Below are 57,671 nucleotides of genomic sequence, written 5' to 3'. Positions count from 1 at the left end.
GTCGACGCTGTTTTTGGCGCTGTTCGCCCTGACCGTCGGCTACGGCTGGCGTATGACGCGATTCCGGCTCAACGTGCCGCTGTTCCACCGCGATCCTGACTTAAAGGGCGCCGACGACATCGTCGGCGACTTCTCGAATCTGGTGCTGCTGGGCGTCGAGCTTGATCATGCGGAAAGCCTGCACGCCTTCTGCCACCGCCTGATGGCGCAGTTGGCGGAGTTGATTGAGCATGCGGATTACTCCGGCGTCAGCGTGATGCGCGACCTGTCGCGGCTGCACGGCAACCTGCAGCCTTCACCGGTGGTGTTCACCGCCGGCTTCGGCATCCGGGGCAAGACGCTGTTTTCCGAGCAGGTCACCCGCACCTTCGGCCCGCTCGGCTGGGTCATCTCGCAGGGGCCGCAGGTGGCGCTGGACGCCCAGGTCGCCCACAACGACGACGGTATTCTGATCAACTGGGACGTGCGGCTGGACGCTTTCCCGGAACCGGTGCTGCCGCGCCTGCTGGCCTGCTATCAGGCCTTGCTGCGTCAGGCCGCCCGGCAAAGCGACACCTTTGGCCAGCCGCTGTCGCAGCTGCTGGCGCGCTGCGTGCCCGACGCGCTGGCGCAACAGGCGCCGGTTCGCCAGCTGTTGCACCGGCTGCTGGCGCGGGCGGCTCCCGGCGCCGCGCTGAGCGACGACGACGATATTCGCCGGCTGCAGCTGCCGGATGCCGGCTTGAACGCCGTGCTGGGCGTGCTCAACAAATACCTGGCGACGGCGTTAACGCCGCAGGATGTGGCGAACCATTGCACGCCGGCCACCCTCGCCGCGCTGATCTGCGAACGCGCCCCCGGCGCGGCGGAAGGCGCGCGGACGCTGCTGAAGGCGCTGGCGCCCCAGGCTTGACGTCGATTCCCGGGCGCGGCTTCGTCGCGCATCCGGCCCTGTTTTATCGGTTAGCGACTATAGGGAAGCACCATGGAGACACCATTAACACCGCTGCAGCAGGCGTACCTTCTGGGCCGCGGCGATCGATGGCCGCTCGGCGGCGTGGCGATGCACGATTTCCGCGAATACCGCGGCTACCGATTGGATCTGCCGCGGCTCGAGGCGCGGCTGAAGGCGCTGGTGCAACACTACGCCGCACTGCGCACCTGCATCGATCCCCTGCGCCACACCCAGCATGTACGGCCGCAGGCGGTCGTCAATCTGGATCGGCACGATCTGCGCGCGCTGGGCCACGAGGCGGCGCAACGGCAGGCGGACCAGCTGCGGGAAGGCTATTCCCACCAGCGCCACGATCCGACGCAGCCGCTATGGCGCATCGCCGTTGTCCTGCTGCCAGAGCGGCAGGATCCGACAGGATCGCCGTACGACAGCCTGATCTTCACCAGCTTCGATGCGTTGATCCTCGATGGCCAGGGGATCGCCACCGTGATCGCCCGCCTGTTCGATCAACGGCCCCTGGCTCCGATAGCCCCCGCCAACCCGGCGCCGGCGGCGAGCGCGGAGCAACGCCAGGCCGACGCCGCCTATTGGCAACGCAAGCTGCAAGGCGTCACCACGCCGTCGACGCTGCCCTGGCTAAACCCGCTCGCCGGCCTGAAAGCCTCGCGCTATCGCCGGGCAAGCCTGACGCTGCCGCGCGAAACGCTGAAACAGCTTGGCCGCCTGGGTTCCGCCCATGCGCTGCTGCGCAACAGCACGCTCTCGGCGCTGATCCTCGATACGCTGGCGCACTGGACCACCGACGGTGAACTGTGCGTTGGCGTGCCGGTGGCCTTCCCCGCCACCGCAGGGGAATTAGGCAACGCATCCAGCTTCGTCGCCGTGCGCTACTCCCGCCACGGAGAAAACTTTGTTCATCGCGCCCAAACGCTGCAGGACGACGTGCTCGGCGCGCTCGACCATCTGACATTTTCCGGCGTGGATCTGGCGCGGCAGCTGTTGAACCGCAGCCAGGGCGGCCCGGCGCTGCCGGTGATCCTCACCAACTGCCTGAGCTGGGAAACGCTGCCGGCCGACGCGCCGGTGCGTTACCATGACGGGCTGACCCAGACGCCGCAGGTGGCGATCGATATTCGTCTGACGATGGACAGCGAGAAAAACCTGCAGCTGTGCGTCGACTACGCCGAGCAGGCGCTGGACGGCGAGCAGGTGCAGGCGATGCTGAAGGCATTGCAGCGCCGCGTGACGCAAGCCTGCCAGGATGGCGAGCTGGAGATCGCGCCGGCGCGTTTTATCGACCTCGGGCATTACCGGCACAATGGCGAAGAGACGGACCACGTTCCCTATCCTTATCTGCAGCGGCTGGCCGAGCGGCTGTTTGGCGAGCAGGCGGCGCATACCGCGCTGATCTGCGACCAACAGCGGCTGACTTACGGCGAGCTGGGCCAGCGAGTCGCCACCCTGATGGCCAATCTGCAGCGGCGCGGCCTGCAAGCGGGCAGCGTGGTGGCGCTGTATTTGCCACGCAGCCCGGAACAGGTGACCTTCAGCCTCGCCTGTGCGCTGTCGGGCATTATCTGGGTGCCGATCGACATCAATTCACCGCCGGAACGCACCGCCTACCTGCTGGATAACTGCCGGCCGGACCTGGTGGTGCATCAGGGCGAGCTGGACACGCCGCATGGGATCACGCCGGCGGCGTTGCTGACGCCCGCCGATAGCGCGCCGGCGCTGCCGGACAACCAGACGCTGGCGGCGCGCAGCGCCGACACCGCCGCGAGCTATTATCTGTATACCTCCGGCACCACCGGCAAACCGAAATGCGTGGTGCTCAACAACCGGGCCACCGCCAACGTGCTCGGCCAAACGCTGCAGCGTTGGGCGGTGAGCGCCGACGACGTGTTTATCTCGGTGACGCCGCCGCACCACGATATGTCGATGTTCGATCTGTTCGGCTCGCTCAGCGCCGGCGCGACGCTGGTGCTGCCGGCGGCGCATCAGGAGAAGGACGCCATCAGCTGGAACCAACTGGTGGAGCGGCATCGGGTCAGCCTGTGGTGCTCGGTGCCCGCCATTCTGGAAATGCTGCTCACCTGCAAAACGGCGACCAGCCTGCAGTCGCTGCGTCTGGTGGCGCAGGGCGGCGATTACATCAAGCCGGCGACGGTGCAGCTGTTGCGCACTCTGCGCCCGGACATCGCGCTGTTCTCGCTGGGCGGCCCGACCGAAACCACGGTCTGGAGCATCTGGCACCCGATCGCGCCGCAGGAGACCGGCAGCGTGCCTTACGGCCAGCCGCTGCCGGCCAACCAATACTTCATCTGCCACGATGACGGCGCCCACTGCCCAACCGGCGTGGTGGGCCGCATTCACACCGCTGGGGTCAATCTGGCGCTGGGTTATCTGGAGCAGGGGGCGCTGAAGCAGCATGACTTCGTCACCCTCGCAGCCCCCGACGGGCGGCCGCTGCGCGCCTTCCGCACCGGCGACCGCGGATATTATCGCCCTGACGGCAACATCATGTTCGCCACCCGGGTGAACGGCTATGTGAAGATCCGCGGCGTGCGCGTCTCCCTGCCGGAAATCGAGCAGGTGCTGCGCGGCCATGAGGCGATACGGGATATGGTGGTGGTGGACTATCCGAGCGGCGAAAATGCCGAGGCGACCCTGGGGGCGATGTATCTGACGCGCGACGGCAGACCGTTGGCCCTGTCGGATCTCCGCGCCTTCGCGACCGGCTACCTGCCCTGCACCCACATTCCGACGCGCTTTATTCACGCCGCAACGCTGCCGCTTTCCGGCAACGGCAAAACGGATCGCCAGCGCATCCGCGCCGCGTTGGTGAGCCAGCAGGCCGCTCCGGCGCTGAATGCCTGCGCTGCGCCGCCGCCGGGCGCGCCAACCGCACGCAGCGGCGAGATCCTGAGAATTTACTGGCAGGCCATCGGCGTGGCGCCGCGGCCGGAATGGGGCGAGGAGACCGCCTTTATGACGATGGGATTGAAACTGCCGCACATCAAAGAAGTGGCGGCCCGCCTGAACGACGCCTTTGGCACCCGGCTGGCGACCACGGCGCTGCTGCCCTGTAAAAATGCGCGGGACGTGGCGGCGCTGCTGGCCGGCTAACCCGCAATGGCACGGGCAGGGTGCCCCCTGCCCGCTGGCTTCAGGCCGATACCGCCATCAACGCACCCAGCGGCAGCGCCAGCCCGCCCGGCTGCAGCGCGCGCTGCAGGAAGCCCTGCAGAGCGTCGCCATAGCCCGCCGCCCCAGGCGGAAACTGCTGTATGAAGACATCGATATCCACGTGCAGATCGCTGGCGTCGGTACGGCCGCGATAGGTCAGATTAAAGCCGTCGCCGGAGCCGCCGGCCAATACCCGGCGCGTGCTGGCGCAGCCGACAAAGCTGGGCGGATCGAACGGCTGGACATTGATAAACGGCGAGATGAAGAAGCGCGAGTTGGCGTCAACGCCCCGGTCGGCGGCTAACTGACGCAGGCGGTAGCCGGCATGGCCGCGCAGCTCACGCAGCGTCGCCGCCATCTTCGGCAAAAAGCGCTCCAGGCTTTCTCCCGGCGCCAGCGTGACCAGCAGCGGCAGCGTATTGACCGCCAGCGCGGGTACGTTGGTTGCGGTCCGCCCGCGGCGGTTCATCGCCGGCATCCACATCGGCAGCGTATCCCCCGCGGCTCTCTGATGCGGCATCGTCTGGTGCAGCCAGGCGGCGGACAACGCCAGCAGCAGATCGGGCCAGCCGATGCCGCTGCGTTCAGACAGCTGCAGCAGCCGCCGCGAAACCGCCTCAGGCAACAGTTGGCTGGTGCTCAGGCAGCGTATGCCGTACTCCTGGCCGCCCTTGCGCACCGTGGGCAAAGGCGGGGCCGGCGGCAGGTAACCTTGCCAGAAAAGGCGGTCCCGGCCGCCGCGCTCGGAGGCGGCGTAGCCTAACTCCTGCCGATGGAAGGCCAGAAAGCCGCCCAGCGGCTGACCGCCGGCGCCCTGACCGAGAAAATGGGCATACAGGGCGGCGCAGCGATGTTCTATCAGCGCCATGCCGTATCCATCGACCACGATGTGGTGGGCGCGCAGGTACCAGATGTAATGCGTCGGCCCCAGTTTGATCAGCCATACCGCCGCTATCGGCCGGCGATGCAGATCCATCCGCTGGTCGACGTCCGCCCGCATCAACCGCAGCGCGGCCTGATGGGGATTGGCCTGGTCCTGCACATCCATACGCCGCAGCGCCGGCATGCGCTGGGGGTCGTGCCGCAGCTGCGGCGATTGGCCTTCCCCGCCGGGATCGAACCGCAGGGCAAACGCCTGGGTTTCGGCGATGGTGAGGGCGATGGCCCGGCCCAGCGCCGTTTCATCCACCACGCCGCGCAGCTCGGTGCTGTGGGCCACGGTGGAAAACGGCTGGTCGGGATGCAAGGTAAATTCTTCCCAGAAGTCGAGCTGCGCTGGCGCCAACGGCAGCCATTCAGAGGCCAAAGCGGTTTCCAACATGTTACCTACCTTTGATAAGCCTGAATAAAAGCGCTGAGCGCCGGCGGATCCGCCCGCGGCTCAAATGCTTTTTAATGTGTCCATACATAAAGAAATGAAAATGATAATAACATTTATTATCATTTCTATTAATTCAGTAACACTTTAGATTCAGTTCAGCGAGGATGCAAGTCAGCGGAGGGTGGCGAATGGCAAAACGCCCCCAGCCGCGAGGCCAGGGGCGTTTATGGAGGTTGCGGAACAGCTTACGACTGATTGGCCGGTTTGACCTTCGCCGAGAGGAATTCCTTCTCGTACGCCAGCGACTTCTTGCGATCGAACTGGTGTTCCCACTTGGCGATGACCAGCACCGCCAGAGCGTTGCCCACCACGTTCAATGCGGTGCGCGCCATATCCAGGATACGGTCGACGCCGGCGATAAACGCCAGGCCTTCCAGCGGAATACCGACGCTGCCCAGCGTGGCCAGCAGTACGACGAAGGACACGCCGGGCACGCCCGCAATCCCCTTCGAGGTGACCATCAGGGTTAATACCAGGATGATTTGCTGGCCCAGCGACAGCTCTATCCCGTACAGCTGCGCAATAAAAATGGCGGCGATGCTCTGGTACAGGGTCGAACCGTCGAGGTTGAAGGAATAGCCGGTCGGCACCACAAAGCTGGTGATCGACTTGGGCGCGCCGTAGGCTTCCATCTTTTCGATGATGCGCGGCAGCACCGTCTCTGAGCTGGCGGTGGAATAGGCCAGGATCAGTTCATCCTTGAGGATGCGGATCAGCGTCCAGACGCGCAGGTTGCAGGCGCGGGCGACGCCGCCCAACACCACCAGGGCGAAGAAAGCGATGGCGAAATACACCAGCAGCACCAGCTTGGCCAGCGGCAGCAGCGAGGCGAAGCCAAAGTTCGCCACCGTTACCGAGATCAGGCCAAACACCCCGATCGGCGCATAGCGCATGATCATGTGGGTGACTTTGAACATGCTTTCGGAAACGGCTTTGAACACCTTCAGCAGCGGCTCTTTGGTTTCCTTCGGCAGCGAGGACAACCCAAGGCCGAACAGCACCGAGAAGAAGATGATCGGCAGCATGTCGCCCTGCGCCATCGACGAGAAAATGTTCGACGGGATCAGCGACAGGATAGTCGTCACCAGGCTGTGCGAACCGCTCTGCACCTGCTCGGTGGTTTTTTCGTACTGCGAGATATCCACCGCGGTCAGCGTCGACATGTCGATGCCGTGGCCGGGTTGAAAAACATTAGCCAACGTCAACCCCACCACTATGGCGATGGTGGTGATCACTTCGAAATAAATAATGGTTTTCAATCCGAGGCGGCCTAACTTCTTCGCATCCCCGACCCCGGCAATACCGACCACCAGAGTGGCAATAACAATCGGCACCACAATCATTTTAATCAGGCGAATAAAGATATCGCCCGCCGGGCTTAGAATATTGCTGACCAGCCACTCGCGTGACTCGGTCTGATTATGCAATACCGCACCGACAATAATACCCAGCACCAGCGCGATCAGGATTTGCCAAGCCAGGCTAATTTTTACACTTTTCATACCCAAAAAGTCCTCAAAGACTCTTTCCGCCGCATTTAACCGCCACGCAACGAAGAGAATACTTAATCATTTGATACAGGCTTATGTTAATCAGTGGACGCGTTCACCTGCCCTTGGTGCGACGCGGTATAAATCAGTACCATCTGCGCAGGCTGGTCTGCAAGCCTTGATTTTTCAGGCTTGTGCGTTGAATCACATCACAAAATTTTTACGTTTTAATATCAAACAACATAATTTACTGTTATTAAAAGAATAATTTTACGTGAAATGAATCACATAATTGCCTGGTCGGTGATTTTTTGAACGCAATTAAAATGCGTTGTTCGTCGCCCATTTTGCATATTTAGTCTTCTGTGGATGTTTGTATTTTGTTACTAAAAAGTTCTTAAAATGAGAATAGGCCGAGTGACGCCGACGCATAATAATGAAGCTATATTTTAATCGTGCGTAAAAAATGAACGCCACGACTGGCCGGGCGCCAACTGCAACCTTAGGCTTATTGCCTTCGCAGAGCGTTAATCCCGGCGCAATTCGCGCGCTGCCAAGCGGCCTACGCCGGGGGTATTAATATCAACATCGAATATTAATAATCGAAAAGAGCAAAAAATATTTTATTGCCGGTAAATAATCACGTGATTATTTAAAACCCATAAAATGATCGTGCGTGCGGTTATTCTTTTTCGTTATTTAGATAGCGTTTTTTGACAAAAATCGCCTATTTGACGGTTTTTCTTCACCAAGCAGATAGATACCTGCTGCAATTACGACAGAACTATTACAAATCAATATCTTCGTTGCGTGATCTGCCGCGCAAAAAAGAAACAAAGAATCATAGCAAACTATACTTAACCTTCAGTTGACATACTATTAACAACTTAAAGGAGAAAAGCTATGAGCCAACTGCATAAACACGCTATTCCTTCTGCAATTGCAGAACACGCCCTGATTAATCCGGAACAATACCAGCAATATTATCAACAGTCTGTGCAAGACCCGGAGGCGTTCTGGGGGGAGCATGGCAAAATCCTGAACTGGATCAAACCTTATAGCAAAGTAAAAAATACCTCTTTCGACCCGGGCCACGTCAGCATTCGCTGGTTCGAAGACGGCACCCTCAACCTGGCGGCTAACTGCCTGGACCGCCATCTGGCCGAACGCGGCGACCAGACCGCCATTATCTGGGAAGGCGACGATCCCGCCCAGTCGAACAAAGTCACCTATAAACAGCTGCACCACGATGTTTGCCAGTTCGCCAACGTGCTGAAAAAGCTGGGCGTCAAAAAAGGCGACGTGGTGGCTATCTATATGCCGATGGTGCCGGAAGCGGCGGTCGCCATGCTGGCCTGCGCGCGCATTGGCGCCGTGCATTCGGTTATCTTCGGCGGCTTCTCGCCGGAAGCGGTTGCCGGCCGCATCATTGACTCCAACGCCAAGCTGGTGATCACCGCCGACGAAGGCCTGCGCGCCGGCCGCGCCGTGCCGCTGAAGAAAAATGTCGACGACGCGCTGAAAAACCCCGGCGTGACCAGCGTCACCAACGTGGTGGTGTTCCAGCGTACCGGCAAACCGGGCTACTGGCAGGAAGGGCGTGACCTGTGGTGGCACCAGCTGACTGACGGCGTATCCGCCGACTGCCCGCCGGAAGAGATGAATGCGGAAGATCCGCTGTTTATCCTGTACACCTCCGGTTCGACCGGCAAGCCCAAGGGCGTGCTGCACACCACCGGCGGTTATCTGGTATACGCCGCCATGACCTTCAAATACGTGTTCGATTATCACGACGGCGACGTGTACTGGTGCACCGCCGACGTGGGCTGGGTGACCGGCCACAGCTATCTGCTGTACGGCCCGCTGGCCTGCGGCGCCATCAGCCTGATGTTCGAGGGCGTGCCTAACTACCCCGGCGTTAACCGCCTGTCGCAGGTGATCGACAAGCATCAGGTCAATATCCTGTATACCGCGCCAACCGCCATTCGCGCCCTGATGGCCGAAGGCGACAAGGCGATCGAAGGCACCCGCCGCGATTCGCTGCGCATCATGGGTTCGGTCGGCGAGCCGATCAACCCGGAAGCCTGGGAGTGGTACTACAACAAGATCGGCAACGGCAAATGCCCGATCGTCGACACCTGGTGGCAAACCGAGACCGGCGGCTTCATGATTACTCCGCTGCCGGGTGCCACCGAGCTGAAAGCCGGCTCCGCCACGCGGCCGTTCTTCGGCGTGCAGCCGGCGCTGGTCGATAACGTCGGCATCCCGCAGGAAGGCGCCTGCGAAGGCAACCTGGTGATCGTCGACTCCTGGCCAGGCCAGGCGCGCACCCTGTTCGGCGACCACGAGCGTTTCGAACAGACCTACTTCTCCACCTTTAAGGGCATGTACTTCAGCGGCGACGGCGCACGCCGCGACGAGGACGGTTACTACTGGATCACCGGCCGCGTCGACGACGTGCTGAACGTGTCCGGCCACCGCCTGGGCACCGCCGAGATCGAGTCCGCACTGGTGTCGCATCCGAAGATCGCCGAAGCGGCGGTGGTCGGCATTCCGCATAACATCAAAGGCCAGGCGATTTACGCCTATATCACCCTCAACCACGGTGAAGAACCGACGCCGGAGCTCTATGCCGAAGTGCGTAACTGGGTACGCAAAGAGATAGGGCCGATCGCCACGCCGGACGTGCTGCACTGGACAGATTCCTTGCCCAAGACGCGCTCCGGCAAGATCATGCGTCGCATCCTGCGCAAAATTGCCGCCGGCGATACCAGCAATCTGGGGGATACCTCCACGCTGGCGGATCCGGCCGTAGTCGACAAGCTGTTGGAAGAAAAACAATCAATGAAAGTGCCGTCATAATTTGCGCCGCCTGCGGCCGCTCATCCGCATAACTCTGCGTTGAGCGGCCACCTGCGCGGCGTACTCTATCAATACCTACTGGAGAGACTCTGATGAATGACACCATTTATCAAGGGATTGAAGAAAACCCGCGCTTTAAGGAGCTGGTGAGGAAACGCGGCCGCTTCGCCTGGCTGCTCTCGCTGATCACGCTGGCGCTTTACGTTGGCTTTATTTTATTGATCGCCTTTGAGCCCCAATGGCTCGGCACGCCGATCGCCGAGGGATCGACCATTACCCGCGGGATCCCGGTCGGCGTCGGCCTGATCGTGATCTCTTTTGTGCTGACCGGGATCTACGTGTTTCGCGCCAACGGCGAATTCGATCGCCTGACTGCAGAAATCCTGCGTGAGGTGAAACGATGAAACGCTTACTTTCCGCCGCCGCGCTGCTGATGCTGCCGGGCCTGGCCTGCGCCGAAGCCATTGGCGGCGAGGTGCAACGCCAGCCGCTCAACGTTCAGGCGATCGTGATGTTCGTGCTGTTTGTCGGCGCCACGCTGTATATCACCTATTGGGCCTCCAAACGCACCCGCTCGCGCCAGGATTATTACACCGCGGGCGGGCGCATCACCGGCCTACAGAACGGGTTGGCGATCGCCGGTGACTTTATGTCCGCCGCTTCTTTCCTCGGTATTTCCGCCCTGGTGTACACCTCCGGCTATGACGGCCTGATTTACTCCATCGGCTTCCTGATCGGCTGGCCGATCATTCTGTTCCTGATTGCCGAACGCCTGCGCAACCTTGGCCGCTACACCTTCGCCGACGTAGCCTCTTACCGGCTGAAGCAGAAACCGATCCGCACCCTGTCGGCCTGCGGCTCACTGGTGGTGGTGGCGCTATACCTGATCGCGCAGATGGTCGGCGCCGGCAAACTCATCCAGCTGCTGTTCGGCCTTAACTACCACGTGGCGGTGATCCTGGTCGGTATTCTGATGGTGCTGTACGTGCTGTTCGGCGGCATGCTGGCCACCACCTGGGTGCAGATTATCAAGGCGGTGCTGCTGCTGGCCGGCGCCAGCTTTATGGCGCTGATGGTGATGAAGTCGGTCAACTTCGATTTCAACACGCTGTTCGCCGAAGCGGTGAAGGTGCATCCGAAAGGGATCGCCATCATGAGCCCCGGCGGGCTGGTGTCTGACCCGATATCGGCGCTCTCGTTGGGCCTGGCGCTGATGTTCGGCACCGCCGGTTTGCCGCACATTCTGATGCGCTTCTTTACCGTCAGTGACGCTAAAGAGGCGCGTAAGAGCGTATTCTACGCCACCGGTTTTATCGGTTACTTCTATATTCTGACCTTTATCATCGGCTTCGGCGCCATTCTGCTGGTGAGCGGCAATCCGGCGTTCAAGGACGCCACCGGCGCGCTGTTGGGCGGCACCAATATGGCGGCGGTGCATCTGGCCAACGCGGTCGGCGGCAACTTCTTCCTCGGCTTTATCTCCGCGGTCGCCTTCGCCACCATTTTGGCAGTGGTAGCCGGCCTGACGCTGGCCGGCGCCTCCGCGGTGTCTCACGATCTGTACGCCAGCGTGGTTAAAAACGGCAAGGCGACCGAGCGCGACGAGCTGCGGGTGTCCAAAATCACCGTCGTGCTGCTGGGCATCGTGGCGATTGCGCTGGGGATCTTGTTCGAGAAACAGAACATCGCCTTTATGGTCGGGCTGGCGTTCTCCATCGCCGCCAGCTGTAACTTCCCGATTATCATTCTGTCGATGTACTGGTCACGCCTGACCACCCGCGGCGCCATGATCGGCGGCTGGCTGGGGCTGCTGACCGCGGTGATCCTGATGATTCTTGGGCCGACCATCTGGGTGCAAATCCTCGGCCATGAAAAGCCGATTTACCCGTATGAATACCCGGCGCTGTTCTCGATGATCGTGGCCTTTGTCGGCACCTGGCTGTTCTCGGTTACCGACAGTTCGCTGGCCGGACAGCAGGAACGCGAACGCTTCCGTTCCCAGTTTGTCCGCTCGCAAACCGGGTTGGGGATCTCGCAGGGCAGCTCGCATTAACCGAATAATAAGTGAAAAAACGCAAACACACCCTAATCAAAGGCCCTTCGGGGCCTTTTCTCTTACTGCGTTTATGATTGGAACCACTGAAAGGCGCAGCGTAGCTGCGCTTTTTTGCTTTTTTGCACATAACAAAAAGCCCCATGCTTTCGCATGGGGCTTGTCGTTTTATTTGATGCCTGGCAGTGTCCTACTCTCGCATGGGGAGACCCCACACTACCATCGGCGCTACGGCGTTTCACTTCTGAGTTCGGCATGGGGTCAGGTGGGACCACCGCGCTATTGCCGCCAGGCAAATTCTGTTTCATTCTTGGCCGTTACTCGCGTAACCACCAGAACCAATCTAAGAACTTCGCTGAAAATTATTCGTCTCTCTAAAAACACCTTCGGTGTTGTAAGGTTAAGCCTCACGGATCATTAGTACTGGTTAGCTCAATGCATCGCTGCACTTACACACCCAGCCTATCAACGTCTTAGTCTTAAACGTTCCTTCAGGGACCTTAAAGGCCCAGGGAAGACTCATCTCGAGGCAAGTTTCGCGCTTAGATGCTTTCAGCGCTTATCTTTTCCGCACTTAGCTACCGGGCAGTGCCATTGGCATGACAACCCGAACACCAGTGGTGCGTTCACTCCGGTCCTCTCGTACTAGGAGCAACCCCTCTCAATCTTCCAACGCCCACGGCAGATAGGGACCGAACTGTCTCACGACGTTCTAAACCCAGCTCGCGTACCACTTTAAATGGCGAACAGCCATACCCTTGGGACCTACTTCAGCCCCAGGATGTGATGAGCCGACATCGAGGTGCCAAACACCGCCGTCGATATGAACTCTTGGGCGGTATCAGCCTGTTATCCCCGGAGTACCTTTTATCCGTTGAGCGATGGCCCTTCCATTCAGAACCACCGGATCACTAAGACCTACTTTCGTACCTGCTCGAGCCGTCACTCTCGCAGTCAAGCTAGCTTATGCCTTTGCACTAACCTCACGATGTCCGACCGTGATTAGCTAACCTTCGTGCTCCTCCGTTACTCTTTGGGAGGAGACCGCCCCAGTCAAACTACCCACCAGACACTGTCCTCACCCCAGATTATGGGGCCGAGTTAGAACATCAAACATTAAAGGGTGGTATTTCAAGGTTGGCTCCACGCAGACTGGCGTCCACGCTTCAAAGCCTCCCACCTATCCTACACATCAAGGCTCAATGTTCAGTGTCAAGCTATAGTAAAGGTTCACGGGGTCTTTCCGTCTTGCCGCGGGTACACTGCATCTTCACAGCGAGTTCAATTTCACTGAGTCTCGGGTGGAGACAGCCTGGCCATCATTACGCCATTCGTGCAGGTCGGAACTTACCCGACAAGGAATTTCGCTACCTTAGGACCGTTATAGTTACGGCCGCCGTTTACTGGGGCTTCGATCAAGAGCTTCGCCTTGCGGCTGACCCCATCAATTAACCTTCCAGCACCGGGCAGGCGTCACACCGTATACGTCCACTTTCGTGTTTGCACAGTGCTGTGTTTTTATTAAACAGTTGCAGCCAGCTGGTATCTGCGACTGGCTTCAGCTCCATCCGCAAGGGACTTCACCTACGCGCCAGCGTGCCTTCTCCCGAAGTTACGGCACCATTTTGCCTAGTTCCTTCACCCGAGTTCTCTCAAGCGCCTTGGTATTCTCTACCTGACCACCTGTGTCGGTTTGGGGTACGATTCTGTGTTACCTGATGCTTAGAGGCTTTTCCTGGAAGCTTGGCATCAACTACTTCTGCACCGTAGTGCATCGTCATCACGCCTCAGGGTTGACAGCGTTCCGGATTTACCAGGAACACCCCCTACACGCTTAAACCGGGACAACCGTCGCCCGGCTAGCCTAGCCTTCTCCGTCCCCCCTTCGCAGTAACACCGAGTACAGGAATATTAACCTGTTTCCCATCGACTACGCTTTTCAGCCTCGCCTTAGGGGTCGACTCACCCTGCCCCGATTAACGTTGGACAGGAACCCTTGGTCTTCCGGCGAGCGGGCTTTTCACCCGCTTTATCGTTACTTATGTCAGCATTCGCACTTCTGATACCTCCAGCAACCCTCACAGGCCACCTTCAACGGCTTACAGAACGCTCCCCTACCCAACAACGCCTAAGCGTCGCTGCCGCAGCTTCGGTGCATGGTTTAGCCCCGTTACATCTTCCGCGCAGGCCGACTCGACCAGTGAGCTATTACGCTTTCTTTAAATGATGGCTGCTTCTAAGCCAACATCCTGGCTGTCTATGCCTTCCCACATCGTTTCCCACTTAACCATGACTTTGGGACCTTAGCTGGCGGTCTGGGTTGTTTCCCTCTTCACGACGGACGTTAGCACCCGCCGTGTGTCTCCCGTGATAACATTCTTCGGTATTCGGAGTTTGCATCGGTTTGGTAAGCCGGGATGGCCCCCTAGCCGAAACAGTGCTCTACCCCCGAAGATGAGTTCACGAGGCGCTACCTAAATAGCTTTCGGGGAGAACCAGCTATCTCCCGGTTTGATTGGCCTTTCACCCCCAGCCACAAGTCATCCGCTAATTTTTCAACATTAGTCGGTTCGGTCCTCCAGTTAGTGTTACCCAACCTTCAACCTGCCCATGGCTAGATCACCGGGTTTCGGGTCTATACCTTGCAACTAGTCGCCCAGTTAAGACTCGGTTTCCCTACGGCTCCCCTATACGGTTAACCTTGCTACAAAATATAAGTCGCTGACCCATTATACAAAAGGTACGCAGTCACACCACGAAGGTGCTCCCACTGCTTGTACGTACACGGTTTCAGGTTCTATTTCACTCCCCTCGCCGGGGTTCTTTTCGCCTTTCCCTCACGGTACTGGTTCACTATCGGTCAGTCAGGAGTATTTAGCCTTGGAGGATGGTCCCCCCATATTCAGACAGGATGTCACGTGTCCCGCCCTACTCATCGAACTCACAGTCAATGCATTTTAGTGTACGGGGCTATCACCCTTTACTGCGCGACTTTCCAGACGCTTCCACTAACACAAGAACTGATTCAGGTTCTGGGCTGTTCCCCGTTCGCTCGCCGCTACTGGGGGAATCTCGGTTGATTTCTTTTCCTCGGGGTACTTAGATGTTTCAGTTCCCCCGGTTCGCCTCGTTAAGCTATGTATTCACTTAACGATAGTGCAACGAATTGCACTGGGTTTCCCCATTCGGGTATCGCCGGTTATAACGGTTCATATCACCTTACCGACGCTTTTCGCAGATTAGCACGCCCTTCATCGCCTCTGACTGCCTAGGCATCCACCGTGTACGCTTAGTCACTTAACCTCACAACCCGAAGGCGTCTTTTATAAATAATCGACACTTCGCATTGCAAACATTTGAGAGACTCTATGACAGGTTACTCCTCATCCCAATATTTCTACGGAGGGACAAGTTTCAGCCGTCATGTTTCAATTTTCAGCTTGTTCCAGATTGTTAAAGAGCAAAATACTTCGCAGCATACTGTCGCCAATATACTCTGAAGTATTGAAATACCGGACTATATGGTGGAGCTAAGCGGGATCGAACCGCTGACCTCCTGCGTGCAAGGCAGGCGCTCTCCCAGCTGAGCTATAGCCCCATACAGTCACGTGCAGTACCTTTGATATACAACTTCTTTCTTAGGCAAGGCATGCGGAAGGGAAGTTTACCTGGGTAAACGACCGCGCATAACGCAGCATAGGGAAGAAGTGGTAGGCCTGAGTGGACTTGAACCACCGACCTCACCCTTATCAGGGGTGCGCTCTAACCACCTGAGCTACAAGCCTATAAAGGTATTTCTGCTCGTTACTTTTTCATCAGACAATCTGTGTGAGCACTTCACGCGAATCGATATCATTAGGTAAGGAGGTGATCCAACCGCAGGTTCCCCTACGGTTACCTTGTTACGACTTCACCCCAGTCATGAATCACAAAGTGGTAAGCGCCCTCCCGAAGGTTAAGCTACCTACTTCTTTTGCAACCCACTCCCATGGTGTGACGGGCGGTGTGTACAAGGCCCGGGAACGTATTCACCGTAGCATTCTGATCTACGATTACTAGCGATTCCGACTTCATGGAGTCGAGTTGCAGACTCCAATCCGGACTACGACGTACTTTATGAGGTCCGCTTGCTCTCGCGAGTTCGCTTCTCTTTGTATACGCCATTGTAGCACGTGTGTAGCCCTACTCGTAAGGGCCATGATGACTTGACGTCATCCCCACCTTCCTCCGGTTTATCACCGGCAGTCTCCTTTGAGTTCCCGACCGAATCGCTGGCAACAAAGGATAAGGGTTGCGCTCGTTGCGGGACTTAACCCAACATTTCACAACACGAGCTGACGACAGCCATGCAGCACCTGTCTCAGAGTTCCCGAAGGCACCAAAGCATCTCTGCTAAGTTCTCTGGATGTCAAGAGTAGGTAAGGTTCTTCGCGTTGCATCGAATTAAACCACATGCTCCACCGCTTGTGCGGGCCCCCGTCAATTCATTTGAGTTTTAACCTTGCGGCCGTACTCCCCAGGCGGTCGATTTAACGCGTTAGCTCCGGAAGCCACGCCTCAAGGGCACAACCTCCAAATCGACATCGTTTACAGCGTGGACTACCAGGGTATCTAATCCTGTTTGCTCCCCACGCTTTCGCACCTGAGCGTCAGTCTTCGTCCAGGGGGCCGCCTTCGCCACCGGTATTCCTCCAGATCTCTACGCATTTCACCGCTACACCTGGAATTCTACCCCCCTCTACGAGACTCTAGCTTGCCAGTTTCAAATGCAGTTCCCACGTTAAGCGCGGGGATTTCACATCTGACTTAACAAACCGCCTGCGTGCGCTTTACGCCCAGTAATTCCGATTAACGCTTGCACCCTCCGTATTACCGCGGCTGCTGGCACGGAGTTAGCCGGTGCTTCTTCTGCGAGTAACGTCAATGCGATGCCGTATTAAGACATCGCCCTTCCTCCTCGCTGAAAGTGCTTTACAACCCGAAGGCCTTCTTCACACACGCGGCATGGCTGCATCAGGCTTGCGCCCATTGTGCAATATTCCCCACTGCTGCCTCCCGTAGGAGTCTGGACCGTGTCTCAGTTCCAGTGTGGCTGGTCATCCTCTCAGACCAGCTAGGGATCGTCGCCTAGGTGAGCCATTACCCCACCTACTAGCTAATCCCATCTGGGCACATCTGATGGCGTGAGGCCCGAAGGTCCCCCACTTTGGTCCGTAGACGTTATGCGGTATTAGCTACCGTTTCCAGTAGTTATCCCCCTCCATCAGGCAGTTTCCCAGACATTACTCACCCGTCCGCCGCTCGTCACCCAGAGAGCAAGCTCTCTTGTGCTACCGCTCGACTTGCATGTGTTAGGCCTGCCGCCAGCGTTCAATCTGAGCCATGATCAAACTCTTCAATTAAAAGCTTGATTTGCTTCAACTCGTGAAGCGATGCTCAAAGGTTACTGCATGAATTTTACTTCAGTTAGTCACTCTTCAAGACTTGATATTTTTTTCGCATCCGAAGATGCTGGATATCGTCTTGTGGAGTGCCCACACAGATTGTCTGATAAATTGTTAAAGAGCAGTGAGTTAGCCGCTTTCGCTTGTTAACTCGAGGTGGCGTATATTACGCTTTCCTCTTTCAGAGTCAACCCTAATTTTCAGGGTTTTTTCTCTGCGACCCCCGGATACTCTGTGAAGTTGTTCACATGTTCCGTGTCGATGGAGGCGCATTATAGGGAGTTCCTCGCAGGCCGCAACAGGTATTTTCGGCAAAAACGATCGTTTGCTGCATTCCACAGCAAAACCCCGCCTTATACCCATTTGTGCACAAACTTATCCACAGAAGCGATTTGCACGGAAAATTTACGAGCGCCACGCAAACGTTTTCGCTACAATTCCCCGCGACAAAACGATCCCCTTTTATGGGGGCGTTAGCTGAATTTGTGCCTGACCGCCCTGCTATAAAGGGCAAAAAACCTTCCTTATAGAAAGAAGAAGGTGGAAATTCACGTAACGCTCTTATTGCGACTCCAAAAGCCAAGGGATAAAACCATGCAACAACCTCGTCCAATCCGCCGGGCCCTGCTCAGCGTGTCTGACAAAGCCGGTATCGTTGAATTCGCCGAAGCGCTGTTAAGCCGCGGCGTTGAGCTGCTCTCCACCGGCGGCACCGCCCGCCTGCTGGCCGATGCCGGTCTGCCCGTTACCGAAGTTTCCGACTACACCGGTTTCCCGGAGATGATGGACGGACGAGTGAAGACTCTGCACCCTAAAGTCCACGGCGGCATTCTCGGCCGTCGCGGCCAGGACGACGCCATCATGGCTCAGCATGACATCAAGCCTATCGATATGGTGGTAGTGAACCTGTACCCGTTCGCCCAAACCGTGGCGCGCCCGGGCTGCTCGCTGGAAGACGCCGTCGAGAATATCGATATCGGCGGCCCAACCATGGTGCGCTCCGCCGCCAAGAACCATAAAGACGTCGCCATCGTGGTGAAGAGCAGCGACTACGCCGCCATCATTACCGAGATGGACAACAGCGACGGCTCGCTGCAGTACGCTACCCGTTTCGATCTGGCGATCAAGGCCTTCGAGCACACCGCCGCCTACGACAGCATGATCGCCAACTATTTCGGCGCGCTGGTGCCGGCTTACCATGGCGATACCGAACAGCCTTCAGGCCGCTTCCCTCGCACCCTGAACCTCAACTACGTCAAGAAGCAGGATATGCGCTACGGTGAGAACAGCCACCAGCAGGCCGCCTTCTATATAGAAGAGAACGTGCAGGAAGCCTCGGTCGCTACCGCCGACCAGCTGCAGGGCAAGGCGCTGTCCTATAACAACATCGCCGACACCGACGCGGCGCTGGAGTGCGTGAAAGAGTTCGCCGAACCGGCCTGCGTGATCGTCAAACACGCCAACCCGTGCGGCGTGGCGATCGGCGACGACATCCTGGCGGCTTACGAGCGCGCCTATCAGACCGATCCCACCTCCGCCTTCGGCGGTATCATCGCCTTTAACCGCGAGCTGGACGCCGCTACCGCGCAGGCGATCATCAGCCGCCAGTTCGTCGAAGTGATCATCGCCCCGAGCATCAGCCAGGAAGCGCGCTCGCTGCTGGCGGCCAAACAGAACGTGCGCGTATTGGCCTGCGGCCAGTGGCGGCAGCGCGTGGCCGGCCTGGACTTCAAACGCGTCAACGGCGGCCTGCTGGTGCAGGATCGCGATCTGGGCATGGTGACTGACGGCGATCTGCGCGTGGTGTCCGAGCGCCAGCCAAGCGCTCAGGAGCTGCGCGATGCGCTGTTCTGCTGGAAGGTGGCCAAGTTCGTCAAATCCAACGCCATCGTCTATGCGCGCGACAACATGACCATCGGCATAGGCGCCGGCCAGATGAGCCGCGTGTACTCCGCCAAGATCGCCGGCATCAAGGCCGCGGACGAAGGCCTGGAAGTGAAAGGCTCCGCCATGGCCTCTGACGCCTTCTTCCCGTTCCGCGACGGCATCGACGCCGCGGCGGCGGTCGGCATCACCTGCGTGATCCAGCCAGGCGGTTCGATCCGCGACGACGAAGTGATCGCCGCCGCCAACGAGCACGGCATTGCGATGATCTTCACCGACATGCGCCACTTCCGCCATTAATCCTTTTTGCTGCGTGCGCGCCGGCGCACGCTATTCGTGGAGCACCTGATGAACATTTTGATTATCGGCAACGGCGGGCGCGAACATGCGCTGGCCTGGAAAGCCGCCCAGTCTCCGCTGGCGGACAAAGTCTACGTCGCGCCGGGTAACGCCGGCACCGCGCTGGAAGCCAGTCTTACGAACGTGGCGATCGCCGCCACCGACATTCCGGCGCTGATCGCCTTCGCCCAGAGCCATGATATCGGCCTGACCATCGTCGGGCCGGAAGCGCCGCTGGTGATCGGCGTGGTCGACGCCTTCCAGGCCGCGGGCCTGAAAATCTTCGGCCCATCCCAGGCCGCCGCCCAGTTGGAAGGTTCGAAAGCCTTCACTAAAGACTTCCTGGCGCGCCATAACATCCCCAGCGCCGAATACCAGAACTTCACCGAGGTTGAACCGGCGCTGGCCTACGTGCGCAGCAAAGGCGCACCGATCGTCATCAAGGCCGATGGCCTGGCGGCGGGCAAAGGCGTGATTGTCGCCATGACGCTGCAGGAAGCGGAAGATGCGGTGCGGGACATGCTGGCCGGCAACGCCTTTGGTGATGCGGGGCATCGCATCGTGGTGGAAGAGTTCCTCGACGGTGAGGAAGCCAGCTTTATCGTGATGGTCGACGGCGAGAACGTGGTGCCAATGGCCACCAGCCAGGACCATAAGCGCGTCGGCGACGGCGACACCGGCCCGAACACCGGCGGCATGGGGGCCTACTCGCCAGCGCCGGTGGTGACCGATGAGATCCACCAGCGCGCCATGGACCAGGTGATCTGGCCAACGGTGCGCGGCATGGCGGCGGAAGGCAACACCTACGTCGGCTTCCTGTACGCCGGCCTGATGATCTCCGCCGACGGCCAGCCGAAGGTGATTGAATTCAACTGCCGCTTCGGCGATCCGGAAACCCAGCCGATCATGCTGCGCCTGCGTTCCGACCTGGTGGAGCTGTGCCTGGCGGGCGCGGAAGGCAAGCTGGGCGAGAAAACCTCCGAATGGGACGAACGCCCCGCCCTCGGCGTGGTGCTGGCGGCCGGCGGTTACCCGGGCGATTACCGCAACGGTGAGGTTATTCAGGGTCTGCCGCAGCAGGAAAGCGCCGACGGTAAAGTGTTCCATGCCGGTACGCGCATGCAGGGCAATGAAGTGGTGACCAGCGGTGGCCGCGTACTTTGCGTAACGGCGCTGGGCGCAACGGTGGCGCAAGCGCAGCAACGCGCTTATCAGCTGGCGGAAGGCATTCAGTGGCCAGGCAGTTTCTGTCGTAAGGATATCGGCTATCGCGCCATTGCGCGCGGCAAGTGATCTGAGCGCCGCCGTTCATGGATATGGGCTCCGCACCGCGGGGCCTTTTTTATAGCTGGCTTTCTTTCGGCTCCCAGCCGCAGAAATCGTCGTTCGCCACCAGCAGCAGCGCACTCCCTTCCGGCGCATCCAGCCAGGCGATGTTCACCGCTCGGCCGCTGTTGCGCGCGCGCTTCTCGACCCAGGCCTCGGCACTGGCGTTTAACCCCGGTTTCAGCCGCTGCCCGTCGCAGGTTTGTACCTCGCCCTGCAGCCAACGCCCCTGCAACAGCTTCACCTTGCCCGCGCGCAGCGCGTCGCTGACCTCAAGGATGCGTCGCGCCTGATACTGATACAGCGCAATCTCGTCGCTGGACAGCGGCTCGCGGCGGGTCGCCAGCTGGCGCTGCATGAAGCTCACCGTACCGTCGTCGGCAAAGCGCAGTCGAATGGAGTCGCGATCGCCATCGGCGTCGGTGCGTTTGATCTGGCGCAGGATGCCGCCCTGGTATTCATACAGCGTGGTGATGGTTCCTGGCCCGCGGTAGGGGCTGTAGACGCTCATCAGCACCTGCGCGCGATGCTGGTCGTCATCTTTACGCCACAGGCGAATCACGCCCCGATCGGCCACGAAGCCGCTGGCGGTAAAGCTGGGGATAGTAGAATGGAAACTGCAGGCGCTCAGGCCGGCAGCGATGCCGACAGCCACGAGCGCCCGACGGATAAACAAAAGGGGCGCCATCGCCCCCCTGTTTAATCTTTTCACCAACACGCAGTATTACTTAACTGCGTCTTTCAGTGCTTTACCAGAAACGAACGCAGGCACGTTGGCAGCTGCGATTTTGATTTCTTTACCAGTCTGTGGGTTGCGGCCAGTGCGCTCGCTACGATGGTTTACCTTGAAAGTACCGAAACCAACCAATTGTACTGCATCACCTTCTTTCAGAGACTCAGTAATAGCAGCCAGGGTGGATTCCAGAGCCAGTTTAGCTTGTGCTTTGGAAAGGTCAGCCTTGTCCGCGATTACATCAATCAGTTGAGTCTTGTTCATAAGTTATCCTTACAGTGTGTTTATCGTTTGCAAAGCATCGAGTGCGACGGATATGCCGATTGACAGCACTCTCCTGCATACACGCACCGATAGCCACTTTTTTTACGCCCCCCAAATGTAGACCAGACAGGGTGCGGATGTGAAGCCTTAAGGCATGACAAATCAGGCGTTAAATCACGTTTTCTTGCCTTATTGCGCTAAATTTATCCCAATGTTACTGACTCCGGCTTCGCGAAGGTCGGATCGCAACCCTTTGATCAGGTCCAAATCACGCTCTTCGCAATCAGCCAACAGGCGGAAAATTTCCCATTGGATGTCCCATTCTTCCTCTACCGCAGGCAAAACCTTCAACTCATCGTCGGTCATTTCTTTACCGGCCTGAGTCATTTCCAACATCGCCACGGTGCGAATTGACGTTTCGCTGATGGCGATGGCGTGCTCCAGCGTCTCCCCGCTGAGCCGCGAATGGATCAGTTCCCCTAATGCGATACAGGCGTCGATCGCCGGATAAACGCCGTAAAGATCGTAATCTTCTGCCGAGGGTATCGCCTCTTCCAACTTTTCCAACTGGCTGTCGAAGTTGACCTTGGCGTCCTTGACCACCAGCGTTTCCCACACCAGATCCAGAATGCGGCGATATATCGCCGGATCGCCGAACGCGGTTTGCAGGCAGAACATCTGGTAATTCGGGTACATACGCTCGCACAAACTGGCCATAAAGGTCAAATGTTGCCAGCTCTCAAGCTTTTCCAGACGTAAATGAATCGGGTTACGTAGCATTGTTTACTCTCTTACGCGTTATCTGCGCCGCAGTGTACCCGAAATCGCTCATTGCGACACCTCCGGATGCTGCTGCAGCCAGCGCTGGAAGGCCGGGCGGCGCGAAGCGATGGCGTCGGCCCAACGGGTGGGCTCCGGCAGGCGATAGCCCGCCATGCAGCGTTGCACCCAGGCCAATGCGCTGTCGGCGCTGATGCGGTGGCCGGTGGCGATAAACAGCGGGTTGCAGCGCGCCTTGCTGCGCCACACCCAGCCCAGCTGCTCGCCTTGGTCTTCCAGCGGCGCCAGCGCTCCCGCGGCGGCATCCAGCGGCGCAAACTTGCCGCACAGGCGCTTCTTGGCCACGCCGATGGTCGGCACATCGACCAGCAGGCCGAAATGGCTGGCGACGCCCAGGCGGCGCGGATGCGAGATGCCATGGCCGTCGACGAAGATCAGATCCGGTTTTTGCCGCAGCTGCCGCCAGGCGGCAAGCAGCGCGGGATATTCGCGAAACGACAGGAAACCGGGGATATAAGGCATGGTGGTGGCGATGCGGGCGATTTGATACTCCACCAGCTCCAGCGACGGATAGCGCAGGATGGCGATGGCGGCGCGCGTCACCGCCCCCTCTTGCTCGAAGCCCACGTCGGCGCCGGCGATGAACGCCGGCGGATCGACCGGCAGATCATCGTGGCGAATGACCTCGGAGGCGCGGCGCAGCTGCTCGGCGCGCAGGGCTTGAGTCTCTATCACGTCCGCTCCTTAACGGTGGTATTTCGCCGACTGCGCGTGCACCGCCTCGACGAAGGCGCCGGCATTTTCCGGCGGTACGTCCTGATGGATGCCGTGGCCCAGGTTAAACACGTGGCCTTCGCCGTGGCCGAACCCGGCCAGAATGGTTTCCACCTCCTGGCCGATGCGCTCCGGCGAAGCATAAAGCATCGACGGATCCATATTGCCCTGCAGCGCCACCTGGTCACCCACGCGGCGGCGCGCGTCGGCGATATCGGTGGTCCAGTCCAGGCCCAGCGCGTCGCAGCCGGTGGCGGCCATCGCTTCCAGCCACTGGCCGCCGCCCTTGGTGAACAGCGTGACCGGCACGCGGCGGCCGTCGTTTTCACGCAGCAGGCCGTCGACGATCTTGTGCATGTAATGCAGCGAGAACTCGCGGTAATCGCGGCCGGTCAATACGCCGCCCCAGGTATCGAACACCATCACCGACTGCGCGCCGGCCTTGATCTGGGCGTTGAGATACAGGATCACGCTGTCCGCCAGCTTGTCCAGCAGCAGGTGCAGCGTGGCCGGCTCGGCGTACATCATCTTCTTCAGCTTGGTGAAGGCCTTGCTGCTGCCGCCCTCCACCATATAGGTCGCCAGCGTCCAGGGGCTGCCGGAGAAACCGATCAACGGCACTTCGCCCTTCAGCTCGCGGCGAATGGTGCGCACCGCGTTCATCACGTAGCCCAGCTCGACCTCCGGATCGAACAGCGGCAGCTTGTCTACGTCGGCGCGGCTGACGATAGGCGAAGAGAAACGCGGGCCTTCGCCGGCTTCGAAATACAGGCCAAGCCCCATGGCGTCGGGAATGGTGAGAATATCGGAGAACAGGATGGCGGCGTCCAGCGCATAGCGGCGCAGCGGCTGCAGCGTCACCTCGCAGGCCAGCTCCGCGTTTTTGCACAGCGACATGAAATCACCGGCCTGGGCGCGGGTCGCCTTGTATTCCGGTAAATAACGACCGGCCTGACGCATCATCCATACCGGGGTCACATCCACCGGCTGGCGCAGCAGCGCGCGCAGGTAGCGATCGTTCTTCAACTCATTCATTTATGGGGCTCCCTTAATAATCTGCCGGTCATTGTACATTATTCTGCCCGGCACAGCGCCACGGTGTCCTCAATCAGCCGGCGCGCCACGGTGCCGGGCGGCGGCAACAGCGGCAAGCGATCGTAACGGTACCAGCCGGCGTTGAGCAGTTCCTTGGGATCGTGGCGGATCTCGCCCTGATGATAGTCGGCCATAAACGCCATCATCAGCGAGTGCGGGAACGGCCAGGGTTGGGAGGTGACATAGCGCAGGTTTTTGATTTCGATATTGCTTTCTTCCATCACTTCACGCGCCGCCGCCTGTTCCAGCGTCTCGCCCACCTCGACAAAACCGGCCAGCACCGTATGGATGCCGCCGCGATGGCGCACGTGCTGCGCCAGCAGGATCTGGTCGTCGCGCCGAATGGCGACGATCACGCAGGGGGCAATCTGCGGGTAGTAGCGCTCGCGGCAATTTCCGCACAGGCAGGCGCTTTCGCTGCGGCTGAAGTGCATCTCATGGCCGCAGTAGCCGCAATAGCGATGGGAGCGGTAGAAATCCGCCAGCTGCACGCCGCGCCCGGCGAGCTGGAACAAACCGCGATCCAGTTCGAGCAGCTGCCGCACCGAGCCCATGTCGCGCGGCATCGCCTGGCGCACCAGCCATACCGGCGCGCCGCCCCACTCGCCGATGGCGCGCGCCATTTTACCCTGCAGGGAAAAAGAGGCGGCCGAACCGAACGGCAGTTCACCGTTCGGTAACCAAAGTTTGCTTTCATGGCTGACTATCCACCAGCCATTTTCATTACCCGTTAATGCAAGTTCCATATCGTTGTTGCACAACCTCAGCTTCACTGGCACTCTACAAATCGGCCTTGTTACATTTTAATAACTTACTGTTACTTTTTATTACTTACGGAGTCAAACATGCTCAACCGTTTGGAAAGCCTGACTCAGCGCCTTGGTGGTAGTAATGAATTAGTTGATCAATGGCTTCAGGCCCGCAAGCAATTGCTGGTCGCCTACTGCACCCTGGTGGGCCTCAAACCGAATAAAGAAAAGCATACGCCGCTGAATGAAAAAGCGCTGGAGAACTTTTGCCATAATCTGGTGGATTATCTCTCAGCCGCGCATTTCCATATCTATGACAGAATTATCAAACAAGTGGAAGGCGCTGCCAGCCCAAAAATGTCTCTGTCGGTAAACATCTACCCCAAACTCTGGGCCAATACCGAGCAGGTCATGGCCTTTCACGACCGCTATACCGAAGTGGATATCGATCAGGACGTGTGTCTGGAGTTCCACCAGGCGCTGTCGGATATCGGCGAGACGCTGGCGGCGCGCTTTACCCTGGAAGACAAGCTGATCCAGCTGGCGGCGGAAGCCTCGCAGCCGCCGCTGTCGGATAAGGCGCTTGATCAGGCGCGTTAGAATTTTGTAGTCTTTTTTATTATCCCTCCTATACTGGAGGGCATCTTGTCGGAGTGCCTAGCGCCTGATTTGTTCAACAAATTGGCCAGGCTGAGACCGTTAATTCGGGATCCGCGGAACCTGATCGGGTTAATACCCGCGAAGGGAACAAGAGTAATCTATCGCCATAGGCAGGATTTCTCCCCATTCGGGATGATCCGATCCTATCGGCCAGCATCATTACTCCCTCCGAGCTCCAGACAAGCAACTTTCCCAACCCAACACACTGGTAGGAACTTGCTATGTCTAACGTTAAGAAACCTCGTGCCCGTAAAGAGCAACGCGAAGCTGCCCAACAGTTTATCGACAGCCTGCAGGGGTGGCCTTCCCCAGCTCACGCCGTATCTATCTGCAGGGTTCGCGCAGCGATGTGCAGGTGCCGATGCGCGAAATTCAGCTCAGCCCGACGCTGGTCGGCGGCGGCAAGGACAACCCGCAGTACGAACAGAACGAAGCCATTCCGGTGTACGACACCGCCGGCCCCTACGGCGATCCGCAGGCGCGGCTCGACGTGCATGCCGGCCTGGCCAGGCTGCGCGCCGGCTGGATCGAAGAACGCGGCGATACCGCGGTACTGAGCGGCGTCAGTTCCGGTTTCACCCAGCAGCGCCTGGCGGATGAAGGCTTGGATCACCTGCGCTTCGAACGCCTGCCGCTGCCGCGCAAGGCGCAATCGGGCAAGTGCGTGACCCAGTTGCACTACGCCCGCGCCGGCATCGTCACCCCGGAGATGGAGTTTATCGCCATCCGTGAAAACATGGGGCGCCAGCGCATCCGCGGCGAGGTCCTGCGCCAGCAGCATCCGGGCCAAAGCTGGGGCGCCAACCTGCCGGACAACATCACGGCGGAATTCGTGCGCCAGGAAGTGGCCGCCGGGCGCGCCATCATCCCCGCCAACATCAACCACCCGGAATCCGAACCGATGATCATCGGCCGCAACTTCCTGGTGAAGGTCAACGCCAACATCGGCAACTCGGCGGTGACCTCCTCGATCGAAGAGGAAGTGGAAAAGCTGGTGTGGTCCACCCGCTGGGGCGCGGATACCGTGATGGACCTGTCGACCGGCCGCTATATCCACGAAACCCGCGAATGGATCCTGCGCAACAGCCCGGTGCCCATCGGCACGGTGCCTATCTACCAGGCGCTGGAGAAGGTCAACGGCGTGGCGGAGAACCTGACCTGGGAAATGTTCCGCGATACCCTGCTGGAACAGGCGGAACAAGGGGTGGACTACTTCACCATTCACGCCGGCGTGCTGCTGCGCTATGTGCCGATGACCGCCAGGCGCCTGACCGGCATCGTCTCGCGCGGCGGCTCGATCATGGCCAAGTGGTGCCTGTCGCACCATCAGGAAAACTTCCTGTATCAGCACTTCCGCGAAATCTGCGAGATCTGCGCCGCCTATGACGTTTCGCTGTCGCTCGGCGACGGCCTGCGCCCGGGCTCGATTCAGGACGCCAACGACGAAGCGCAGTTCGCCGAGCTGCACACCCTGGGCGAACTGACCAAGATCGCCTGGGAATACGACGTGCAGGTGATGATCGAAGGCCCCGGCCACGTGCCGATGCAGATGATCCGCCGCAATATGACCGAAGAGCTGGAGCACTGCCACGAAGCGCCGTTCTATACCCTCGGCCCGCTGACCACCGATATCGCACCGGGTTATGACCACTTCACCTCCGGCATCGGCGCGGCGATGATCGGCTGGTTCGGCTGCGCCATGCTGTGTTACGTCACGCCGAAGGAGCATCTCGGCCTGCCGAACAAGGAAGACGTCAAACAGGGATTGATCACCTACAAGATCGCCGCCCACGCCGCCGATCTGGCCAAGGGCCACCCGGGCGCGCAGATCCGCGACAACGCCATGTCCAAGGCGCGCTTCGAGTTCCGCTGGGAAGATCAGTTCAACCTGGCGCTCGATCCGGCTACCGCGCGCGCCTACCACGACGAAACCCTGCCGCAGGAGTCCGGCAAAATCGCCCACTTCTGCTCGATGTGCGGACCGAAATTCTGCTCGATGAAAATCTCGCAGGAGGTGCGCGACTACGCCGCCGCCCAGGAGGCCGCCAAACCGATAGAGGTGCAGCTGAACGGCATGGAAAAGATGTCGGCCGAATTCCGTTCGCGCGGCAGCGAGCTCTACCACAGCGCCGGCAACCTGCAAGAGGAAATGCGCAATGACTGATATCGCCACCCCGTTCCCCGCTACCCCGCACCGGCTGGGATTGTACCCGGTGGTCGACAGCGTCGAGTGGATCGCCCGCCTGCTGGGCGCCGGCGTCAAGACAATCCAATTGCGCATCAAGGATCTGCCGGACGAACAGGTGGAGGAAGACATCGTCGCCGCCATCGCGCTGGGCAGACAATACGATGCGCGGCTGTTCATCAACGATTACTGGCGGCTGGCCGTCAAACACGGCGCCTATGGCGTACACCTCGGCCAGGAAGATCTGGATACCACCGATTTGGCGGCGATCCACCGCGCCGGGCTGCGGCTGGGCGTATCCACCCATGACGACGCCGAACTGGCGCGCGCCATCGCGGTAAAACCGTCTTATATCGCCCTCGGGCATATCTTCCCGACCCAAACCAAAGACATGCCTTCGGCGCCGCAGGGGCTGACGGAGCTGAAGCGCCACCTCGCCGGGTTGGCGGACTACCCGACGGTGGCGATCGGCGGGATCGGCATCGATCGCGTGCCGGCGGTGTTGGCGTGCGGCGTCGGCAGCGTGGCGGTGGTGAGCGCCATCACCCAGGCGCCGGACTGGCGCGCGGCCACCGCCGAACTGTTGCGGCTGATCGAGGGCGAGGGGCGGGCTGATGCTTAACGACCAAGAGTTCCTGCGCTACAGCCGCCAGCTGCTGCTGGAAGACGTGGGCCCGGAAGGCCAGGAAAAGCTCAAACGCGCGACGGTGCTGATTGTCGGCCTGGGCGGTCTGGGGTCTCCGGCTTCGCTGTATCTGGCCGCCGCCGGCGTCGGCACGCTGCTGCTGGCCGACGACGATCGGCTGCACGTCACCAACCTGCAGCGCCAGATCCTGTATCGCAGCGCCGATACCGCCCAAAGCAAAGCCGCACTGGCGCGGCAGCAATTGCAGGCGCTGAATCCCCTGGTGGAGCCCATCGCACTGGAACAACGGCTGCAGGGGCAATCGCTGCATGATGCCGTCGCCCGCGCCGATCTGGTGCTGGACTGCTGCGACAACATGGCGACCCGCCACGCGGTGAACGCCGCCTGCGTGGCGGCCGGCAAACCGCTGATCAGCGGCAGCGCGGTGGGCTTCAGCGGCCAATTGCTGATGATTGAACCGCCCTACGAGCACGGCTGCTACGCCTGCCTGTATCCGGAGCTTACCGAGCCGCAGCGCAACTGCCGCACCGCCGGCGTGCTTGGCCCGGTGGTCGGGGTGATAGGCACCCTGCAGGCGCTGGAAGCCATCAAAATGCTGGCCGGCATGCCTGCGGCGCTCAGCGGCAAACTGCGCCTGTTCGACGGCAAGCAGCAAAGCTGGAGCACCCTGCAGCTCAGCCAGGCCAGCGCCTGCCCGGTATGCGGGGGAACGGCATGAAGATCCGGCTCAACGACCAACCGCTGGAGCTGGCGCCGCCGCTCAGCGTCGCCGCCCTGCTCGAACGGCTGGAACGCCACCAGCCGGGCACCGCGCTGGCGATCAATCAAACCATCATCCCGCGCGCCGACTGGGCCAGCCATCTGGTGCAAGACGGCGATGACATCCTGCTGTTTCAAGCGATCGCCGGAGGCTGACATGCTGAAAATCGCCGATACTCCCTTTACCTCCCGCCTGTTTACCGGCACCGGCAAGTTCGCCACGCCGGCGCTGATGCTCGAGGCGCTGCAGGCTTCCGGCTCGCAGCTGGTCACCATGGCCATGAAGCGCGTCGATTTGCGCGGCGGCAATGACGCCATCCTGGCGCCGCTGCGGCAGCTGGGCGTGCGCCTGCTGCCCAACACCTCCGGCGCCAAGACCGCCGCCGAGGCGGTGTTCGCCGCCCGACTGGCGCGCGAGGCGCTCGGCACCCACTGGGTGAAGCTGGAGATCCACCCCGACGTGAAATACCTGCTGCCGGACCCGATAGAGACGCTGAAAGCGGCGGAAACGCTGGTGAAAGACGGCTTTGTGGTGCTGCCCTACTGCGGCGCCGATCCGGTGCTGTGCAAGCGGCTGGAAGAAGCGGGCTGCGCGGCGGTGATGCCGCTCGGCGCGCCTATCGGCTCCAACCGCGGCCTGCGCACCCGCGATTTCCTCGAAATCATCATCGAACAGGCCAGGGTGCCGGTGGTGGTCGACGCCGGCATCGGCGCGCCGAGCCACGCGCTGGAAGCGATGGAGCTGGGCGCCGACGCGGTGCTGGTGAATACCGCCATCGCCGTGGCGCGCGATCCGGTGCAGATGGCGCGGGCGTTTCGCCTGGCGCTGGAGGCCGGTGAGCTGGCGCGCGCGGCCGGGCTGGGCGGCAGCCAACGCGGCGCCGCCGCCACCAGCCCGCTGACCGCTTTTCTCACCCACTCCGAGGAGGCGCAGTGATGATCGATGATTTCAGCAGTCGCCTGGCGCAGCTGGACTGGGACGATATCTCGCTGCGCATCAACAGCAAAACCGCACGCGACGTGGAGCATGCGCTGAAGGCGGACAAGCTGACGCGCGACGATTTTATGGCACTGATTTCCCCCGCCGCCGCCGCTTATCTGGAGCCATTGGCGCAGCGCGCACAGCAGCTGACCCGCCAGCGCTTCGGCAACGTGGTCAGCTTCTACGTACCGCTGTATCTGTCCAACCTGTGCGCCAACGACTGCACCTACTGCGGTTTCTCAATGAGCAACCGCATCAAGCGCAAAACGCTGGACGCCGGGGAAATAGAACGTGAGTGCCTGGCGATCAAGGCGTTGGGCTTTGAGCACCTGCTGTTGGTCACCGGCGAGCACCAGAGCAAGGTCGGCATGGACTATTTTCGCCGGCATATCCCGGCGATCCGCAGCCATTTCAGCTCGCTGATGATGGAGGTGCAACCGTTGGCGCAGGAGGAGTACGCCGAGCTGAAAACGCTGGGGCTGGACGGCGTGCTGGTGTATCAGGAAACCTATCATCCCGCCACCTATCTGCAGCACCACCTGCGCGGCCAGAAACAGGACTTTTACTGGCGGCTGGCCACCCCCGATCGCTTGGGGCGCGCCGGGATCGACAAGATAGGCCTGGGCGCGTTGATCGGCCTTTCCAACAGTTGGCGCACCGACTGCTACCTGTTGGCGGAGCACCTGTTCTATCTGCAACAGACCTATTGGCAGAGCCGCTATTCGATCTCCTTCCCGCGGCTGCGCCCCTGCGCCGGCGGTATCGAACCGGCGTCGATCATGAGTGAGCCGCAGCTGGTGCAGTTGATCTGCGCCTTCCGCCTGTTCGCCCCGGACGTAGAGCTTTCGCTATCGACCCGCGAGTCGCCGTTCTTCCGCGATCACATGATCCCGGTGGCGATCAACAGCGTCAGCGCCGGATCCAAGACCCAGCCCGGCGGCTATGCCGACGACGTGCCGCCGGAGCTGGAGCAGTTCGAGCCGCACGACGGCCGCAGCCCGCAACAGGTTGCCCAGGCGATCAGCGACGCCGGGCTGCAGCCGGTGTGGAAAGACTGGGACGGTTATCTGGGGCGCGGCGCGCAATAAGCTGCAAACCTTGCAGCGCTGCGGAAAAATCCATGGGCGGGCTGCGCAATGCCCGCCAACGCCGCTGGCGCCGCCAATCGCCGCGGTTATAGTGAGCCTGTCGGCCGCCAAACCCGGCGCCGACCGGGGCTGTTACCCTCTCGACGGCCCCGCCTTACCCTCGGATCGCGCCGGATGCCCTCCAGCGCGACTCCCCCTCCTTTACGGCCGCCGCTGCCGGCTACCCGATGGATATTTTGACAAAACAAACTGGTTGGACCACATTTAACCTTTCATCCCGGCGGAATAATCACCATGAACCTGTACCTGCGACTGCTTTGGATCTTGATCTCGTCATGCTGGAAACCGCGCATGTCGATGGATGCGCTCACCAACCGACTGGCGACCCGAGTATGGCTGAACGATATCGACATCAATCTGCATATGAATAACGGGCGCTATATGACGGTGTGCGATTTGAACCGGGTCGATTTGTTTATCCGCACCGGCCTGCTGGCGCTGATGCTGAAGCAACGCTGGTCGCCGATCGTCAGTCAACACACCATGGATTATAAAAAGGCGCTGCGGCCGTTTCAGCGCTACCAGGTCAGCATGGCCATTACCCACTGGGATGAGCGCTACTTCTATGCGACCCATACCTTCAGCGTGGGTGACAGGATCGTCGCGCAGGGCACTTCGCAGGCGGTGATTTTGGGGCGGGAAGGCGTGGTAGCGCCGGAGGTGGTGGTGGCCAGCGTGCGGCAATATCAGCAACGTCGCAACGATGCCGTGAGTCCCTGATGCTGTAATGGCCCTGGTGTTGGCCGTATGTCTTTTTACTGCCTGCACTCGGCGTGAAGACGAGTGCAGGCAGCTTATTTTGTGAGACTGGCAGCCCCCCACAGGAACGCGAATCACACATATGAGTGCTAATTAATCATATCGACGATAAAATGTGAATGCCTTTTGAGTGTCTTTTTAAATTAAATTGAGTGTCATTTGAGTTTAATTAATAAAATCAAATGGATATAACCACAGCCACCCTGACTTCATCTATAATCGAGCCGGCAGGCAGCCTCGGGACGCAAAAATGCTCGTGGTCAACATCAGAAAAATCGAGGTGATCATGAAGAAAACGCTAAATTACGCGGATGCAATCAGTACACTGCTGGCCCAGAAAGGGGTTGGCGACAGAAAACACGCATCGACGATGGCGAGCATACTGAACCTCCAGTACAACAGCGCCAAGCAGAAGCTGGACGGCAAAAGAGGCATTACTCTCGACGAGATCAACAAGGTATTTCAATACTTCAATGAATCATTTGGAGGACGCAGAGCCCATAACTGCGTCTTCATCCTCAACAACATACATAAACGATGCAATATTGAGGTTGACGACCAGCCGGTAGAACACCTTGATGATGCGGAAACCTATGCGTTCAGGAAAGACGATCTTTTTATTATTGACACCGGCAGAGATCAAAGCGCAGATGCAGAGCTGTATAAGGTCAGAAAAATAGATTTTTTGCCCGCGCCGAGGATAGCCATACTCGACAACGATCACGACATACTGGAGTTGCTAAAGAAAATCACCACGCGATACGGCATTGAAACGGATACCTTCCCAACGGCGACGGCGATCATCGATAGCCTGGAGCCGTACCCCTACGAAGCCTTTATCCTTGATTGGCTATTAGACTTCGGCGAGACGTCCGAAAAGGTCGTAGAAAAAATAAAAGACCGGGTGACCCCGCCTGCGAAAATCATCATCCTGACCGGCCAGTTAAACCACTATGAGAAAAACATAGGCGATATGATATTAAACTACGACGTACATTTGGTTGAAAAACCGGCCAAGCCGTTGATCATCTCTTCGTTGTTGCTTTCTCATTTATTTTTCAACTGATTTTATTGGCAGGCAAATGAAGAATGACGCCCCTGTGCCCTCGGTCGATTTTACTCTGATGGCGCCTTTCATCCTGGTCACATAATTCTTTATAATGGTTAGCCCCAATCCCAGCCCCTGACGCGTCTCTCTCTCCAGCCCCTGATTAAATGCCTTATATAATTTATCAATATTTTTAACGTTAAAACCGATGCCGTTATCCTTCACCAGAAGATAAAGACGGTCATTACATATTTTCACATTCACGATAACCGATCCACGATGCGTATATTTATCCGCATTACCCAATAAGTTGACGAGTATTCTGTACAGTTTGTACTTATCCGCATGAATTTTACCCGCATAAGACGAATACCGGACAATAAATTTATTGCGTCCTTCCCCGCCCCCACCGCAGCGACGGCATCGTCAACCACATCATTAAGTGAGAAGAGGGAGTCGTTGACCTTTACCTCCCCCATCTCAATCCGTGAGTAATCCATCACCTCGCGCGTTTGCTCCGCTATTTTATTACCATGGTGCGAGATGAGCCTGGCTTCTTTTTTCAATGCATCCTGAACCAGTTCGTGCTCCATGATATCTGCCGCAATCACGATAGCCTGCGTTGATCCGGCGATCTCATGATAGATTGAGGAAATAAATATATTCTTATTTTTCACCATTTTCTTCAGCGAAAACGCATTTTTCAAGATAAGGAACATCATCAAAAAGATCAGCACCAACGAGAACATGGCGAACAGTTCGGTTTTACCTGAATTATCTTTGATGATATTTTTAACCTCAGTGAAATTCCTTATCTGTATTTTGTAGATTACTTCTTGAATATCGACCAGGGTGACTTCCATCTTGTCCATAAAGGAGAGTATATCGGCTCTTTTTTTCTTGCCATGCAACAGTTCAACGCTGAGTTGATCCAGCTCGGCATACTGTCGCTTCAAAACCGCAACGGTTTTTATAAACTCTTCGTCATAATAAAAAGAGTCGCTTAACGTAGAACGGCTTTCAAGAATGGCAATCTTTGATGCAAATATTTTTTTCTTCAGCATGAAACTATCGTAATTGTCCTCTTCCCCCTGCAATAGCGCAGTTTTCGTCCTTTCGAACGACAAAAAGAGAATTTCAGCGACAGAGTAGTTATCAAGATTGGGCTCAATCTGTTTGTACCGCTCTTTAACGCTGCCGAAGTTTACGGCGATCAATAAGATCAACAGCAACAGCGCCGCAACCAGGGTGGCAAGAGTCCCGATAAGTTTCTTACTCATTTTACTTAACCTCTAGCGCTTTTATTTGCCAAACGGTTTTGGCATTCACCTCAATGTTGCTCAACTCTGGATGGCTATCGCGAGGGTAGATAATCGCAAATGGCCCTAACTCAGAAATATCCATGAGCTCATTATTTTTCTTATAGGCGATAATGACCTTGTATTTTTCCAGCTCGACGACGGGCATTGAATATGAATAATCATCCCAGGCGAAAGCGCGAACACTGTTTCCCGTCAGCCCATATTTTTTGGCCAACGCGGTAAACTCAACGCCGGTAAAAACAGCCTCGGGCGTGAAGTTGGTCGAGGTTGTAATCGAAGATGATGGCATCGCCTCCAACTCCTGCAGCGTGACTCTGACCTTCTGCCCATCGCTCTTTTTAAGATAAAAATAGTCAATGGCCGCATGGAGGGGGGCGCTAAAAAGACAAATCAGGAATAATGCTATCAGTCCTTTGATTTTCATTATTTATCGCCTTTATGTTTAACCAGTTCCGCCTGGCCAAATTCATCCTTGCCAATGGCAATCCAGCCACGCCGCTGATAAAACGCCTCAGCCCTGGAACCTGGATCGGTAGTCAGATGGATTGCTTCTGCACCATTGTCGAACAACCAGGCCGTCACGGCATCCAGTAAGGCAGAACCAACACCTTTCGACTGATACTCCGGCTTGACGAATAATCCGCCAATCAGCGGTTCGGGAATAAAGAGACCAAAGCCGACGCCGGCATAATCTTCGCCGTATTTACAAATCCAGCCGCCGCCCTGGTTGATATCACCCAGCGCCTGAGTTCTCTGAAGATATTGGATCTGGTGTGGGTGAAGCGGGTTCTCTTCGACGGAAAATCTTATTTCATACAGATAAGGCAAGTGTTTCGCGGTAAGTTTTTCAAAGGTGAACAGGCTGTCCATATTTGTACAATCCTTAGTTTGTATTTGCGCGCAGACCATTACCCCCTCAAGCAGGGGCTTATTCATAGTAGCAAAAATTGCCCCTTCCGGAACGAGGCAAAAAAAAACCGCCCCCGAAGGAGCGGTTTACTGGCAGAGGGTCCGGCAAGCCGGACCCGCGGCGCGTTCAACGATTACTCGTCGTCGCTGCCGCCCAGGTTGCCTGCATTGAGCAGTTCGGCCAGGTTGGCTGTCGCTTCTTCCGCGCTCACCTGCGGAACAACCGGCGCTTCGCCCTGTGCACGACGGCGCATGCGGTCCTGATGATAAGCGTAACCGGTACCGGCTGGGATCAGACGGCCCACGATGACGTTCTCTTTCAGGCCACGCAGTTCATCGCGCTTGCCGGCTACGGCAGCTTCGGTCAGAACGCGCGTCGTTTCCTGGAACGATGCGGCGGAGATGAAGGACTCGGTCGCCAAGGAAGCCTTGGTGATACCCAGCAGATCGCGGGAGAAGGTTGCCGGGATCTTGCCTTCAGCTTCGAGCTGACGGTTGGCAATCTTGACGCGTGAAACTTCAGCCTGCTCGCCTTCCAGGAACTCGGTGCCACCAGCGCTGACGATGGTGCCTTTACGCAGCATCTGACGAACGATAACCTCGATGTGTTTATCGTTAATCTTAACGCCTTGCAGACGGTAAACTTCCTGCACTTCGTTGGTGATGTAGCGGGTAACCGCATGCACACCACGCAGACGCAGAATGTCGTGCGGAGACTCTGGGCCGTCGGAAACAACGTCACCACGTTCCACAACTTCGCCTTCAAACACGTTGAGCTGACGCCATTTCGGAATCATCTCTTCGTAAGCGTCGCTGCCGTCCAGCGGAGAGATCACCAGGCGACGTTTGCCTTTGGTCTCTTTACCGAACGAGATAATCCCGCTGATTTCAGCCAGGATCGCCGGCTCTTTCGGACGACGCGCTTCGAACAGATCCGCAACGCGTGGCAGACCACCGGTAATATCCTTGGTACCGCCGGATTCCTGAGGAATACGCGCCAGGGTATCACCCGCGCCGATCTGAATGCCGTCTTCCAGCTGCACAATCGCTTTGCCCGGCAGGAAGTATTGAGCAGGCATATCAGTACCTGGGATCAATACGTCGTCGCCTTTGGCGTCAACGATTTTCAGTGCCGGACGCAGGTCTTTACCGCTGCCGGTACGCTCTGCGCTGTCCAGTACCACCAGAGAAGACAAACCGGTCAGTTCGTCGGTCTGGCGAGTAATGGTCTGGCCGTCGATCATGTCGGCGAAGCGAATGAAACCGCTCACTTCGGTGATGACCGGCATGGTGTGCGGATCCCAGTTAGCCACGGTTTCGCCGCCGTTAACTTCCGCACCGTCACCTTTGCCCATCACGGCGCCGTAAGGCACTTTGTAGCTTTCTTTGGTACGGCCGAATTCGTCGATCAGCTTCAGCTCGGTATTACGTGAGGTAATAACCAGCTTGCCCGCTGCGTTCATAACGAACTTAACGTTGCTCAGCTTCAGGCTACCTTTGTTCTTAACCTGAATGCTGGACTCTGCCGCCGCACGAGATGCCGCACCACCGATGTGGAACGTACGCATCGTCAGCTGGGTACCCGGCTCACCGATGGACTGTGCCGCGATAACGCCGATGGCCTCGCCTTTGTTGATGATGTGGCCACGTGCCAGGTCGCGACCGTAGCAGTTTGCACACACACCAAAGTCGGTTTCACAGCTAACTACGGAACGGACTTTAACGCTGTCGACAGAATTCTCTTCCAACAGGTCACAGGTCTTCTCGTTCAGCAGGGTGTTGCGCGGCACCAGGATGTCAGCCGTACCCGGCTTGATGACATCTTCTGCAGTCACACGACCCAGAACGCGTTCGCGCAGCGGCTCTTTAACGTCACCACCTTCGATAACCGGAGTCATCAGGATGCCGTTGTGAGTGCCACAGTCGTCTTCGGTCACTACCAGGTCCTGCGCCACGTCAACCAGACGACGGGTCAGATAACCGGAGTTTGCCGTTTTCAGTGCGGTATCCGCCAGACCTTTACGCGCACCGTGCGTGGAGATGAAGTACTGGAGTACGTTCAGACCTTCACGGAAGTTCGCGGTGATTGGCGTTTCGATGATGGAGCCGTCCGGCTTCGCCATCAGACCACGCATACCGGCCAGCTGACGAATCTGAGCGGCGGAACCACGCGCACCGGAGTCGGCCATCATGAAGATGCTGTTGAAGGAAACTTGCTGTTCCACTTCGCCGTCACGGTTAACCACGTCTTCTACCGACAGGTTTTCCATCATCGCTTTGGCAACGCGTTCGTTCGCCGCAGCCCAGATATCGATCACTTTGTTGTAGCGTTCGCCGGCGGTAACCAGACCAGACTGGAACTGCTCCTGGATCTCGGCAACTTCGGTTTCCGCTTCTTCGATGATCTCCGCTTTCTTGGCCGGGATAACCATGTCGTCGATACCTACGGAAGCGCCTGAACGGGCCGCATAGGCAAAACCGGTGTACATGATCTGGTCGGCAAAGATAACGGTCGGCTTCAGGCCCAGGATGCGGTAACAGGTGTTCAGCATCTTGGAGATCGCTTTCTTGCCCAGAGGCTGGTTAACGATCGAGTACGGCAGACCTTTAGGTACGATCATCCACAGGATGGCGCGACCGATAGTGGTGTCGATAATGCTGGTCTGGGTCGTCCACTCGCCTTCTGCGGTTTTGACGTCTTCGGTGATACGCACTTTAACGCGCGCATGCAGCGACGCCAGACCGGCACGGTAAACGCGCTCGGCTTCTTTCGAACCGTTCAGCACCATGCCTTCGCCTTTGGCGTTAACACAGTCGCGGGTCATGTAGTACAGACCCAATACAACGTCCTGAGAAGGAACGATGATTGGCTCGCCGTTCGCTGGTGACAGAATGTTGTTGGTGGACATCATCAGCGCACGCGCTTCCAGCTGGGCTTCCAGCGTCAGCGGTACGTGAACGGCCATCTGGTCACCATCGAAGTCGGCGTTATAGGCCGCACACACCAGCGGGTGCAGCTGGATAGCTTTACCTTCGATCAGAACCGGTTCAAACGCCTGGATACCCAAACGGTGCAGGGTTGGCGCACGGTTCAGCAGTACCGGGTGTTCGCGGATAACTTCGTCCAGGATATCCCAAACGACGGCTTCTTCGCGCTCAACCATTTTCTTGGCGGCTTTGATGGTGGTGGCCAGGCCACGCAGCTCCAGCTTGCCGTAGATGAACGGTTTGAACAGCTCCAGCGCCATTTTCTTAGGCAGACCGCACTGATGCAGACGCAGGTATGGACCTACGGTGATAACAGAACGACCGGAGTAGTCAACGCGTTTACCCAACAGGTTCTGACGGAAACGACCCTGCTTACCTTTGATCATGTCGGCCAAAGATTTCAGAGGACGCTTGTTGGAACCGGTGATGGCACGACCGCGACGGCCGTTATCCAGCAGGGCGTCTACCGCTTCTTGCAGCATACGCTTTTCGTTGCGCACGATGATGTCAGGCGCGGCCAGATCCAGCAGGCGTTTCAGACGGTTGTTACGGTTGATCACGCGGCGATACAGATCGTTCAGATCCGAAGTCGCGAAACGACCGCCATCCAGCGGAACCAGCGGACGCAGATCCGGCGGCAGTACCGGCAGCACGGTCAGGATCATCCACTCCGGCTTGTTGCCAGACTGTACGAACGCTTCCAGCAGCTTGATACGCTTGGTCAGCTTCTTGCGCTTGGTTTCGGAGTTGGTTTCGTTCAGCTCTTCACGCAGCTGCTCGCACTCGGCTTCCAGATCCATGTTTTTCAACAGGGCCTGAATGGCTTCCGCACCCATCTTGGCGTCGAATTCGTCACCGAACTCTTCCAGCGCGTCCAGATACTGCTCTTCAGTCAGGATCTGACGGCGCTCGAGGTTGGTCATGCCGCCTTCAACCACCACATAGGATTCGAAGTACAGCACGCGTTCGATGTCACGCAGCGGCATATCCAGCAGCAAACCGATGCGCGAAGGCAGCGATTTCAGGAACCAGATGTGCGCAGTCGGCGAAGCCAGCTCGATGTGCCCCATGCGCTCACGGCGCACTTTGGTCTGGGTCACTTCAACGCCGCACTTCTCGCAGATCACGCCGCGGTGTTTCAAGCGCTTGTACTTACCGCACAGGCACTCGTAGTCTTTTACCGGCCCAAAGATACGGGCGCAGAAAAGGCCGTCGCGTTCAGGCTTGAACGTACGGTAGTTAATGGTTTCCGGCTTCTTAACTTCGCCGAACGACCACGAACGGATCATGTCTGGCGATGCCAGAGCAATCTTGATCGCATCAAACTCTTCGGTCTTAGTTTGCGCTTTCAGAAACTTCAATAAGTCTTTCACGGATTGGCTCCTGTCGGAGTTAAACCTGTTGGGTACCCACAACCGCAGTAGGTACCCGTGTGACCTGAACAACCACCCTCAGGCTCCCTAAGGCCGGGAGCCTGAGCCGGAACGACGATTACTCGTCTTCCAGTTCGATGTTGATACCGAGCGAGCGGATTTCTTTCAACAGTACGTTGAAGGACTCCGGCATGCCTGGTTCCATGCGGTGATCGCCATCCACGATGTTTTTGTACATCTTGGTACGGCCGTTAACGTCATCCGACTTAACGGTGAGCATTTCCTGCAGGGTATAAGCCGCGCCGTATGCTTCCAGTGCCCACACTTCCATCTCACCGAAGCGTTGACCACCGAACTGCGCTTTACCACCCAGAGGTTGCTGAGTAACCAAGCTGTAAGAACCGGTTGAACGGGCGTGCATTTTATCGTCAACCAAGTGGTTCAGTTTCAGCATGTACATATAGCCGACAGTAACCTGGCGCTCGAACTGCTCACCGGTACGGCCATCGAACAGCGTAATCTGACCGGAGGTCGGGATCCCGCCCATTTCCAGCAGCTGCTTGATTTCAGTCTCTTTCGCACCATCGAACACCGGCGTTGCGATCGGCATACCTTTTTTCAGGTTCTCTGCCAGACGCAGAACTTCGTCGTCGGTGAAGGTGTTCAGGTCAACTTTCTGGCAAACGTCGTCGCCCAGATCGTAGGCCTTCTGGATGAACTCACGCAGCTTGGCCACTTCCTGCTGCTGCTTCAGCATTTGGTTGATCTTCTCACCAATGCCTTTCGCAGCCATACCCAGGTGGGTTTCCAGGATCTGACCGATGTTCATACGTGATGGTACGCCCAGCGGGTTCAGTACGATGTCTACCGGCGTGCCGTTTTCATCGTAAGGCATATCTTCGATCGGGTTGATCTTGGAGATAACGCCCTTGTTACCGTGGCGGCCTGCCATCTTGTCACCCGGTTGGATCTGACGTTTAACGGCCAGATAAACCTTGACGATTTTCAGCACGCCCGGTGCCAGATCGTCGCCTTGGGTGATCTTGCGACGCTTGGCTTCCAGCTTCTTCTCGAAGTCGGATTTCAGTTCGTCGTATTGCTCCGCCAGCTGTTCCAGCTGGTTTTGCTTCTCTTCGTCGGTCAGGCCCAGTTCCAGCCAGCGATCGCGTGGCAGCTTGCTCAGCTTCTCGGCTTCGACGCCGCCGGCAACCAGCACCGCGTGGATACGCGCAAACAGACCGGCTTCCAGGATCTGCAGTTCTTCAGTCAGGTCTTTCTTCGCCTGCTTCAGCTGCATCTCTTCGATTTCCAACGCACGCTTGTCTTTTTCCACGCCATCGCGGGTGAAGACCTGCACGTCGATAACCGTACCGGAAACGCCGTTTGGTACGCGCAGAGAAGAGTCTTTAACGTCAGACGCTTTCTCACCGAAGATCGCACGCAGCAGCTTCTCTTCCGGCGTCAGCTGGGTTTCGCCTTTCGGCGTGACCTTACCGACCAGAATGTCGCCACCGGTCACTTCAGCACCGATATACACGATACCGGATTCATCCAGCTTGGAGAGCGCAGCTTCACCCACGTTAGGGATGTCGGCGGTGATCTCTTCAGGCCCCAGCTTGGTGTCGCGAGACACGCACGCCAGTTCCTGGATGTGGATGGTGGTGAAGCGATCTTCCTGCACCACGCGCTCGGAGACCAAGATGGAGTCTTCGAAGTTGTAGCCGTTCCAAGGCATGAAGGCTACGCGCATGTTCTGGCCCAGCGCCAGTTCGCCCAGATCCGTAGAAGGGCCATCCGCCAGCACGTCGCCGCGCTCGATTGGCTCGCCCAGGTTCACACACGGCATCTGGTTGATGCAGGTGTTCTGGTTAGAACGGGTGTACTTGGTCAGGTTATAAATGTCGATGCCTGCTTCGCCCGGGTACATCTCGTCTTCGTTAACCTTGATAACGATACGGGAAGCATCCACGTACTGGATCACGCCGCCGCGTTTGGCCACGGCGGTAACGCCGGAGTCAACCGCTACAGCACGTTCCATACCGGTACCTACCAGCGGCTTGTCGGCGCGCAGGGTTGGAACCGCCTGACGTTGCATGTTCGCACCCATCAATGCACGGTTGGCGTCATCGTGTTCCAGGAATGGAATCAGTGAGGCACCAACGGAGACAACCTGCTGGGTCGATACGTCCATATAGTCAACCTGGTCGCGGCTGAACAGGCTCGATTCGCCTTTGCTACGACAGGTGACCAGGTCTTCTACGAAGCGGCCTTCATCATCCAGGTTGGAGTTCGCCTGAGCGATAACGAAGTTGCCTTCTTCAATAGCAGACAGGTAGTTGATTTCATCGGTCACCACGCCGTCGCGCACGCGGCGGTACGGGGTTTCCAGGAAGCCATACTCGTTAGTCTGTGCGTACACGGACAGGGAGTTGATCAGACCGATGTTCGGGCCTTCCGGCGTTTCGATTGGGCACACGCGACCGTAGTGAGTCGGGTGTACGTCTCGAACTTCAAAGCCGGCGCGTTCACGGGTCAGACCGCCCGGGCCCAGTGCGGAGATACGGCGCTTGTGCGTGATCTCGGACAACGGGTTGTTCTGGTCCATAAACTGAGACAGCTGGCTGGAGCCGAAGAACTCTTTCACCGCCGCCGAAATCGGCTTGGCGTTGATCATGTCCTGAGGCATCAGGGTATCCAGATCGCCCAGGGACAGACGCTCTTTCACCGCACGCTCAACGCGCACCAGACCGACGCGGAACTGGTTCTCGGCCATTTCGCCGACGGAACGGATACGACGGTTGCCCAAGTGGTCGATATCGTCCACTTCACCTTTACCGTTACGGATATCGATGAGCTTCTTCATCACTTCGATGATGTCGTCTTTGCTCAGGATGCCCGAACCTTCGATCTCGTCACGCAGCAGAGAACGGTTGAACTTCATGCGGCCAACCGCGGACAGGTCGTAGCGGTCTTCGGAGAAGAACAGATTCTCGAACAGGCTTTCGGCGGCTTCGCGCGTCGGCGGCTCACCAGGGCGCATCATGCGGTAGATTTCTACCAGCGCGCTCAGACGATCGTTGGTTGGGTCGACGCGTACGGTCTCGGAAATGTACGCACCGTGGTCCAGATCGTTGGTGAACAGCGTTTCGATACGCTTGTGGCCAGACTGGCTCAGCTTGGCCAGCAGATCCAGCGACAGCTCCATGTTGGCTGTGCAGATCAGTTCGCCGGTATTGGTATCGATATAGTCTTTCGCGACCACTTTGCCCGCGATGTACTCAACCGGTACTTCAATACTTTGAATTTCGTCTTTTTCGAGCTGACGGATATGACGAGCGGTGATGCGACGGCCTTTCTCTACGTAGATCTTGCCGTTGGCTTCGATATCGAACGAAGCGGTCTCACCACGCAGACGCTCTGGAACCAGCTCCATCTGCAGCTTGTTATCGCGGATCTCGAAAACAATTTTGTCAAAGAACAGGTCGAGGATCTGTTCAGTGGTGTAGTTCAACGCGCGCAGAATGATGGTCGCAGGCAGTTTGCGGCGACGGTCAATACGCACGAACAGGTTGTCTTTCGGGTCAAACTCGAAATCCAGCCATGAACCGCGGTAAGGAATGATACGTGCGTTATACAGCACTTTACCCGAGGAGTGGGTTTTACCCTTATCGCTGTCAAAGAATACGCCAGGGCTACGATGCAGCTGAGATACGATAACCCTCTCAGTACCGTTGATTACAAAGGTACCGTTTTCGGTCATGAGCGGAATTTCGCCCATATAGACTTCTTGTTCCTTGATGTCTTTGACCGTACCTTCCGGAGCTTCACGCTCATAGATGACCAGGCGCAGTTTTACGCGCAGCGGTGCAGAGAACGTCACACCACGGATCTGGCACTCTTTGACGTCGAAGACCGGCTCACCAAGACGGTAGCTAACGTATTGCAGCTCCGAATTGCCACTGTAGCTCTGGATAGGGAAAACAGAACGGAAGGCGGCTTCTAAGCCGTACTGCCCTTCTGGGTCTTGCTCGATGAACTTCTGGAACGAGTCAAGCTGGATAGAAAGGAGATATGGTATGTCCAGAACTTGTGGACGCTTACCAAAATCCTTACGAATACGTTTTTTCTCGGTATAGGAGTAAACCATAGGGTTCCTCAGCTCGCTGGAAAGTCGAACCTATCTGTCCGTCCGGATAGGGGACGGTTCATGCAACACCGTTTTGTCGACCGGAAAGCGGGAACACTTTCCGCAATACCTCTTTTCTATCACTCTTAAATCATTTCATTGCGCCGTGCGGCAGATTCGGCTGCGGCAAAAAGGAGCAGTATATTAAGTCGTCGATAGAAAAAGATATTGGGGTTAGCCAGTAGCCAAACAGTGTGAAACTCTACTGACGCCCTACAGCGCAAAAAGGCTGGTGACCAAAAAGTCACCAGCCATCAGTCTGTTAAGCCAGACTGTACTCTGAGAAGTTAAACTTATTTAACTTCAACAGAAGCACCAGCTTCTTCCAGAGATTTTTTCAGAGCTTCAGCGTCGTCTTTGCTGATGCCTTCTTTCAGTACTGCTGGAGCAGATTCTACCAGGTCTTTGGCTTCTTTCAGGCCCAGACCGGTTGCGCCACGTACTGCTTTGATAACAGCAACTTTGTTGCCACCAACAGCAGACAGTACAACGTCGAACTCAGTTTTTTCTTCAGCAGCTTCAGCTGGACCTGCAGCAACAGCTACAGCGGCAGCAGCAGACACGCCGAATTTTTCTTCCATAGCGGAAACCAGTTCAACAACGTCCATTACGGACATAGCGGCAACTGCTTCCAGGATTTGGTCTTTAGTGATAGACATAACAATTGTTCCTAAAATTCAGAAATAGTTTAAATACGTTAGCAAAGGCTAAGAAAGACAGTGGCTTATGCCGCTTCTTTCTGATCGCGCAGTGCAGCCAGAGTGCGAACCAGTTTGCCGGCAGCGGCTTCTTTCATGGTTGCCATCAGGCGTGCGATTGCTTCATCGTAAGTAGGCAGCGTTGCCAAGCGGTCGATTTGTGCCGCAGGGATCAGCTCACCTTCAAAGGCCGCAGCTTTAACCTCGAACTTTGCATTCGCTTTCGCGAACTCTTTGAACAGACGAGCAGCAGCGCCCGGGTGTTCGTTAGAGAATGCAATCAAGGTAGGACCGACAAACGTGTCTTTCAGGCATTCGAATGGAGTGCCTTCAACTACGCGACGCATCAGGGTGTTGCGAACAACACGCATGTAAACGCCAGCTTCACGACCTGCTTTACGCAGTTCAGTCATTTTATCAACGGTAACGCCGCGAGAATCCGCAACAACCGCAGACAGCGCGCCTTTGGCTACTTCGTTGACTTCAGCAACAATCGCTTGTTTGTCTTGAAGATTTAATGCCATTAGCTTTTTGCTCCTGGATTAGCCGGGGAAAATCCCCGGAACTCACTTCACTCAGCACCTTGTGAAACACGCGGTGAGAGCGCTGAAACACGGTGAGCAGAATCCAGCAAAGACCATTCTTTTATAAAAAAGAAAAAAATTCTTTAGGCTCTGTCACCGTCTACGCAGGAAGATTAAGTACCTTTCGATACACCTGCGGTCTTGGACGGAGGCCTGGATAGGCCAGGCTCCAACCGAAAATTCTGTTGTTTCGCTTTAGGCAAGCCAATAGCAAAACCTTGGGGCATAAGATTCTAGACAAATCTTGGCCCCAAGTCAAAGCGATAATCGCAGGGCGATTAGTTCGCTACGGCAGTCAGGCCGCTTTGATCGATAGCAACGCCAGCACCCATGGTGGTGGAGAGGCTAACTTTCTTGATGTACACGCCTTTCGCCTGAGATGGTTTTGCTTTTTTCAGCGCAACCAGCAGGGCTTCCAGGTTTTCTTTCAGCTTGTCTGACTCGAAATCAACCTTACCGATAGTGGTATGGATGATGCCGTTTTTGTCGTTACGGTAACGAACCTGACCTGCTTTAGCGTTTTTCACTGCTTCAGCAACGTTCGGCGTCACGGTACCCACTTTCGGGTTCGGCATCAGGCCACGTGGACCCAGGATCTGGCCCAGTTGACCTACAACGCGCATTGCATCCGGGGAAGCAATAACAACGTCGAAGTTCATTTCGCCTTTCTTGATCTGGTCTGCCAGATCGTCCATACCTACCAGCTCTGCGCCAGCAGCTTTAGCTGCTTCAGCGTTAGGGCCCTGGGCAAATACGGCAACGCGAACGGAACGACCGGTGCCGTGTGGCAGAACGGTAGCGCCACGAACGTTTTGGTCAGATTTACGCGCGTCGATACCCAGGTTAACGGATACGTCTACGCTTTCTACGAATTTAGCGGTGGCCAGCTCTTTCAGCAGAGCAACAGCTTCGGTGATGTCATACTGTTTAGTAGCATCAACTTTGTCACGGATCACGCGCATGCGCTTGGTCAGCTTAGCCATCTCTTAATCCTCCACTACCAGGCCCATGGAACGAGCAGTACCTTCGATGGAGCGAATCATCGCTTCAGCGTCAGAACCAGTCATGTCCGCAGCTTTGGTTTCTGCGATTTCACGTACCTGAGCACGAGTCACTTTACCTACTTTGTCTTTGTTCGGCTTGCCGGAACCAGACTTGATACCAGCCGCTTTTTTCAGCAGAACTGCTGCCGGCGGGGTTTTGGTAACGAAAGTGAAGGAGCGATCAGAATAAACGGTAATAACAACCGGGATCGGCAGGCCTTTCTCAACGCTGTCAGTCTTAGCGTTGAATGCCTTACAGAATTCCATGATGTTAACGCCTTGCTGACCCAGAGCTGGACCGACTGGCGGGCTCGGGTTAGCCATACCGGCTGCAACCTGCAGCTTGACGTAGGCTTGTACTTTCTTGGCCATTTAAATTTCCTCGGTTTGGGTAGTATCGCCTCGCGAGAGGCTCCCCGTGTTTCGCCCCGCTCAATGCGATCGAGCAAGGCATCTAAAAACAAAAGGCGCGAAATTATAGTTCAATTTCGCGCCTCTGACAAGTGGCAAAACGCCGCTCGCTGCTGATTAATTGATCAGCCTTTTTCGACCTGGCTGAAGTCCAGTTCCACCGGCGTTGCACGGCCAAAGATGGAGACGGACACTTTCAGGCGGCTCTTTTCGTAATCCACTTCTTCGACCACGCCGTTGAAGTCGGCAAACGGGCCATCGTTAACGCGGACCAGTTCACCCGGTTCGAACAGCGTTTTCGGACGCGGCTTATCACCCACCTGCTGCAGGCGGTTCATAATCGCATCAACTTCTTTATCGCTGATCGGCGCCGGACGGTCTGAGGTGCCGCCGATGAAACCCATAACGCGCGGAACGCTGCGCACCAGGTGCCAGCTGGCGTCGTTCATTACCATCTGCACCAGCACGTAGCCCGGGAAGAATTTACGTTCGCTCTTGCGGCGCTGGCCGCCACGGATTTCAACCACTTCTTCCGTAGGCACCATGACTTCGCCGAACAGCTCTTCCATATCGTGCAGTTTGATGTGCTCACGCAGCGATTGCGCTACGCGACCTTCAAAACCGGAAAACGCCTGAACGACGTACCAACGTTTTTTTGGAGCTTCAGACATTTTAGAACCTCAGGCCAGTAATAAACGATACCAGACGGACCAGAATACCATCCAGCCCCCACAGAATCAGTGACATCACGGCGGTTACCGCGGCAACGATCAACGTGGTGTGTAGCGTTTCCTGACGAGTTGGCCAAATCACTTTGCGTACTTCGGTACGCGCTTCGCGAGCAAACGCGACGGTGGCTTTGCCTTTGGTGGTCATCAGAGCCACTGCACCTGCAACGGCGATGATCAGTACAACTGCCAGCGCGCGCAATGGCAGGCTTAAATCACGGTAGTAATAGTTACCGACAATAGCCACAACCAACAGCACGGCGACGATCAGCCACTTAGCCGCTTCCAGGCCGCGCCCGCTCCCTTGAGCCTCGGTATTCGCACTCATAAACCAACCTGTCACAATGATTCAGAACAAACAACTTTGCCTCGCAGTGCGAGGCAAACCAAACCGATCAGATGCCGTTCGCCGGCATCTCGGTGTTTTACGCTATGACGTATCTCAGTCAATACGGTTTAAGAGCCCATCTCACCAATGATTATGACTGCAAAATCGCTGATGAGATAGGTTCTAGTTCACAGCGTAGAAAAAGGGCATCAAATGATGCCCTTTTACCGCATGTCGCGTCAAACGTTATCAGCGATTAAGCGATAACTTTGGCAACAACACCAGCGCCAACGGTACGGCCGCCTTCACGGATTGCGAAACGCAGGCCGTCATCCATCGCGATTGGGTGGATCAGGGTGACTTTCATGTTCACGTTGTCGCCTGGCATTACCATCTCGACGCCTTCTGGCAGTTCGATGGTACCGGTCACGTCAGTAGTACGGAAGTAGAACTGTGGACGGTAGCCTTTGAAGAATGGAGTGTGACGACCACCTTCTTCTTTGCTCAGGATGTACACTTCTGAATCGAACTGAGTGTGCGGCTTGATGGAACCTGGTTTAGCCAGAACCTGACCACGTTCGATGTCTTCACGCTTGATACCACGCAGCAGAACACCTACGTTCTCACCGGCACGGCCTTCGTCCAGCAGTTTGCGGAACATTTCAACGCCGGTACAGGTAGACTTGACGGTGTCTTTGATACCAACGATTTCAACTTCTTCGCCAACTTTGATGATACCGCGCTCAACACGACCGGTAACCACGGTACCACGACCGGAGATGGAGAATACGTCTTCGATTGGCAGCAGGAACGGCTTGTCGATAGCGCGCTCTGGTTCTGGGATGTAGGAATCCAGCGCTTCGGCCAGCTCGATGATTTTAGCTTCCCACTCGGCTTCGCCTTCCAGCGCTTTCAGCGCGGAACCGCGGATCACCGGCAGGTCATCGCCAGGGAAGTCGTAAGCGGACAGCAGTTCGCGAACTTCCATTTCTACCAGTTCCAGCAGCTCTTCATCATCAACCATGTCGCATTTGTTCATGAACACGATGATGAAAGGAACGCCAACCTGGCGACCCAGCAGGATGTGCTCACGGGTCTGAGGCATTGGGCCGTCAGTCGCAGCAACAACCAGGATAGCGCCGTCCATCTGCGCAGCACCGGTGATCATGTTTTTCACGTAGTCGGCGTGCCCTGGGCAGTCGACGTGCGCGTAGTGGCGAGTCGGGGTGTCATACTCAACGTGGGAAGTGTTGATGGTGATACCACGAGCTTTTTCTTCTGGCGCGTTATCGATCTGGTCGAAAGCACGTGCAGCACCGCCGTAGGTTTTAGCCAGAACGGTAGTGATAGCTGCAGTCAGGGTAGTTTTACCATGGTCAACGTGGCCGATAGTACCGACGTTAACGTGCGGTTTTGTACGTTCAAACTTTTCTTTAGACATCGATTGTCCCTCTAAGACACGGATAAATCGGTGGTATCACCACATCAACCAAGCATTTGCTCGTTGAATCCAGAACAGAAAGAAAATCAGGGGGCGAGAAATTAAGAAGTGGTGCTGATAGGCAGATTCGAACTGCCGACCTCACCCTTACCAAGGGTGCGCTCTACCAACTGAGCTATATCAGCACATCTTGGAGCGGGCAGTGGGAATCGAACCCACATCATCAGCTTGGAAGGCTGAGGTAATAGCCATTATACGATGCCCGCATCCTGGAACTCGGCTACCTGATTTTTCTGTAGAATTTTGGGATGGAGAAGGATTGTTCGTCGCTTGGCTCTCATCCTTCGAGCCGGCTGCGCTTAGCGCTGCACAACCCGAACCTTGCCGAAGACTTTCGTCTTCCCCTTCCGCATCAACCGCTGCGATTAGGTATCGCGTTACAGTCGGCTGCCGAAGGCAAGATTTGGTGGTGGGGGAAGGATTCGAACCTTCGAAGTCTGTGACGGCAGATTTACAGTCTGCTCCCTTTGGCCGCTCGGGAACCCCACCAGATTTTAACTACTGTGACTTGAATGGTGCCGGCTACCGGAATCGAACTGGTGACCTACTGATTACAAGTCAGTTGCTCTACCAACTGAGCTAAGCCGGCATCAAGTGCAGCGCATTCTAGGTAGAGCTGACGGCCTATGCAACAAAAAAATTGCGTCCCGCGCACTTTCGCTCATAAATCAGTCAATTTTGCATGCTGTCTGGCAATTCACAGCCTGTAGCGTGCAAACATTCATCAATCGCAGACATCATTCTGAACAACTTCATCCACTTTTTGCAAGCCTTGAGCGCGCTTTTCTCCGTGTCGGCCGTCGCAACTCGCTTAACCCGATGCCTGAAACTGTGAGCGGGATCGATGCACCATAAAAGGGAAGGATGCCCCGTTCAACGGCATAAACTACAATCAGCCTTCAGCGCTTTAGGCGCCAGGCCCCGGGCCGTGTTTCTGGCGCAGTTATTGCTTGTCTTCATTACCCCCTCACCCAGGAGGAATGACCGATGAAAATTGTACCGATTAACGCCGCCACGTTGCCCATTTACCGCGATGAACTGGCTCGCCTGCTGACCGATGCCGTTACGCACGGCGCCTCCGTTGGCTATGACACGCTGATCCCGCACGAAGATGCCGAAAGCTACTTCCACAGCCTGAGGCCCGCCCTCGCCAAGGGGGAGCTGCTGCTGTGGATCGCCAGAGACGAGCGCGGCGTGATCGGCACCGTTCAGCTCGAGCTGTGCCAGAAGCCGAACGGGCGCAACCGCGCGGAGGTGCAAAAGCTGTTGGTTCACAGCCGCGCACGGCGCAACGGCGTGGGGCAGGCGCTGATGAAGGCGCTGGAACAGTCCGCGCTGCAGCAGCAACGCGGGCTGCTGTACCTGGACACCCAGGCCGGTTCCGCCGCGGAAGCGCTGTATCGCTCCCTGGGCTATCGTTGCCTGGGAGAACTGCCCGACTACGCCGCCGCCCCTGATGGTTACTATCATCCGACGGTCATTTATTACAAACGCCTGTTTGCGGTCAACCAGCCTTCCCGCGCCATCGCCAGCTAGCATGGAAGCGGTATCATCGCCCGGTGATACCGCTTTGCAACGCCTCTGCAATCAACTGCGCGCCGCTTCTCACAATTGACATAAACTGCTGCCAATCGACAACTTTTGCGAAAAAAGTCTACGCCAAAAACGAAGCTGTCTATAATATGCAGCTTGTTTATTATCTGGAGTTGGCGTCCGGCGCCTTTCCCAACCTGCGTTAACAGGCAGAATTTGGCTTATGATAAAAAGAGATCAATCTTTAGCGACGCCTTATCTTCAGTTCGATCGTACCCAATGGGCTGCGTTGCGAGATTCGGTGCCGCTGACGCTGTCGGAAGAAGAGATCGTTAAACTGAAAGGGATTAACGAAGATCTCTCTTTGGAAGAAGTGGCGCAGATTTATCTGCCGCTATCGCGACTGCTGAATTTTTATATCAGTTCTAACCTGCGCCGCCAGGCCGTGCTCGAACAATTCCTCGGCACCGACGGGCAAAAAATCCCCTATATTATTGGCATTGCCGGCAGCGTAGCCGTTGGCAAGAGTACCACCGCGCGTCTGCTGCAGGCGTTGCTCAGCAGCTGGCCGGAACACCGCAGCGTAGAGCTGATCACCACCGACGGCTTCCTGCACCCCAACAGGGTGCTGAATGAACGCGGCCTGATGAAGAAGAAAGGCTTCCCGCAGTCTTACGATATGCATAGCCTGGTGAAATTCGTTTCGGAAGTGAAGTCCGGCGCCAAGCGAGTCACCGCTCCGGTCTATTCCCACCTGATTTATGACGTGGTTCCCGAAGGCAATAAGATTATAGAACAGCCGGATATTCTTATTCTGGAAGGGCTCAACGTATTGCAAAGCGGAATGGATTATCCTCACGATCCGCACAGGGTATTTGTTTCTGACTTCGTTGATTTCTCTATATACGTCGATGCGCCGGAAGCCCTGCTGCAAAGCTGGTATATCAACCGCTTCCTGAAGTTCCGTCAGGGAGCGTTCTCCAACCCTGATTCTTATTTCCATAACTATTCCAAACTGCCGGAACCTGAGGCAATCAATATCGCCACACAGCTATGGAATGAAATTAACGGATTGAATCTTCAGGAAAATATACTTCCAACGCGTGAGCGCGCCAGTTTAATCATGACCAAAAGCGCCAACCATGCGGTAGAAAGCGTACGCTTAAGAAAATAACCTTATCAGTAATAAGGGGACTTTCGTCCCCTCGTTAACATCCCTATTCCGCACTTCGCAGTGATATTTCCCCGCCAATAAAAGGCTTGATTGCCCCGTCTTGTTCGAGCAATAAAGCGCCCTGTTGATCGATGCCCCGGGCGATGCCGAAGATTTGCTGCTCGCCAATCAACAACTTGACCGGCCGGTCGATAAAGTTATCCAATGCGCGCCAACGCGCCACGAACGGAGCCAATCCGTCAATTTCAAACTGCTTGAGCGATTGACGCAGCTCATTAAGCAGGGTGGCGGCAAGCTCATTGCGATCGATGCTGATCCCGGCTTCCTGCAGGTTGATCCAGCCCTGATTAATGGCGCCGGCATTGGTATCACGCATCGCCAGGTTAATGCCGGCCCCCATCACCAGTTGCGCCGCATCGCCGGTTTTCCCCGTCAGTTCGACCAGGATCCCCGCCAGTTTGCGATCGTTGAGGTATAAATCATTTGGCCACTTGACCCGGACATCCTCCGCGCCAAGGCGCTGCAAGACTTCCGCCATCACAATGCCGATAACCAGGCTGAGCCCCATAGCGGCCGCCGGCCCCTGTTCCAGCCGCCAGAACATCGACAGATACAGATTGGCGCCGAACGGCGAGATCCACTGCCGCCCGCGGCGCCCGCGGCCCGCCTGCTGATATTCGGCAACGCAGGCGTCACCGGACTGCAGCTCGCCGATGCGATCCAGTAAATATTGGTTGGTAGAGTCAACCACCGGCAGTACGGTGACGCGCTTGTCTTCCAGCAGCCTGAGTATGCGCTCGGCTTCCAGCAGCTGGATTGGGTTGGGGAGACTGTATCCCTTGCCCGGCACGGTAAACACGTCCAACCCCCATTCGCGGATGGTCTGAATATGTTTGTTAATCGCTGCGCGGCTCATGCCTAAGGATTCGCCAAGGTGCTCCCCCGAGTGGAAACCGCCATCGGCTAACAACGCAATCAGCTTCAAAGGGACTTTGGTGTCTTTCACGATAATACCTCTACGGCATTCAGCTCGCCTGTCGCGCCGATAAAGCGGACCTCAGGTTCCAACCCTACGTCGAACCTGGAGGAGACGGTATTGCGTACATGGCGCGCCAGTGCGACGACATCCTGGCTGGTCGCATTATCCACATTCACCAACACCAGCGCCTGCTGGCGATGTACGGCGGCGCCGCCAATCCGATAGCCTTTCAGCTCACATTGATCGATCAACCAACCGGCGGCCAGCTTAACCTGCCCATCAGCCTGCGGATAATGCGGCATGCCCGGGTACTGCGCAATCAGCTCTGCGGATTTTTCTGCGCTCACCAGCGGGTTCTTGAAGAAGCTGCCGGCATTGCCGGTCTCGCGGGGATCCGGCAACTTGCTGCGGCGCATCGCGCAAACGGCATCGAATATCTGGCCAGAGGTTACGGTCGCCGGATCCAGCTTGGTCAAATCGCCATAGTCCAACATCGGGCGCCACTGCTTGCTCAGCCGCAGACCCAACCCGACAATGATGTAGCCGGTCTGGAACTGATGTTTGAAAATACTTTCGCGATAACCGAACCCACACTCGGCAGCCGGAATGCGATCGATAGCGCCGGTAGAGAAATCCAGCAGATCGACATATTCGCAAACGCTTTTCAGTTCGATGCCATAGGCGCCGATATTCTGAATGGGGGCAGATCCCGCCAGCCCGGGGATCAACGCCAGGTTTTCCAGCCCGGGAATGCCGGCCTGCAGCGTGTAACAAACCAGATCGTGCCAGTTCTCGCCGGCACCGACATGAAGGTGCCAGGCATCCGGCTCCTCTCTGACGTCGATACCTTTGAATTGGTTGATCATTACCGTACCGGCAAAATCTTCAAGAAACAGCACGTTACTGCCTTCGCCAAGCACCAGCAGCGGCTCTTTACGCTTTTGCGTTTGTTGCCAGACCTTGAGCATTAATTCAATTCTATCTGCCATGATCAGGTGCGCTGCGCTAGCCGGGAGCGCAAAAGTATTGTGGTTTTTTAAAGACGCGCTTTCAGTAGACATAACGTTCAATACCCATACGGAAATAATCTTCTGACTAGTCTACTCGATTCGACGCTGCTGGCTAATATTTGTTTTGACTACTGCCGCTTTAATCGGATTATTACCTGATGAAATAAGGACTTTTCCGGTTTGATCAGCTTATTCTTATATAAGAAACAAGGGAGTCAGGAAGAGTATTACTAAAATAATCTATTAATTAACTAATCTATCAACTTCACTATATGTATTTCACTTTATTTAACAACATTAAACATTTTATATTGGTATATGCTCTGGTTTAACGCTCGCTAAAAAATTGTTATCCCAATAAAGGCGACACCGGCCTAAATTCTTACTTTTTTGCACATAACAAAAAGCCCCATGCTTTCGCATGGGGCTTGTCGTTTTATTTGATGCCTGGCAGTGTCCTACTCTCGCATGGGGAGACCCCACACTACCATCGGCGCTACGGCGTTTCACTTCTGAGTTCGGCATGGGGTCAGGTGGGACCACCGCGCTATTGCCGCCAGGCAAATTCTGTTTCATTCTTGGCCGTTACTCGCGTAACCACCAGAACCAATCTAAGAACTTCGCTGAAAATTATTCGTCTCTCTAAAACACCTTCGGTGTTGTAAGGTTAAGCCTCACGGATCATTAGTACTGGTTAGCTCAATGCATCGCTGCACTTACACACCCAGCCTATCAACGTCTTAGTCTTAAACGTTCCTTCAGGGACCTTAAAGGCCCAGGGAAGACTCATCTCGAGGCAAGTTTCGCGCTTAGATGCTTTCAGCGCTTATCTTTTCCGCACTTAGCTACCGGGCAGTGCCATTGGCATGACAACCCGAACACCAGTGGTGCGTTCACTCCGGTCCTCTCGTACTAGGAGCAACCCCTCTCAATCTTCCAACGCCCACGGCAGATAGGGACCGAACTGTCTCACGACGTTCTAAACCCAGCTCGCGTACCACTTTAAATGGCGAACAGCCATACCCTTGGGACCTACTTCAGCCCCAGGATGTGATGAGCCGACATCGAGGTGCCAAACACCGCCGTCGATATGAACTCTTGGGCGGTATCAGCCTGTTATCCCCGGAGTACCTTTTATCCGTTGAGCGATGGCCCTTCCATTCAGAACCACCGGATCACTAAGACCTACTTTCGTACCTGCTCGAGCCGTCACTCTCGCAGTCAAGCTAGCTTATGCCTTTGCACTAACCTCACGATGTCCGACCGTGATTAGCTAACCTTCGTGCTCCTCCGTTACTCTTTGGGAGGAGACCGCCCCAGTCAAACTACCCACCAGACACTGTCCTCACCCCAGATTATGGGGCCGAGTTAGAACATCAAACATTAAAGGGTGGTATTTCAAGGTTGGCTCCACGCAGACTGGCGTCCACGCTTCAAAGCCTCCCACCTATCCTACACATCAAGGCTCAATGTTCAGTGTCAAGCTATAGTAAAGGTTCACGGGGTCTTTCCGTCTTGCCGCGGGTACACTGCATCTTCACAGCGAGTTCAATTTCACTGAGTCTCGGGTGGAGACAGCCTGGCCATCATTACGCCATTCGTGCAGGTCGGAACTTACCCGACAAGGAATTTCGCTACCTTAGGACCGTTATAGTTACGGCCGCCGTTTACTGGGGCTTCGATCAAGAGCTTCGCCTTGCGGCTGACCCCATCAATTAACCTTCCAGCACCGGGCAGGCGTCACACCGTATACGTCCACTTTCGTGTTTGCACAGTGCTGTGTTTTTATTAAACAGTTGCAGCCAGCTGGTATCTGCGACTGGCTTCAGCTCCATCCGCAAGGGACTTCACCTACGCGCCAGCGTGCCTTCTCCCGAAGTTACGGCACCATTTTGCCTAGTTCCTTCACCCGAGTTCTCTCAAGCGCCTTGGTATTCTCTACCTGACCACCTGTGTCGGTTTGGGGTACGATTCTGTGTTACCTGATGCTTAGAGGCTTTTCCTGGAAGCTTGGCATCAACTACTTCTGCACCGTAGTGCATCGTCATCACGCCTCAGGGTTGACAGCGTTCCGGATTTACCAGGAACACCCCCTACACGCTTAAACCGGGACAACCGTCGCCCGGCTAGCCTAGCCTTCTCCGTCCCCCCTTCGCAGTAACACCGAGTACAGGAATATTAACCTGTTTCCCATCGACTACGCTTTTCAGCCTCGCCTTAGGGGTCGACTCACCCTGCCCCGATTAACGTTGGACAGGAACCCTTGGTCTTCCGGCGAGCGGGCTTTTCACCCGCTTTATCGTTACTTATGTCAGCATTCGCACTTCTGATACCTCCAGCAACCCTCACAGGCCACCTTCAACGGCTTACAGAACGCTCCCCTACCCAACAACGCCTAAGCGTCGCTGCCGCAGCTTCGGTGCATGGTTTAGCCCCGTTACATCTTCCGCGCAGGCCGACTCGACCAGTGAGCTATTACGCTTTCTTTAAATGATGGCTGCTTCTAAGCCAACATCCTGGCTGTCTATGCCTTCCCACATCGTTTCCCACTTAACCATGACTTTGGGACCTTAGCTGGCGGTCTGGGTTGTTTCCCTCTTCACGACGGACGTTAGCACCCGCCGTGTGTCTCCCGTGATAACATTCTTCGGTATTCGGAGTTTGCATCGGTTTGGTAAGCCGGGATGGCCCCCTAGCCGAAACAGTGCTCTACCCCCGAAGATGAGTTCACGAGGCGCTACCTAAATAGCTTTCGGGGAGAACCAGCTATCTCCCGGTTTGATTGGCCTTTCACCCCCAGCCACAAGTCATCCGCTAATTTTTCAACATTAGTCGGTTCGGTCCTCCAGTTAGTGTTACCCAACCTTCAACCTGCCCATGGCTAGATCACCGGGTTTCGGGTCTATACCTTGCAACTAGTCGCCCAGTTAAGACTCGGTTTCCCTACGGCTCCCCTATACGGTTAACCTTGCTACAAAATATAAGTCGCTGACCCATTATACAAAAGGTACGCAGTCACACCACGAAGGTGCTCCCACTGCTTGTACGTACACGGTTTCAGGTTCTATTTCACTCCCCTCGCCGGGGTTCTTTTCGCCTTTCCCTCACGGTACTGGTTCACTATCGGTCAGTCAGGAGTATTTAGCCTTGGAGGATGGTCCCCCCATATTCAGACAGGATGTCACGTGTCCCGCCCTACTCATCGAACTCACAGTTAATGCGTTTTAGTGTACGGGGCTATCACCCTTTGCTGCGCGACTTTCCAGACGCTTCCACTAACGCAAGAACTGATTCAGGTTCTGGGCTGTTCCCCGTTCGCTCGCCGCTACTGGGGGAATCTCGGTTGATTTCTTTTCCTCGGGGTACTTAGATGTTTCAGTTCCCCCGGTTCGCCTCGTTAAGCTATGTATTCACTTAACGATA

The 57,671-nt window shown here is 56.8% G+C and carries 40 protein-coding genes, 6 tRNA genes, 5 rRNA genes, 1 other RNA gene, 1 pseudogene and 1 riboswitch (2 of these 54 only partly in view); of the genes and pseudogenes, 18 read left to right on the top strand and 35 right to left on the bottom strand.

Annotation, left to right across the window (positions count from 1 at the left end; genetic code table 11):
• Nucleotides 1-892: the 3' portion of a condensation domain-containing protein gene (locus D7I37_RS08690; protein WP_095095140.1), read on the top strand. The gene continues 719 nt to the left of window position 1, outside the view; 892 of the gene's 1,611 nt are visible here — the last part of the coding sequence; its start codon lies off the left edge, out of view; its stop codon occupies nucleotides 890-892.
• 72 nt (nucleotides 893-964) lie between these two features.
• Nucleotides 965-4,060 (top strand): amino acid adenylation domain-containing protein, encoded by a 3,096-nt coding sequence (locus tag D7I37_RS08685; RefSeq protein ID WP_129543548.1) that lies wholly within the window; start codon nucleotides 965-967, stop codon nucleotides 4,058-4,060.
• A 40-nt stretch (nucleotides 4,061-4,100) separates the two neighbouring features.
• Here D7I37_RS08685 and D7I37_RS08680 read toward each other — a convergent pair whose 3' ends face one another.
• Together D7I37_RS08680 and gltP are read right to left on the bottom strand one after the other, a co-directional pair.
• On the bottom strand, nucleotides 4,101-5,441 hold the full coding sequence (locus D7I37_RS08680) for a condensation domain-containing protein (RefSeq protein WP_129543547.1): 1,341 nt from the start codon (nucleotides 5,439-5,441) through the stop codon (nucleotides 4,101-4,103).
• Nucleotides 5,442-5,686: 245 nt separating this feature from the next.
• Nucleotides 5,687-7,003, bottom strand: a complete 1,317-nt coding sequence (gene gltP, locus D7I37_RS08675) for a glutamate/aspartate:proton symporter GltP (protein ID WP_061799710.1) — start codon at nucleotides 7,001-7,003, stop codon at nucleotides 5,687-5,689.
• A gap of 891 nt (nucleotides 7,004-7,894) precedes the next feature.
• Between gltP and acs the strand changes: the two genes are divergently transcribed.
• The 3 genes from acs (at nucleotide 7,895) to actP (ending at nucleotide 11,906) form a co-directional block, all read left to right on the top strand.
• Nucleotides 7,895-9,853 (top strand): acetate--CoA ligase, encoded by a 1,959-nt coding sequence (gene acs, locus D7I37_RS08670; RefSeq protein WP_061799711.1) that lies wholly within the window; start codon nucleotides 7,895-7,897, stop codon nucleotides 9,851-9,853.
• 92 nt (nucleotides 9,854-9,945) lie between these two features.
• A complete protein-coding gene (locus tag D7I37_RS08665) occupies nucleotides 9,946-10,257 on the top strand; it encodes a DUF485 domain-containing protein (protein WP_061799712.1) in 312 nt (103 codons plus the stop codon).
• Nucleotides 10,254-11,906 (top strand): cation/acetate symporter ActP, encoded by a 1,653-nt coding sequence (gene actP, locus D7I37_RS08660; RefSeq protein WP_061799713.1) that lies wholly within the window; start codon nucleotides 10,254-10,256, stop codon nucleotides 11,904-11,906. The genes D7I37_RS08665 and actP overlap by 4 nt, the downstream gene beginning before the upstream one ends.
• 177 nt (nucleotides 11,907-12,083) lie before the next feature.
• Here the strand turns inward: actP and rrf (D7I37_RS08655) are convergent.
• The 5 genes from rrf (D7I37_RS08655) to D7I37_RS08635 form a co-directional block, all read right to left on the bottom strand.
• A 5S ribosomal RNA gene (gene rrf, locus D7I37_RS08655) occupies nucleotides 12,084-12,199 on the bottom strand.
• 103 nt (nucleotides 12,200-12,302) lie between these two features.
• A 23S ribosomal RNA gene (locus D7I37_RS08650) occupies nucleotides 12,303-15,209 on the bottom strand.
• A gap of 219 nt (nucleotides 15,210-15,428) precedes the next feature.
• Nucleotides 15,429-15,504, bottom strand: a tRNA-Ala gene (locus D7I37_RS08645).
• 110 nt (nucleotides 15,505-15,614) lie between these two features.
• Nucleotides 15,615-15,691: transfer RNA gene (locus D7I37_RS08640), tRNA-Ile, on the bottom strand.
• A gap of 75 nt (nucleotides 15,692-15,766) precedes the next feature.
• Nucleotides 15,767-17,308, bottom strand: a 16S ribosomal RNA gene (locus D7I37_RS08635).
• Together the 16S, 23S and 5S rRNA genes with 2 tRNA genes alongside form the textbook arrangement of a ribosomal RNA operon.
• A gap of 636 nt (nucleotides 17,309-17,944) precedes the next feature.
• Between D7I37_RS08635 and purH the strand changes: the two genes are divergently transcribed.
• The gene (gene purH / locus D7I37_RS08625; protein WP_061800454.1) at nucleotides 17,945-19,534 is read left to right on the top strand and encodes a bifunctional phosphoribosylaminoimidazolecarboxamide formyltransferase/IMP cyclohydrolase; all 1,590 of its coding nucleotides are present in this window, start codon (nucleotides 17,945-17,947) and stop codon (nucleotides 19,532-19,534) included.
• Between the two features lie 48 nt (nucleotides 19,535-19,582).
• The gene (gene purD, locus D7I37_RS08620; protein ID WP_061800452.1) at nucleotides 19,583-20,866 is read left to right on the top strand and encodes a phosphoribosylamine--glycine ligase; all 1,284 of its coding nucleotides are present in this window, start codon (nucleotides 19,583-19,585) and stop codon (nucleotides 20,864-20,866) included.
• Nucleotides 20,867-20,915: 49 nt separating this feature from the next.
• On the opposite strand, the gene D7I37_RS08615 is transcribed toward purD, so the two are convergent.
• From D7I37_RS08615 to nudC, 6 genes are all read right to left on the bottom strand, one after another.
• On the bottom strand, nucleotides 20,916-21,587 hold the full coding sequence (locus D7I37_RS08615) for a DUF1481 domain-containing protein (protein ID WP_095095131.1): 672 nt from the start codon (nucleotides 21,585-21,587) through the stop codon (nucleotides 20,916-20,918).
• Nucleotides 21,588-21,623: 36 nt separating this feature from the next.
• Nucleotides 21,624-21,896 carry a nucleoid-associated protein HU-alpha gene (gene hupA, locus D7I37_RS08610; protein ID WP_004929874.1) on the bottom strand — a complete coding sequence of 91 codons (273 nt, stop codon included), beginning with the start codon at nucleotides 21,894-21,896 and terminating at the stop codon, nucleotides 21,624-21,626.
• Between the two features lie 189 nt (nucleotides 21,897-22,085).
• On the bottom strand, nucleotides 22,086-22,676 hold the full coding sequence (locus D7I37_RS08605) for a YjaG family protein (protein WP_061800448.1): 591 nt from the start codon (nucleotides 22,674-22,676) through the stop codon (nucleotides 22,086-22,088).
• Between the two features lie 48 nt (nucleotides 22,677-22,724).
• Nucleotides 22,725-23,411, bottom strand: coding sequence for a deoxyribonuclease V (nfi, locus tag D7I37_RS08600; RefSeq protein WP_095095129.1), 687 nt, complete (start codon nucleotides 23,409-23,411; stop codon nucleotides 22,725-22,727).
• Between the two features lie 9 nt (nucleotides 23,412-23,420).
• Nucleotides 23,421-24,485 (bottom strand): uroporphyrinogen decarboxylase, encoded by a 1,065-nt coding sequence (gene hemE, locus D7I37_RS08595; protein WP_129543545.1) that lies wholly within the window; start codon nucleotides 24,483-24,485, stop codon nucleotides 23,421-23,423.
• A 38-nt stretch (nucleotides 24,486-24,523) separates the two neighbouring features.
• Nucleotides 24,524-25,291 carry an NAD(+) diphosphatase gene (gene nudC / locus D7I37_RS08590; protein ID WP_061800441.1) on the bottom strand — a complete coding sequence of 256 codons (768 nt, stop codon included), beginning with the start codon at nucleotides 25,289-25,291 and terminating at the stop codon, nucleotides 24,524-24,526.
• Nucleotides 25,292-25,390: 99 nt separating this feature from the next.
• Here nudC and D7I37_RS08585 point away from each other — a divergent pair, with 99 nt between their 5' ends.
• The 9 genes and pseudogenes from D7I37_RS08585 to D7I37_RS08545 all read left to right on the top strand — a co-directional run bounded on the left by D7I37_RS08585 (nucleotide 25,391) and on the right by D7I37_RS08545 (nucleotide 33,499).
• A complete protein-coding gene (locus D7I37_RS08585; protein ID WP_061800439.1) occupies nucleotides 25,391-25,894 on the top strand; it encodes an Rsd/AlgQ family anti-sigma factor in 504 nt (167 codons plus the stop codon).
• Nucleotides 25,895-25,933: 39 nt separating this feature from the next.
• Nucleotides 25,934-26,058: riboswitch (TPP riboswitch) on the top strand.
• Between the two features lie 117 nt (nucleotides 26,059-26,175).
• Nucleotides 26,176-28,118 (top strand): annotated as a pseudogene (thiC, locus tag D7I37_RS08580) (phosphomethylpyrimidine synthase ThiC).
• Complete coding sequence (gene thiE / locus D7I37_RS08575) at nucleotides 28,111-28,761, top strand: thiamine phosphate synthase (RefSeq protein WP_061800434.1); 651 nt, start codon at nucleotides 28,111-28,113, stop codon at nucleotides 28,759-28,761. Before thiC ends, thiE begins: the two are co-directional and overlap by 8 nt.
• Nucleotides 28,754-29,503 (top strand): HesA/MoeB/ThiF family protein, encoded by a 750-nt coding sequence (locus tag D7I37_RS08570; protein ID WP_129543543.1) that lies wholly within the window; start codon nucleotides 28,754-28,756, stop codon nucleotides 29,501-29,503. The genes thiE and D7I37_RS08570 overlap by 8 nt, the downstream gene beginning before the upstream one ends.
• Entirely contained in the window at nucleotides 29,500-29,700 is a 201-nt protein-coding gene (thiS, locus tag D7I37_RS08565) for a sulfur carrier protein ThiS (protein ID WP_061800430.1), read from the top strand. The genes D7I37_RS08570 and thiS overlap by 4 nt, the downstream gene beginning before the upstream one ends.
• Nucleotide 29,701: 1 nt before the next feature.
• A complete protein-coding gene (locus D7I37_RS08560) occupies nucleotides 29,702-30,481 on the top strand; it encodes a thiazole synthase (RefSeq protein WP_061800429.1) in 780 nt (259 codons plus the stop codon).
• Entirely contained in the window at nucleotides 30,481-31,614 is a 1,134-nt protein-coding gene (gene thiH / locus D7I37_RS08555; RefSeq protein WP_129544757.1) for a 2-iminoacetate synthase ThiH, read from the top strand. The genes D7I37_RS08560 and thiH overlap by 1 nt, the downstream gene beginning before the upstream one ends.
• A gap of 294 nt (nucleotides 31,615-31,908) precedes the next feature.
• A complete protein-coding gene (locus tag D7I37_RS08550) occupies nucleotides 31,909-32,394 on the top strand; it encodes a thioesterase family protein (RefSeq protein ID WP_207205557.1) in 486 nt (161 codons plus the stop codon).
• 289 nt (nucleotides 32,395-32,683) lie between these two features.
• Nucleotides 32,684-33,499: a helix-turn-helix domain-containing protein gene (locus D7I37_RS08545; protein ID WP_129543542.1), complete on the top strand. Its 816-nt coding sequence runs from the start codon at nucleotides 32,684-32,686 to the stop codon at nucleotides 33,497-33,499.
• Here D7I37_RS08545 and D7I37_RS27275 read toward each other — a convergent pair.
• The 18 genes from D7I37_RS27275 to D7I37_RS08460 all read right to left on the bottom strand — a co-directional run bounded on the left by D7I37_RS27275 (nucleotide 33,485) and on the right by D7I37_RS08460 (nucleotide 50,141).
• Nucleotides 33,485-33,787, bottom strand: a complete 303-nt coding sequence (locus tag D7I37_RS27275) for a HAMP domain-containing sensor histidine kinase (RefSeq protein WP_242502881.1) — start codon at nucleotides 33,785-33,787, stop codon at nucleotides 33,485-33,487. The two genes, D7I37_RS08545 and D7I37_RS27275, sit on opposite strands and share 15 nt — an antisense overlap.
• Nucleotides 33,742-34,761: a hypothetical protein gene (locus D7I37_RS08540; RefSeq protein WP_242502879.1), complete on the bottom strand. Its 1,020-nt coding sequence runs from the start codon at nucleotides 34,759-34,761 to the stop codon at nucleotides 33,742-33,744. Before D7I37_RS08540 ends, D7I37_RS27275 begins: the two co-directional genes overlap by 46 nt.
• Before the next feature lies 1 nt (nucleotide 34,762).
• Nucleotides 34,763-35,227 (bottom strand): oxidoreductase, encoded by a 465-nt coding sequence (locus D7I37_RS08535; RefSeq protein WP_095095110.1) that lies wholly within the window; start codon nucleotides 35,225-35,227, stop codon nucleotides 34,763-34,765.
• Complete coding sequence (locus D7I37_RS08530) at nucleotides 35,227-35,673, bottom strand: N-acetyltransferase (RefSeq protein ID WP_095099954.1); 447 nt, start codon at nucleotides 35,671-35,673, stop codon at nucleotides 35,227-35,229. Before D7I37_RS08530 ends, D7I37_RS08535 begins: the two co-directional genes overlap by 1 nt.
• Before the next feature lie 173 nt (nucleotides 35,674-35,846).
• Nucleotides 35,847-40,073, bottom strand: a complete 4,227-nt coding sequence (gene rpoC, locus D7I37_RS08525; protein WP_061800422.1) for a DNA-directed RNA polymerase subunit beta' — start codon at nucleotides 40,071-40,073, stop codon at nucleotides 35,847-35,849.
• Between the two features lie 118 nt (nucleotides 40,074-40,191).
• Complete coding sequence (gene rpoB, locus D7I37_RS08520; RefSeq protein WP_061800420.1) at nucleotides 40,192-44,220, bottom strand: DNA-directed RNA polymerase subunit beta; 4,029 nt, start codon at nucleotides 44,218-44,220, stop codon at nucleotides 40,192-40,194.
• A 332-nt stretch (nucleotides 44,221-44,552) separates the two neighbouring features.
• Nucleotides 44,553-44,918, bottom strand: a complete 366-nt coding sequence (gene rplL / locus D7I37_RS08515; protein ID WP_004957744.1) for a 50S ribosomal protein L7/L12 — start codon at nucleotides 44,916-44,918, stop codon at nucleotides 44,553-44,555.
• Nucleotides 44,919-44,983: 65 nt separating this feature from the next.
• Nucleotides 44,984-45,481, bottom strand: coding sequence for a 50S ribosomal protein L10 (rplJ, locus tag D7I37_RS08510; protein ID WP_020828745.1), 498 nt, complete (start codon nucleotides 45,479-45,481; stop codon nucleotides 44,984-44,986).
• A gap of 338 nt (nucleotides 45,482-45,819) precedes the next feature.
• Entirely contained in the window at nucleotides 45,820-46,524 is a 705-nt protein-coding gene (gene rplA, locus D7I37_RS08505) for a 50S ribosomal protein L1 (protein WP_061800419.1), read from the bottom strand.
• A 3-nt stretch (nucleotides 46,525-46,527) separates the two neighbouring features.
• Nucleotides 46,528-46,956 carry a 50S ribosomal protein L11 gene (gene rplK, locus D7I37_RS08500; protein ID WP_061800418.1) on the bottom strand — a complete coding sequence of 143 codons (429 nt, stop codon included), beginning with the start codon at nucleotides 46,954-46,956 and terminating at the stop codon, nucleotides 46,528-46,530.
• 164 nt (nucleotides 46,957-47,120) lie between these two features.
• Nucleotides 47,121-47,666 (bottom strand): transcription termination/antitermination protein NusG, encoded by a 546-nt coding sequence (gene nusG / locus D7I37_RS08495; RefSeq protein WP_004929914.1) that lies wholly within the window; start codon nucleotides 47,664-47,666, stop codon nucleotides 47,121-47,123.
• Nucleotide 47,667: 1 nt separating this feature from the next.
• Nucleotides 47,668-48,051: a preprotein translocase subunit SecE gene (gene secE / locus D7I37_RS08490; protein ID WP_004929916.1), complete on the bottom strand. Its 384-nt coding sequence runs from the start codon at nucleotides 48,049-48,051 to the stop codon at nucleotides 47,668-47,670.
• Between the two features lie 256 nt (nucleotides 48,052-48,307).
• On the bottom strand, nucleotides 48,308-49,492 hold the full coding sequence (gene tuf / locus D7I37_RS08485; protein WP_095095107.1) for an elongation factor Tu: 1,185 nt from the start codon (nucleotides 49,490-49,492) through the stop codon (nucleotides 48,308-48,310).
• A gap of 109 nt (nucleotides 49,493-49,601) precedes the next feature.
• Nucleotides 49,602-49,677, bottom strand: a tRNA-Thr gene (locus D7I37_RS08480).
• Nucleotides 49,678-49,683: 6 nt separating this feature from the next.
• Nucleotides 49,684-49,758: transfer RNA gene (locus tag D7I37_RS08475), tRNA-Gly, on the bottom strand.
• Between the two features lie 36 nt (nucleotides 49,759-49,794).
• A non-coding RNA gene (locus D7I37_RS08470) (RtT sRNA) lies at nucleotides 49,795-49,910 on the bottom strand.
• A gap of 46 nt (nucleotides 49,911-49,956) precedes the next feature.
• Nucleotides 49,957-50,041, bottom strand: a tRNA-Tyr gene (locus D7I37_RS08465).
• Between the two features lie 24 nt (nucleotides 50,042-50,065).
• Nucleotides 50,066-50,141, bottom strand: a tRNA-Thr gene (locus D7I37_RS08460).
• A gap of 398 nt (nucleotides 50,142-50,539) precedes the next feature.
• On the opposite strand from D7I37_RS08460, the gene D7I37_RS08455 reads away from it, so the two are divergent.
• Together D7I37_RS08455 and coaA are read left to right on the top strand one after the other, a co-directional pair.
• Entirely contained in the window at nucleotides 50,540-51,088 is a 549-nt protein-coding gene (locus D7I37_RS08455; protein WP_061800735.1) for a GNAT family N-acetyltransferase, read from the top strand.
• 220 nt (nucleotides 51,089-51,308) lie between these two features.
• Nucleotides 51,309-52,259: a type I pantothenate kinase gene (gene coaA / locus D7I37_RS08450; protein ID WP_061800733.1), complete on the top strand. Its 951-nt coding sequence runs from the start codon at nucleotides 51,309-51,311 to the stop codon at nucleotides 52,257-52,259.
• A gap of 43 nt (nucleotides 52,260-52,302) precedes the next feature.
• On the opposite strand, the gene birA is transcribed toward coaA, so the two are convergent.
• The 4 genes from birA to D7I37_RS08430 form a co-directional block, all read right to left on the bottom strand.
• On the bottom strand, nucleotides 52,303-53,265 hold the full coding sequence (gene birA, locus D7I37_RS08445) for a bifunctional biotin--[acetyl-CoA-carboxylase] ligase/biotin operon repressor BirA (protein WP_061800731.1): 963 nt from the start codon (nucleotides 53,263-53,265) through the stop codon (nucleotides 52,303-52,305).
• Complete coding sequence (gene murB, locus D7I37_RS08440; protein ID WP_061800729.1) at nucleotides 53,262-54,299, bottom strand: UDP-N-acetylmuramate dehydrogenase; 1,038 nt, start codon at nucleotides 54,297-54,299, stop codon at nucleotides 53,262-53,264. The genes birA and murB overlap by 4 nt, the downstream gene beginning before the upstream one ends.
• 394 nt (nucleotides 54,300-54,693) lie before the next feature.
• Nucleotides 54,694-54,809: ribosomal RNA gene (rrf, locus tag D7I37_RS08435) — 5S ribosomal RNA — on the bottom strand.
• A gap of 102 nt (nucleotides 54,810-54,911) precedes the next feature.
• Nucleotides 54,912-57,671: ribosomal RNA gene (locus tag D7I37_RS08430) — 23S ribosomal RNA — on the bottom strand; it runs 147 nt beyond the window's last position.

The sequence above is a fragment of the Serratia sp. 1D1416 genome (genome assembly GCF_003641105.1).
Classification (GTDB): domain Bacteria; phylum Pseudomonadota; class Gammaproteobacteria; order Enterobacterales; family Enterobacteriaceae; genus Serratia; species Serratia ficaria.
The sequence above is the reverse complement of the archived record's forward strand: the minus strand, read 5'-3'. Positions and strand labels throughout refer to the sequence as shown.

Excerpts from the sequence above, each read along its gene's own strand:
- D7I37_RS08685 (WP_129543548.1), top strand. The coding sequence starts at position 965 with ATGGAGACACCATTAACACCGCTGCAGCAGGCGTACCTTCTGGGCCGC.
- D7I37_RS08680 (WP_129543547.1), bottom strand. The coding sequence starts at position 5,441 with ATGTTGGAAACCGCTTTGGCCTCTGAATGGCTGCCGTTGGCGCCAGCG.
- gltP (WP_061799710.1), bottom strand. The coding sequence starts at position 7,003 with ATGAAAAGTGTAAAAATTAGCCTGGCTTGGCAAATCCTGATCGCGCTG.
- acs (WP_061799711.1), top strand. The coding sequence starts at position 7,895 with ATGAGCCAACTGCATAAACACGCTATTCCTTCTGCAATTGCAGAACAC.
- D7I37_RS08665 (WP_061799712.1), top strand. The coding sequence starts at position 9,946 with ATGAATGACACCATTTATCAAGGGATTGAAGAAAACCCGCGCTTTAAG.
- actP (WP_061799713.1), top strand. The coding sequence starts at position 10,254 with ATGAAACGCTTACTTTCCGCCGCCGCGCTGCTGATGCTGCCGGGCCTG.
- purH (WP_061800454.1), top strand. The coding sequence starts at position 17,945 with ATGCAACAACCTCGTCCAATCCGCCGGGCCCTGCTCAGCGTGTCTGAC.
- purD (WP_061800452.1), top strand. The coding sequence starts at position 19,583 with ATGAACATTTTGATTATCGGCAACGGCGGGCGCGAACATGCGCTGGCC.
- D7I37_RS08615 (WP_095095131.1), bottom strand. The coding sequence starts at position 21,587 with ATGGCGCCCCTTTTGTTTATCCGTCGGGCGCTCGTGGCTGTCGGCATC.
- hupA (WP_004929874.1), bottom strand. The coding sequence starts at position 21,896 with ATGAACAAGACTCAACTGATTGATGTAATCGCGGACAAGGCTGACCTT.
- D7I37_RS08605 (WP_061800448.1), bottom strand. The coding sequence starts at position 22,676 with ATGCTACGTAACCCGATTCATTTACGTCTGGAAAAGCTTGAGAGCTGG.
- hemE (WP_129543545.1), bottom strand. The coding sequence starts at position 24,485 with ATGAATGAGTTGAAGAACGATCGCTACCTGCGCGCGCTGCTGCGCCAG.
- nudC (WP_061800441.1), bottom strand. The coding sequence starts at position 25,291 with ATGGAACTTGCATTAACGGGTAATGAAAATGGCTGGTGGATAGTCAGC.
- D7I37_RS08585 (WP_061800439.1), top strand. The coding sequence starts at position 25,391 with ATGCTCAACCGTTTGGAAAGCCTGACTCAGCGCCTTGGTGGTAGTAAT.
- thiE (WP_061800434.1), top strand. The coding sequence starts at position 28,111 with ATGACTGATATCGCCACCCCGTTCCCCGCTACCCCGCACCGGCTGGGA.
- D7I37_RS08570 (WP_129543543.1), top strand. The coding sequence starts at position 28,754 with ATGCTTAACGACCAAGAGTTCCTGCGCTACAGCCGCCAGCTGCTGCTG.
- thiS (WP_061800430.1), top strand. The coding sequence starts at position 29,500 with ATGAAGATCCGGCTCAACGACCAACCGCTGGAGCTGGCGCCGCCGCTC.
- D7I37_RS08560 (WP_061800429.1), top strand. The coding sequence starts at position 29,702 with ATGCTGAAAATCGCCGATACTCCCTTTACCTCCCGCCTGTTTACCGGC.
- thiH (WP_129544757.1), top strand. The coding sequence starts at position 30,481 with ATGATCGATGATTTCAGCAGTCGCCTGGCGCAGCTGGACTGGGACGAT.
- D7I37_RS08550 (WP_207205557.1), top strand. The coding sequence starts at position 31,909 with ATGAACCTGTACCTGCGACTGCTTTGGATCTTGATCTCGTCATGCTGG.
- D7I37_RS08545 (WP_129543542.1), top strand. The coding sequence starts at position 32,684 with ATGCTCGTGGTCAACATCAGAAAAATCGAGGTGATCATGAAGAAAACG.
- D7I37_RS08540 (WP_242502879.1), bottom strand. The coding sequence starts at position 34,761 with ATGAGTAAGAAACTTATCGGGACTCTTGCCACCCTGGTTGCGGCGCTG.
- D7I37_RS08535 (WP_095095110.1), bottom strand. The coding sequence starts at position 35,227 with ATGAAAATCAAAGGACTGATAGCATTATTCCTGATTTGTCTTTTTAGC.
- D7I37_RS08530 (WP_095099954.1), bottom strand. The coding sequence starts at position 35,673 with ATGGACAGCCTGTTCACCTTTGAAAAACTTACCGCGAAACACTTGCCT.
- rpoB (WP_061800420.1), bottom strand. The coding sequence starts at position 44,220 with ATGGTTTACTCCTATACCGAGAAAAAACGTATTCGTAAGGATTTTGGT.
- rplL (WP_004957744.1), bottom strand. The coding sequence starts at position 44,918 with ATGTCTATCACTAAAGACCAAATCCTGGAAGCAGTTGCCGCTATGTCC.
- rplJ (WP_020828745.1), bottom strand. The coding sequence starts at position 45,481 with ATGGCATTAAATCTTCAAGACAAACAAGCGATTGTTGCTGAAGTCAAC.
- rplA (WP_061800419.1), bottom strand. The coding sequence starts at position 46,524 with ATGGCTAAGCTGACCAAGCGCATGCGCGTGATCCGTGACAAAGTTGAT.
- rplK (WP_061800418.1), bottom strand. The coding sequence starts at position 46,956 with ATGGCCAAGAAAGTACAAGCCTACGTCAAGCTGCAGGTTGCAGCCGGT.
- nusG (WP_004929914.1), bottom strand. The coding sequence starts at position 47,666 with ATGTCTGAAGCTCCAAAAAAACGTTGGTACGTCGTTCAGGCGTTTTCC.
- secE (WP_004929916.1), bottom strand. The coding sequence starts at position 48,051 with ATGAGTGCGAATACCGAGGCTCAAGGGAGCGGGCGCGGCCTGGAAGCG.
- tuf (WP_095095107.1), bottom strand. The coding sequence starts at position 49,492 with ATGTCTAAAGAAAAGTTTGAACGTACAAAACCGCACGTTAACGTCGGT.
- D7I37_RS08455 (WP_061800735.1), top strand. The coding sequence starts at position 50,540 with ATGAAAATTGTACCGATTAACGCCGCCACGTTGCCCATTTACCGCGAT.
- coaA (WP_061800733.1), top strand. The coding sequence starts at position 51,309 with ATGATAAAAAGAGATCAATCTTTAGCGACGCCTTATCTTCAGTTCGAT.
- murB (WP_061800729.1), bottom strand. The coding sequence starts at position 54,299 with ATGTCTACTGAAAGCGCGTCTTTAAAAAACCACAATACTTTTGCGCTC.